This window comes from Halococcus hamelinensis 100A6 (assembly GCF_000336675.1).
Lineage (GTDB): Archaea > Halobacteriota > Halobacteria > Halobacteriales > Halococcaceae > Halococcus > Halococcus hamelinensis.
Window position 1 is genome coordinate 1 of the sequence record NZ_AOMB01000007.1, and the last position, 57671, is coordinate 57671.

At 60.9% G+C, this 57671-nt stretch carries 49 protein-coding genes and 1 tRNA gene; 15 read left to right on the forward strand and 35 right to left on the reverse strand.

What is annotated here, in order from left to right; all coding sequences use genetic code 11:
* A partial coding sequence (locus tag C447_RS02495) for an HAD-IIA family hydrolase (RefSeq protein WP_049904326.1) occupies window positions 1-720 on the reverse strand: 720 nt, incomplete at its 3' end.
* A gap of 49 nt (window positions 721-769) precedes the next feature.
* Entirely contained in the window at window positions 770-1750 is a 981-nt protein-coding gene (locus tag C447_RS02500) for an NAD-dependent epimerase/dehydratase family protein (protein ID WP_007690593.1), read from the reverse strand.
* A gap of 130 nt (window positions 1751-1880) precedes the next feature.
* On the opposite strand from C447_RS02500, the gene C447_RS02505 reads away from it, so the two are divergent.
* Window positions 1881-3020 (forward strand): glycosyltransferase family 4 protein, encoded by a 1140-nt coding sequence (locus tag C447_RS02505; protein WP_007690595.1) that lies wholly within the window; start codon window positions 1881-1883, stop codon window positions 3018-3020.
* A 15-nt stretch (window positions 3021-3035) separates the two neighbouring features.
* On the opposite strand, the gene C447_RS02510 is transcribed toward C447_RS02505, so the two are convergent.
* The 3 genes from C447_RS02510 to C447_RS17095 form a co-directional block, all read right to left on the reverse strand.
* On the reverse strand, window positions 3036-4502 hold the full coding sequence (locus tag C447_RS02510; protein WP_007690596.1) for a sulfatase: 1467 nt from the start codon (window positions 4500-4502) through the stop codon (window positions 3036-3038).
* Window positions 4503-4546: 44 nt separating this feature from the next.
* Entirely contained in the window at window positions 4547-5692 is a 1146-nt protein-coding gene (locus C447_RS02515; protein ID WP_007690597.1) for a glycosyltransferase, read from the reverse strand.
* A gap of 436 nt (window positions 5693-6128) precedes the next feature.
* Window positions 6129-7091: a glycosyltransferase family 2 protein gene (locus C447_RS17095; protein WP_007690598.1), complete on the reverse strand. Its 963-nt coding sequence runs from the start codon at window positions 7089-7091 to the stop codon at window positions 6129-6131.
* Between the two features lie 144 nt (window positions 7092-7235).
* On the opposite strand from C447_RS17095, the gene C447_RS02525 reads away from it, so the two are divergent.
* On the forward strand, window positions 7236-7796 hold the full coding sequence (locus C447_RS02525; protein WP_007690599.1) for a glycosyltransferase family 4 protein: 561 nt from the start codon (window positions 7236-7238) through the stop codon (window positions 7794-7796).
* Between the two features lie 54 nt (window positions 7797-7850).
* Here C447_RS02525 and C447_RS02530 read toward each other — a convergent pair whose 3' ends face one another.
* On the reverse strand, window positions 7851-8663 hold the full coding sequence (locus C447_RS02530) for a DUF7839 domain-containing protein (protein ID WP_007690600.1): 813 nt from the start codon (window positions 8661-8663) through the stop codon (window positions 7851-7853).
* 163 nt (window positions 8664-8826) lie between these two features.
* Here C447_RS02530 and C447_RS02535 point away from each other — a divergent pair, with 163 nt between their 5' ends.
* The gene (locus C447_RS02535; protein ID WP_237713331.1) at window positions 8827-9291 is read left to right on the forward strand and encodes an Hsp20/alpha crystallin family protein; all 465 of its coding nucleotides are present in this window, start codon (window positions 8827-8829) and stop codon (window positions 9289-9291) included.
* 196 nt (window positions 9292-9487) lie between these two features.
* Here C447_RS02535 and C447_RS02540 read toward each other — a convergent pair whose 3' ends face one another.
* The 5 genes from C447_RS02540 to C447_RS18710 form a co-directional block, all read right to left on the reverse strand.
* Complete coding sequence (locus tag C447_RS02540; protein ID WP_007690602.1) at window positions 9488-10237, reverse strand: 7-cyano-7-deazaguanine synthase; 750 nt, start codon at window positions 10235-10237, stop codon at window positions 9488-9490.
* Window positions 10238-10239: 2 nt separating this feature from the next.
* A complete protein-coding gene (locus tag C447_RS02545; protein ID WP_007690603.1) occupies window positions 10240-11025 on the reverse strand; it encodes a 7-carboxy-7-deazaguanine synthase QueE in 786 nt (261 codons plus the stop codon).
* A 1-nt stretch (window position 11026) separates the two neighbouring features.
* Window positions 11027-11515, reverse strand: coding sequence for a 6-pyruvoyl trahydropterin synthase family protein (locus C447_RS02550; protein WP_007690604.1), 489 nt, complete (start codon window positions 11513-11515; stop codon window positions 11027-11029).
* A 53-nt stretch (window positions 11516-11568) separates the two neighbouring features.
* Window positions 11569-11745, reverse strand: a complete 177-nt coding sequence (locus C447_RS02555; RefSeq protein ID WP_007690605.1) for a ribbon-helix-helix domain-containing protein — start codon at window positions 11743-11745, stop codon at window positions 11569-11571.
* Between the two features lie 167 nt (window positions 11746-11912).
* Window positions 11913-12041, reverse strand: coding sequence for a hypothetical protein (locus C447_RS18710; RefSeq protein ID WP_275039438.1), 129 nt, complete (start codon window positions 12039-12041; stop codon window positions 11913-11915).
* A gap of 326 nt (window positions 12042-12367) precedes the next feature.
* On the opposite strand from C447_RS18710, the gene C447_RS02560 reads away from it, so the two are divergent.
* The 4 genes from C447_RS02560 (at window position 12368) to C447_RS17100 (ending at window position 15857) form a co-directional block, all read left to right on the forward strand.
* Window positions 12368-12565, forward strand: coding sequence for a hypothetical protein (locus tag C447_RS02560; protein ID WP_007690606.1), 198 nt, complete (start codon window positions 12368-12370; stop codon window positions 12563-12565).
* Window positions 12566-13309: 744 nt separating this feature from the next.
* Window positions 13310-13951: a hypothetical protein gene (locus tag C447_RS02570; protein ID WP_007690608.1), complete on the forward strand. Its 642-nt coding sequence runs from the start codon at window positions 13310-13312 to the stop codon at window positions 13949-13951.
* A gap of 191 nt (window positions 13952-14142) precedes the next feature.
* A complete protein-coding gene (locus tag C447_RS17840) occupies window positions 14143-14292 on the forward strand; it encodes a hypothetical protein (RefSeq protein WP_153300680.1) in 150 nt (49 codons plus the stop codon).
* A gap of 251 nt (window positions 14293-14543) precedes the next feature.
* A complete protein-coding gene (locus C447_RS17100; protein WP_007690609.1) occupies window positions 14544-15857 on the forward strand; it encodes a tyrosine-type recombinase/integrase in 1314 nt (437 codons plus the stop codon).
* 2 nt (window positions 15858-15859) lie between these two features.
* On the opposite strand, the gene C447_RS17105 is transcribed toward C447_RS17100, so the two are convergent.
* The 3 genes from C447_RS17105 to C447_RS02580 all read right to left on the reverse strand — a co-directional run bounded on the left by C447_RS17105 (window position 15860) and on the right by C447_RS02580 (window position 21353).
* Entirely contained in the window at window positions 15860-16054 is a 195-nt protein-coding gene (locus C447_RS17105) for a hypothetical protein (RefSeq protein WP_079255012.1), read from the reverse strand.
* 932 nt (window positions 16055-16986) lie between these two features.
* Window positions 16987-18363 (reverse strand): DNA cytosine methyltransferase, encoded by a 1377-nt coding sequence (locus C447_RS17110; protein WP_007690610.1) that lies wholly within the window; start codon window positions 18361-18363, stop codon window positions 16987-16989.
* Between the two features lie 47 nt (window positions 18364-18410).
* Entirely contained in the window at window positions 18411-21353 is a 2943-nt protein-coding gene (locus C447_RS02580; RefSeq protein ID WP_049904328.1) for a DEAD/DEAH box helicase, read from the reverse strand.
* A gap of 425 nt (window positions 21354-21778) precedes the next feature.
* On the opposite strand from C447_RS02580, the gene C447_RS17585 reads away from it, so the two are divergent.
* Window positions 21779-22264, forward strand: a complete 486-nt coding sequence (locus C447_RS17585; RefSeq protein ID WP_152416127.1) for a hypothetical protein — start codon at window positions 21779-21781, stop codon at window positions 22262-22264.
* A gap of 359 nt (window positions 22265-22623) precedes the next feature.
* On the opposite strand, the gene C447_RS18490 is transcribed toward C447_RS17585, so the two are convergent.
* The 5 genes from C447_RS18490 to C447_RS02610 all read right to left on the reverse strand — a co-directional run bounded on the left by C447_RS18490 (window position 22624) and on the right by C447_RS02610 (window position 36464).
* Window positions 22624-26739: an Eco57I restriction-modification methylase domain-containing protein gene (locus tag C447_RS18490; RefSeq protein ID WP_007690613.1), complete on the reverse strand. Its 4116-nt coding sequence runs from the start codon at window positions 26737-26739 to the stop codon at window positions 22624-22626.
* A 158-nt stretch (window positions 26740-26897) separates the two neighbouring features.
* The gene (locus C447_RS18495; RefSeq protein WP_152416128.1) at window positions 26898-27827 is read right to left on the reverse strand and encodes a phospholipase D-like domain-containing protein; all 930 of its coding nucleotides are present in this window, start codon (window positions 27825-27827) and stop codon (window positions 26898-26900) included.
* A gap of 24 nt (window positions 27828-27851) precedes the next feature.
* Window positions 27852-29822, reverse strand: coding sequence for a hypothetical protein (locus C447_RS02600; RefSeq protein ID WP_007690615.1), 1971 nt, complete (start codon window positions 29820-29822; stop codon window positions 27852-27854).
* Window positions 29819-33724 (reverse strand): helicase-related protein, encoded by a 3906-nt coding sequence (locus C447_RS02605; protein ID WP_049904330.1) that lies wholly within the window; start codon window positions 33722-33724, stop codon window positions 29819-29821. The genes C447_RS02600 and C447_RS02605 overlap by 4 nt, the downstream gene beginning before the upstream one ends.
* A 4-nt stretch (window positions 33725-33728) precedes the next feature.
* Window positions 33729-36464 (reverse strand): hypothetical protein, encoded by a 2736-nt coding sequence (locus C447_RS02610; RefSeq protein ID WP_007690618.1) that lies wholly within the window; start codon window positions 36462-36464, stop codon window positions 33729-33731.
* Between the two features lie 985 nt (window positions 36465-37449).
* Between C447_RS02610 and C447_RS17120 the strand changes: the two genes are divergently transcribed.
* Window positions 37450-39096: a DNA cytosine methyltransferase gene (locus C447_RS17120; RefSeq protein WP_237713323.1), complete on the forward strand. Its 1647-nt coding sequence runs from the start codon at window positions 37450-37452 to the stop codon at window positions 39094-39096.
* Window positions 39097-39753: 657 nt separating this feature from the next.
* Complete coding sequence (locus C447_RS02630) at window positions 39754-40761, forward strand: HNH endonuclease (RefSeq protein ID WP_237713322.1); 1008 nt, start codon at window positions 39754-39756, stop codon at window positions 40759-40761.
* Here the strand turns inward: C447_RS02630 and C447_RS02635 are convergent.
* The 7 genes from C447_RS02635 to C447_RS02660 all read right to left on the reverse strand — a co-directional run bounded on the left by C447_RS02635 (window position 40758) and on the right by C447_RS02660 (window position 45495).
* Window positions 40758-40943 carry a hypothetical protein gene (locus C447_RS02635; RefSeq protein WP_007690623.1) on the reverse strand — a complete coding sequence of 62 codons (186 nt, stop codon included), beginning with the start codon at window positions 40941-40943 and terminating at the stop codon, window positions 40758-40760. The genes C447_RS02630 and C447_RS02635 overlap by 4 nt on opposite strands.
* Window positions 40940-41824: a hypothetical protein gene (locus C447_RS02640; RefSeq protein ID WP_007690625.1), complete on the reverse strand. Its 885-nt coding sequence runs from the start codon at window positions 41822-41824 to the stop codon at window positions 40940-40942. Before C447_RS02640 ends, C447_RS02635 begins: the two co-directional genes overlap by 4 nt.
* Before the next feature lie 152 nt (window positions 41825-41976).
* Window positions 41977-42153, reverse strand: a complete 177-nt coding sequence (locus tag C447_RS17845; protein ID WP_153300667.1) for a hypothetical protein — start codon at window positions 42151-42153, stop codon at window positions 41977-41979.
* A gap of 54 nt (window positions 42154-42207) precedes the next feature.
* Window positions 42208-42507 carry a hypothetical protein gene (locus C447_RS02645; RefSeq protein ID WP_007690627.1) on the reverse strand — a complete coding sequence of 100 codons (300 nt, stop codon included), beginning with the start codon at window positions 42505-42507 and terminating at the stop codon, window positions 42208-42210.
* 489 nt (window positions 42508-42996) lie between these two features.
* Entirely contained in the window at window positions 42997-44655 is a 1659-nt protein-coding gene (locus C447_RS02650) for a DUF7845 domain-containing protein (protein ID WP_007690628.1), read from the reverse strand.
* A gap of 78 nt (window positions 44656-44733) precedes the next feature.
* Window positions 44734-44805: transfer RNA gene (locus tag C447_RS02655), tRNA-Thr, on the reverse strand.
* 42 nt (window positions 44806-44847) lie between these two features.
* Complete coding sequence (locus tag C447_RS02660; protein ID WP_007690630.1) at window positions 44848-45495, reverse strand: DUF7114 family protein; 648 nt, start codon at window positions 45493-45495, stop codon at window positions 44848-44850.
* A gap of 59 nt (window positions 45496-45554) precedes the next feature.
* On the opposite strand from C447_RS02660, the gene C447_RS02665 reads away from it, so the two are divergent.
* Complete coding sequence (locus C447_RS02665; RefSeq protein ID WP_007690632.1) at window positions 45555-46244, forward strand: enoyl-CoA hydratase/isomerase family protein; 690 nt, start codon at window positions 45555-45557, stop codon at window positions 46242-46244.
* Between the two features lie 3 nt (window positions 46245-46247).
* Here C447_RS02665 and C447_RS18410 read toward each other — a convergent pair whose 3' ends face one another.
* The 3 genes from C447_RS18410 to C447_RS02680 all read right to left on the reverse strand — a co-directional run bounded on the left by C447_RS18410 (window position 46248) and on the right by C447_RS02680 (window position 48808).
* Window positions 46248-46919: a hypothetical protein gene (locus C447_RS18410; protein ID WP_152416129.1), complete on the reverse strand. Its 672-nt coding sequence runs from the start codon at window positions 46917-46919 to the stop codon at window positions 46248-46250.
* Window positions 46920-46986: 67 nt separating this feature from the next.
* Entirely contained in the window at window positions 46987-47838 is an 852-nt protein-coding gene (locus tag C447_RS02675) for an NAD+ synthase (RefSeq protein WP_007690635.1), read from the reverse strand.
* A gap of 130 nt (window positions 47839-47968) precedes the next feature.
* The gene (locus C447_RS02680; RefSeq protein WP_007690637.1) at window positions 47969-48808 is read right to left on the reverse strand and encodes a DUF63 family protein; all 840 of its coding nucleotides are present in this window, start codon (window positions 48806-48808) and stop codon (window positions 47969-47971) included.
* 81 nt (window positions 48809-48889) lie between these two features.
* On the opposite strand from C447_RS02680, the gene deoC reads away from it, so the two are divergent.
* Complete coding sequence (gene deoC, locus C447_RS02685; protein WP_007690639.1) at window positions 48890-49531, forward strand: deoxyribose-phosphate aldolase; 642 nt, start codon at window positions 48890-48892, stop codon at window positions 49529-49531.
* 7 nt (window positions 49532-49538) lie between these two features.
* Here the strand turns inward: deoC and C447_RS02690 are convergent, their stop codons facing one another.
* Entirely contained in the window at window positions 49539-49823 is a 285-nt protein-coding gene (locus C447_RS02690) for a hypothetical protein (RefSeq protein ID WP_007690641.1), read from the reverse strand.
* A 121-nt stretch (window positions 49824-49944) separates the two neighbouring features.
* Window positions 49945-50811 carry a winged helix-turn-helix domain-containing protein gene (locus C447_RS02695; protein ID WP_007690643.1) on the reverse strand — a complete coding sequence of 289 codons (867 nt, stop codon included), beginning with the start codon at window positions 50809-50811 and terminating at the stop codon, window positions 49945-49947.
* 84 nt (window positions 50812-50895) lie between these two features.
* Here C447_RS02695 and C447_RS02700 point away from each other — a divergent pair, with 84 nt between their 5' ends.
* Together C447_RS02700 and C447_RS02705 are read left to right on the forward strand one after the other, a co-directional pair.
* Window positions 50896-51402 (forward strand): protein-tyrosine phosphatase family protein, encoded by a 507-nt coding sequence (locus C447_RS02700; protein ID WP_007690646.1) that lies wholly within the window; start codon window positions 50896-50898, stop codon window positions 51400-51402.
* Window positions 51403-51473: 71 nt separating this feature from the next.
* Window positions 51474-52748 carry a tRNA (N(6)-L-threonylcarbamoyladenosine(37)-C(2))-methylthiotransferase gene (locus C447_RS02705; protein WP_007690648.1) on the forward strand — a complete coding sequence of 425 codons (1275 nt, stop codon included), beginning with the start codon at window positions 51474-51476 and terminating at the stop codon, window positions 52746-52748.
* Between the two features lie 33 nt (window positions 52749-52781).
* On the opposite strand, the gene C447_RS02710 is transcribed toward C447_RS02705, so the two are convergent.
* A complete protein-coding gene (locus C447_RS02710) occupies window positions 52782-53684 on the reverse strand; it encodes an HFX_2341 family transcriptional regulator (protein WP_007690650.1) in 903 nt (300 codons plus the stop codon).
* 142 nt (window positions 53685-53826) lie between these two features.
* Between C447_RS02710 and C447_RS02715 the strand changes: the two genes are divergently transcribed.
* Window positions 53827-55215 carry an MFS transporter gene (locus tag C447_RS02715; RefSeq protein WP_007690652.1) on the forward strand — a complete coding sequence of 463 codons (1389 nt, stop codon included), beginning with the start codon at window positions 53827-53829 and terminating at the stop codon, window positions 55213-55215.
* A gap of 28 nt (window positions 55216-55243) precedes the next feature.
* Here the strand turns inward: C447_RS02715 and C447_RS02720 are convergent, their stop codons facing one another.
* The 3 genes from C447_RS02720 to C447_RS02730 all read right to left on the reverse strand — a co-directional run bounded on the left by C447_RS02720 (window position 55244) and on the right by C447_RS02730 (window position 57364).
* Window positions 55244-55588 (reverse strand): tRNA-binding protein, encoded by a 345-nt coding sequence (locus C447_RS02720; RefSeq protein ID WP_007690653.1) that lies wholly within the window; start codon window positions 55586-55588, stop codon window positions 55244-55246.
* A gap of 75 nt (window positions 55589-55663) precedes the next feature.
* Complete coding sequence (locus C447_RS02725; RefSeq protein WP_007690654.1) at window positions 55664-57115, reverse strand: sodium:solute symporter family protein; 1452 nt, start codon at window positions 57113-57115, stop codon at window positions 55664-55666.
* Window positions 57116-57364 carry a hypothetical protein gene (locus C447_RS02730; RefSeq protein WP_152416130.1) on the reverse strand — a complete coding sequence of 83 codons (249 nt, stop codon included), beginning with the start codon at window positions 57362-57364 and terminating at the stop codon, window positions 57116-57118.
* Window positions 57365-57671: the final 307 nt, after the last annotated feature.

Consider the following 57671-nt stretch of genomic DNA (forward strand, 5'->3'; position numbering starts at 1 on the left):
CCCCGTCGCGAGCGTGTGCTCGTCCGTGACGCCGGAGCGAACCAGGACGGTCGTCAGCCCGCCGCGCTCGCCGAGCGCGATGTCGGTATCGAGCCGGTCGCCGACCACGAGACACTCGTCGGGGTCGGACAGAGCCGCGAGCGCCGCGTCGAGGGCCTCTCCGGAGGGTTTGCCGACCACGATGTCGGGCTCGCGTTCGGCGACGCCCGCCACCGCGTTGATGATGGCACCCGACCCCGGCACCGACCGCCCGTCGTCGGTGGGGATCGTGACGTCGGGGTCGGTGCCGACGAACGCCGCGCCGGCTTCGAGCGCCCGGAGCCCCGCGGTCATGTCGTCGTAGGTGAACCCCCGGTCGTAGGAGGCCACCAGCACGTCACAGGCTTCGGGGTCCTCGACCAGCGCCAGCCCCGCGGCCTCGAACAGCGAACGGAGGCCCGACGAGCCGATGAGGAAGACCCGGTCGTCGGGGTGTTCGCGCGTGAGGTAGTCGGTCGTCACCGTGGCGGCCGACCGGATGGTTTCGGGGTCGACGTCGAAGCCCATCCCCGCGAGCCGGTCGGCGAACCCCGCGGCCGACCGTGTGGGGTTGTTCGAGAAGAAACAGGGGGTGTAGCCCGCCTCGCGGAGGGCGTCGATGCCGCGGCGCGCACCCGGAACGGGCGTCTCGCCCCGGTAGACCGTGCCGTCGAGGTCGATTATCACGCCACGGGTAGTCATTGGAAACGCTGGGGCGCGGAGCGGCTAAATCCTGGTGTTTCGGCCGACCTCACGACGAGCGAACGAGCGGTTCGTACCACTCCCGGTTGTCCTGATACCAGTCGATGAAGCGCTCGACGCCGCTCCGGATGTCCTCGGTCGGTTCGTAGCCGATCAGCTCCCCGGCCTTCGAGACGTCGGCGTGGGTGTGTTCGGCGTCGCCGGCCTGTCGCTCGCCGTACTCGATGTCGAGCTCGGGTGCGATGGCGTCCCGGACGGTCGTCGCGAGCGTCTCGATCGAGACGGTGTCGGTGCTGCCGATGTTCATGGTCTCGCCGTCGGCGGCGTCGGTGTCGAGGAGTTTCGCGTTCGCGCGGACGATGTCCGCGACGTAGGTGAAGTCCCTGGTCTGCGAGCCGTCGCCGTAGACCACGGGCGGTTCGTCGTTCGTACACCGCGAGACGAAGTTCGAGATGGCCATGTTGGGTCGCATCCGCGGGCCGTAGACGGTGAAGTACCGGAGCGCGACGGTCGGGATGTCGTAGAGGTCGCCGTAGACCCGGACGTAGTTCTCGGCGGCGAGCTTCGAGACGCCGTAGGGACTCACCGGCGTCGTCGGCTGGTCCTCCTGGTAGGGCAAGGAGACGGGCTTTCCGTACACCGACGACGAACTCGCGAACACCACGCGCTCGACGCCCGACTCGCGGGCCGCATCGAGCACGTTGAGCGTCCCCTCGACGTTGATGTCGTCGACCTTTCGGGGGTTCTCGACGCTCGTGCGGACCCCCGCCTGTGCGGCCTGGTGGAAGACGTACTCCGCGTCCGCGACGAGGTCGTGGACCGTCTCGGCGTCCCGGACGTCGCCCTCGACGAACTCGTAGCTCCCGCCGTCCTCGGCCGCGGTGCGCGCGGCCTCGATGGTCCGTCGTTTGATGCCCACGTCGTAGAACGGTTCGAGGTTGTCGAGCGCGACCACGTCGTGGCCCTCGCGAACGAACGTCTCGGCGAGATGGCCACCGATGAACCCCGCACCGCCCGTTACCAAGATCATTTTCGGATGCGAGAAAGCCAGGCGCATAAAACCTACCGAATGTCGCTCGTCGGGCCTCGGGAACCGTCATCGCCACACGCACCGGCCGCGTATCGAACCGTTTTTGCCCCGCCTGCGTCTCGAACGACCGATGCGAATCCTCCGGGTCGCGCAGAAGGTCTATCCGGACGTCGTCGGCGGCGGCCCCTACCACGTCCACGCGCTCAGCCGCGACCAGGCCGCGATGGGCCACGACGTGACGGTGCTCACGATCGGCGAGGACGGCCCGCGCCGCGAGGAACGCGACGGCTACACCGTGATCCGTCGGCCGGCGACCGCCGAACTCCTCGGCAACGACATCTCGGTCGGGGTCGCGCGATTCCTCCGGCAGGCCGACGACTACGACGTCGTCCACGCCCACTCACACCTCTACTTCTCGACGAACCTCGCGGCGCTGAAACGCCGGCTCGACTCGACACCGCTCGCGATCACGAACCACGGCCTCTACTCCCAGTCCGCCCCCGAGTGGGTGTTCCGGCTGTACCTCCGGAGCCTCGGCCGGGCGACGTTCAACACCGCCGACGCGGCGTTCTGTTACACCGTCGAGGACGCCTCGCGCCTCCGGGAGGTCGGGGTGCGAAGCGACATCCACGTGGTTTCGAACGGCATCGACGAGACACGATTCTCACCGGAGGGCCCGGCACGCTCGGGGATCGCCGGCGACCCCGCGGTGGTGTTCGTCGGCCGGCTCGTCGAGGGGAAGCGGCCCGGCGACGCGCTGGCGGCCATCGAGACGGTCCGCGAGACACACCCGAACGCGCGGCTCTGGTTCGTCGGCACCGGGCCGCTCCGGACGGAACTCGAAGACCGCGTCGCCGAGCACGGCCTCGACGACGCGGTGGGGTTCCTCGGCGAGGTCGACTACGAGGCGATGCCGGCGGTCTACCGCGCCGCCGACCTCTTCGTGCTCCCGAGCCGCGCCGAGGGGCTCCCGCGGACGGTGCTCGAAGCGCTCTCGACGGGCACGCCGGTCGTGACGAGCGACCTCACCCAGATACGGTCCGTGGTCGACGGAGCCGGCGTCACCGTCCCCGTGGGGAACCAGGAGGGCTTCGCGAGCGCGATCGACGATCTCGCGGACGACGAGGAGCGGTACGCACGCTACAGCGAGCAGGGTCGCGAGCGGATCGCCGAGGAGTACTCGTGGTCGGCGACCGCGAGGAAGACGACGACCCACCTGGCGGCACTCTGCGGGGCCGACCCACTGACCGACGAGCCGGTTTCGGACTGACTCGCGCTCAGCGGTTCAGAGATAGCCGAGGTCTTCGAGCCGGTCCTTCGTCGCGTCCGTCATCGACACCGACCCCGAGGCCTCGCTGTGTTCGAACGACTCCAGCCAGTCGTCGAGCACGGTTTCGAGCTCGGCGACTCGGTCGGAGCTCTCGTCGGCGAGGTCGGTCGATTCCTCGGGGTCGGTTCGTACCTCGTACCGTTCCCGCGTGCCGTCCGACCCGCGGATCAGTTTGTCGTCGTCGGTTCGGACCGCCCGGAGCGACCGATCGTACGGGAACCCGTCGGGCAGGGGACCGACCTGCTCGCGGAGCGCATCCATCGAAGGTTGTGGAGCCATGTACTCGGCGATGGCGTGGGTCCGGGGGTCGGCGTTCGCGTCGGGGTGGAACGACCGGCCCTGGATGGACTCGCGCATCGCGGGCGCGTCGAGATCGGCGGCGTCGAGCAGCGTCGGCGCGAGGTCGGTGAGCTGAACGAGGTCCTCGACCCGGCCACCGCCGTCGAACGCGCCGCCGGCCACGACGAGCGGGACGTGGAGGAGGCTGTCGTAGAGGGAGTACTGGTGGTCCATCAGGCCGTGGTCACCGATGTTCTCGCCGTGGTCGCCCGTCACGACGAGGACCGTATCCTCCCACTCGCCGGTGGCTTCGAGATAGCCACGGAGGTCGCCGATGCGACGGTCGAGGTAGGCGATCTCGGCGTTGTAGAGCCCGTGGAGGATGTCGAAATCCGCCTCGGTGTGCGATTCGTGACCGGTGATGTAGGCCCACGCGTCCTGTGAGACCGCCATCGCGTCGTCGTAGGTCACGCCGTTCGGGAGGTACTGTTCGGCGAGGGCGCGCGGCGGGTGATATTCGAGGTGGGGTTCGAGGTAGTTGACGAACGTGAAGAACGGCTTCCGGGAGGAGCGGTCGGCGAGCCACCCCCGAAGCCACTCGTTAGTTCGCCTCGCGCCGTCGTCGGTTCGCTTCCGAAAGAACTGGCCGTAGACCGCGTTCGCGGCGTTGATCGCCGGGTTGCCGTCGAGCAGCCGCGCGGCGAGGGCTCGAACCATCTCGCTCCCGCGTTTCGTTCGTGCCACCTCGCCGAGGTCGGTGTCGGTCTGGACGTACTGCCAGGTCTTGTAGAGAGTCTCGAACCCGCGCGCGAACCCGAACTCCTCGGAGATCCAGGTGTTGTTCGAGACGGCGACCGTCTCGTAGCCGTTCGATCGAAAGGCCTCGGCGAGCGTCGGGAGACCCTCGTCGAGATGTTTGTGTCCCGCGTGGGCACCGTGTTTCGAGGAGTAGGTCCCGGTGAACAGGCCGGCGTGGGACGGCAGCGTCCACGGCGCACTGGCGAACGCGTTGGTGTACTCGGTTCCCTCCTCGGCGAGTCGGTCGATGGCCGGAAGCCGTGTCTCACGGTGCGCGGACCGGACGACGTCTCGTGCGCGCGCGGTGTCCATCACGACGACCACGACGTTGGGGCGGGATACCATCGATCGGATGGCACAAATCGGGACGCGCCGGCCTAAATAGATTTTCAGTCGCGCCGACTCTCGCTCGGTCCAGCGGCGGTGCCACCCAGCTCCCGATAGAGCTCGATGTGTGAGGCGGTCGTGGTCCGGATGTCGAACTCGGTGGCTGCACGCTCGTAGCCGTTCTCCCCGAGCGGTTCGTCCGTTCTTAGGGCTTCGACCATCGCCTCGGCGAGGCGCTCGGGATCGTTCGGTGGAACCAATAGGCCGGTCCGGCCGTGGTCGACGACCTCCGGGATCCCCTGTACGTCGGTCGCCACGACCGGCAGTTTCGCGGCCATCGCTTCCAGGAGTACGATACCGAACGACTCTCGGGTCGACGAGAGCACGAACGCGTCCGCGAGCCGGTAATAGGGATGGATCGTTGGCACACGGCCCGTGACACGAACGTTGTCATCGAGACCGCGTTCCCGAACTGCCGACCGAAGTTCGTTCTCCAGTTCGCCCCAACCGACTATGAGTAGTTGTGCATCGGGTCGCATCTTAACGACATGACTCATCGCCTTGATCAGCGTATGCTGTGATTTCTGCGGGAAATATCGTCCGACATTCAGGAGAATAGGACCATCACCGAGACCCCACTCATGCCGTATGGAATCAGTTTTAGCTGTTCGTACCTCTGTCCCGAACTCCTCCGTGTCGAGTCCGTTGTGGATCGTACACCACTGGTGAGTTTGGCCCGGTTCGTACGCATGCGATTCGCCCGTAAACAGCCGTTCAACGGCTTTCGAGACCGCAACTGTGCGAGAATCGAGCGGCCGTGTGAGCCGTTCGAGGAGCCGCGTGATCGGGTGATAGTTGTTCGGAGCGCTGTGTTGAGTACTCACGACGGCGTCGATGCCGCCGAGCCGCCCGAAGACACGGCCCACCGTCTGAGAGTACGGGAGGTGGGCGTGGAGCACGTCGAACTCCTCGCGTCGAAAGAATCGGGCCATCCGAGCGAGCGCACGCGGGTCGAACTTGAACTCGGCTTCGAAGTCCACGACCCGCGCTCCGGCGGTTTCGAACGCCGGAACCAGCGTGTCATCGCCCTCGATGAAACACACCGTGTACTCGATATCGGTCGTAGAATCGGTATTTCTCACGATATCGAGCAGTAGCGTCGGTGCGCCACCGGGTGCGAGCTGATTGATCAGGAAACAGACTTTCATCGGGAGAGCTTGCTGAGTCTGGGATAGGAACCGGTGGAGGAAAACCTGTCCTTTCGTGGCCGATTTGTTCGGTCCGCCCGTCCGCTCGATTCAGGAGCGTGCTTTCGATCAATCTCGCACGAATCCTTGCGGTCACGTCAACCGTACAGACCGGTGAGCGGGTGTACCCAGCAGACCATCGTCGTGTCTCGTTTTTACCGGTGAAAGCTGATTTAGCCTGTATTCTGTGAGCCGACGAAGCCAGCGGACTCGTTCCGAGTGAACTGTTAGATGGAGCGCAGCGCCGTACTCGATTCGCTGTTCCCTGTCTGTCTTCTGACCGGTACGTTGCTGGCGGCGACACCGATCGGTTCCGGATCAGATACGTGGTTACTACCAATGCCTACATCGTTGTACTCGTGATTTCGTTCGTCCGCTGGGCGGGCTACCTATCAGTTCAATGCCGTAATCGCACTACAGCACGTTTCACCCCTCGTGCGGCCTCGTAACCTCGATTGCCGAGCAACGTTGCCCCAATATATGGGTAGGCTTCCCACAGTGCCGGATAGTGGAATACAGCACGGAGCAATTGTTCTCGCCCTTCGGCGTAGGCATGATTCGAGAGCGCGGACCGACCGAGTCGATACTGTATTGCTGCGACCATCTGCCGATGAAAAAGCCGGCCGTATTCACGGGCCCAATCCTCGTATTTCTCGCGAAACAGCGGAACCGTCCGATCGCGTTTCTTTCGATAACTCCGGCTGATCTGGTCGCCGGACGAGTCCGTATGCCGTGTAACGAGTACTGTTGGCACCGATTCAAAGGAACATTCCCGTGAGAGCCGGAGGTAGTAATCCCAGTCCTGCCAGCTTGGAAATCGCTCGTCGAGGAGTCCGACATGCTCGACCGCATCGTGTCGTATCATCACGGACGAAAACGTTCCGATGAAATTGTGGAGTAGTAGCTTTTTTGTCACTTTCCCCGTATGTTTCGGCGTTTTTTCGTGGTTAGTGCGGTCTCTCGAATCGACGTTCCGAACCCCGGAATAGACGACGCCCACGTTCGGTGGAGCGTTCTCGAATACGGCGACCTGTCGTTCGATCTTCTCCGGGTGCCACTCGTCGTCATCGTCAAGGAACGCAATGAACTCGCCGCTGGCGGCTTCGATCCCGGTATTGCGTGCCGCGCTTCCTCCTCTATTCTTCTCGTGGCGAAGACATTGAACGTTCGCCACGAATCGGTCGTCGAGCCTCGAAAGCACCGTCTCTACCGGTTCGTCGGAGTGGTCGTCGACGACGATGACCTCTATCGGTGAGTAGGTCTGTGCTTCGATACTCGCAAGTGCACGCTCAAGTCGACCAGGACGGTTGTACGAGGGGATGATAGCAGTAACGAGCGGTTCCGTTGAATCATCGACCATGTAGCCGTACCGGTGAGGAGTCACTTAGCACCACAGGATCCATAGCCGATGAGGTCGTGTTGTTCCACTCTACTATCGAATACCGGGACATGTGGTGTACTCGTGCTCGACCGCACTGATGTTCGGTGCCCCCACGTCTTCGAGATGCATGATGGATATAGCATTCGAGGTCAACGGCCACTTGCGAAGCCGGTTAAGCACTTTGTCGACCGCGCCGGTGGGAAGTGGCAACGAGGTCGCCAACCCTCTCGCCGGTCATCGGAGGCGTTCCGGCTGACGGTCGTCGGGAACGGCGGTCTCCGCTCCGAACTCGAAGCCCAGACACGGAATCACGGGCTAGAGTCGGCCGTCACGTTCGCCGGCCGGGTCCCGAACGACGACCTCCCGGGGATCTACGCCGCTCACGACGTCTTTTGCTATCCGGGCCGGTGGGACGAACCGTTCGGACGGGTCTTCCTCGAAGCCCTCGCGACCGGCACCCCGACCGTCGCCAGCGACGTCGGGAGCGTCGGCGACATCGTGGGTGGCGGTGGCCGGACCACCGACGGAACGCCACACGGGTTCGTCGACACGATACTGGGTCTCGTCCGCACTGGGAAACTCCGGACCGTCTCCGAGGCCGCGACACGGAAGGTCGAGGAGTACCGGGCCGAGACGGTCGTACCGCGGTTCGTGGCGCTGTACGAGCGGTCGCTCGACAGGTAGATCCTTCGATGTCCTACGGTCGCGGGATGGCTCGATGAGGGACGAGTCGGCGATTCAGGACCCGACGTCGACGACCTCGTAGCCGATGCCGCCCTGGCGGAGTTCGTCGGTGTGGGCCGAGAGCAGGTCCGCCGTCGCGAGCACCAGCACGTCGAGCCCCTTCGTGGCCGCCTCGCGAACCGCGGGCGCGGTGGCGAACCGGATGTCGATGTCGATCCCCGCGGCGCGAGCGGTCGCGAGGGCCTCGGTGCCGGCGGTCGCCACGAGGTCGTGGCCCTCGGCGAGGTCGGTCACGGTCGTCGGATCGACCGCCGAACTGCCGCCGCGCTGGACGCCGGGGACCGAGACCGCGGTCACCGACCCGACCTCGTGTTCGACGAGCCCCTCGAACTCCGTGACGCCGACGTCCTGGCCGGGTTCGGCGTCGGTGATGGCGACCGCGGTCGCGCTCCCGGCCTCGCCCGCCGTCGCCGACAGCACGCCGTCGCGCATCGTGAGCGAGACCGTCTCGTCCGCCGCGATCTCGGTGGTGGCGACCGCGGTCTCGACCTCGACGCGACCGATGACGTCCTCGGTGACGTGCCGAATGAACCCCCGGAGGTCGTCGGTCTGGCTCAGGAGCCAGTCGACACCCTCCTTCGTGACCTCGTACCGGCCGCGGCCGTGCTTCGCGACGTAGCCCTCCTCGGCGAGGTCCCCGAGGTACTCGCTCACGGCCTGGGCGGTGACGCCGATGGCGTCGGCGATCTCGCGCTGGCTCACGGCGGGCTGGCGTTCGGCGACCTCGACTAGGATCTGATAGCGCGTGGCGTTTCGCTTGCTCTCGAGAACGCCCGCACGACCGGCCTCGTCCGCGTTCGTCGGCATACCTGCCCCTCGACACCCATCGAGCAAGTAGTTTGGCGTGGCCGACGGTGGGGGTCGATTCGCCGCCGAACCACCCTTTCCGAACCCACGAAACGGCCGGCTGCTATCACCTATCTCAGTTATTTTATATAGTCAGAAGTCGTATATAGGGTCGGAGATACACATGAGCTACAAAGACACTCCCTTCGAACGCATGGACCGGATGATGGACGAGATGAACCGCCGTTTCGCCGCGACGAACTGGGGTGACTGGCAGGACGCGGACTGGCGGATGCCCGCGTTGGAGGACGGTTCCGGCGACCGCTGGGACCACAGCGAGTGGGACACCACCCTGAACGTCGAACGCGATGCCGAGGGGTTCACCGTCCTCGCCGACACGCCCGGCTTCGAACGCGACGAACTCGACGTCCGGTTCCACGACGGCACCCTCCACATCGGTGGCACGCACGAGGACGACCACGAGGGGTTCCACAGCCGCCGGTTCAGCCGCGAGATCGGCCTCGACGGCGACGTCCTCGAAGACGAGATCACCGCCCACTACCGTAACGGCGTGCTCGAGATCAGGGTGCCCACCGAGGACACAGCCGAGGTCATCGACGAGGGCCGCCACATCGAGATCGAGGACTGACGACATACTCTACTATCTGATAATTTCTGCTTGTGCTATGGATTCTGATAGTTGAAACGACGGCTGGAAGCGTCGTTTTGCCCGCGAGTACGCCGTTCTTCGCCAGAGCCGTATTCCGTCTTTTGTATAGCAATAATTGGTTTATCGGGTCCCCGCAGGACAACTCTCGAAAACCGCCGAACGCTTCGTAGAGCACTCAAGAAACCGGATCCTCGATATCGGCGTCCGCGAACGCTTCCTCGCGCTCGATGCAGGCCGGACACTCCCCGCAGGGCTCCCCGTCCGCGTCGTTGTAGCAACTGAAGGTGAGCTCCCAGTCGACCCCGAGACGGTCGCCGAGGCGCAGGACGTTCGCTTTCGAGCGGTCGATGATCGGCGTCCGGATACGGATCGAGTGCCGGTCGGTCGAGCGGTCGACCGCGCTCTGGGCGGCCTCGATGAAGCTCGGTCGGCAGTCGGGATAGTCGGCCTCGTCGTTTCGCTGGGCCCCGTGATAGAGCGTGATGGGCTCCCCGGGGTCGGTGTGGTGTTCGGCGATCGCGGCGGCCGTGGTGAGGAAGTGGAGGTTTCGCTGGGGGACGTAGCCCACGCTGTGGCGCTCGTCGGTGGTGTGGTCCCGGTCGTACGTCTTGTCCTCGATCGTCCCCGCCGCGAACCCCGCGAACACGGTCCGGTAGTCACAGCCGTGGAGCGGGATGTCGTGTCGGTCGGCCTGGGCTTCGGCGTTGGCCCGCTCGATGGCCTCCGTTTGCTGGCCGTAGTCGATGTGGATCGCCTCGACCGTCTCGTGGTCGCGGAGCGCCCGTTGCAGGCAGACCGCCGAGTCGATACCGCCCGAGAGGAGGACGAACGCCGTCGAGTTCGTGTCGGTGTCGTCGTGGACGGTTTCGTGGGTCGTTGGTCGATCGGCTGCCGGGTCGCGAGACGGGTCGTGTCGTTCGGCCATCGCTATCGCCCCGCCTCGTCGTTCCAGAGGTTGACGTGGAGGCGCGGGGTGTACCGGTAGCCATGTTCCATCGCGAGGTCCGCGACGACCCCGCGGTTCGCGGCGATTTCGGCTTCGGTTCGTCCCTCGGGCATCAACAGGACGTCCCGATCCGGTATCCGAGCGCTCGTCTCCTCACGGATCCGGTCGACGAGGTCGTTGATCTCGTCGAGATCCGAGGGGTCGGTGACGACGAACTTGAGCTGTGTGGGGTAGTCCTCGACGAGTCGCGCCAGCGCGTCGAGGTCGATACGGCGCGCTTCGTGGCGCTCGCGCCACTCGCCGTCGCCTTTCGGGTCCCGTTCAGGGGTAGGGGTGCTGCTGGCGAGCTTCGGGCTGATGCTCGCGAGGTCGATCGCGGCGTCGCGGTGGATGGTCCCGTTGGTCTCGACGGTGACGTGGTAGCCCTCGTTCCCGAGCGCGTCGACGAGGGTGACGACCGCCTCGTGGATCAGCGGCTCGCCACCGGTTATCACGACGTGGTCGGCCCGGTCGTAGCTCGTCACCTCGTCGACGATCGCTTCGATCCCCATCCAGGCGTGGGTCGGCTCCCAGGAGGTGTGGTACGAGTCACAGAACCAGCATCGCAGGTTACAGCCGCTGGTTCGAACGAAGACCGAGGGTACGCCGGCGAGCGTTCCCTCTCCCTGGAGCGAGTAGAAGAGCTCGTTGACCGGCAGCCCCGCCGCGTCGGGGTCGGCTTCGTTTCGGACTTCTTCACCGGGTTCGGCCTCGGCGTTGACCGGCATGCTACCTCGGGGCTTCCGTCCGGAGCTCGCTCGTTTCGGCGACCGAGACGGTGACGTCGGTCACCGTCGCCGGCAGCCGGTCGGCCAACCGCCGTTCGAGCACGATGCTCATCACCTCGGCCGTCGGGGGCTGGTCGAGCACGACGAGCGCGTCGCCGTCGCCACAGTCCTCGAAGGCCTCGACGAGGGGGTCACCGCGTTCGAGCAGGAACCGATGGTCCCACTCGTCGATGACGGCCGTCACGGTCCCCTTGTCGACGACCCAGCCTTCCTCCCGAAGCGTGCCGGTGACCTCGACACAGACCTCGTAGTTGTGACCGTGTGGACGGCTGCACTTGCCGTCGTGGCGACGCAGTCGGTGGCCCGCGCTGAGGCGGATCGGCCGTTCGTGTCCGATCGAGAGCGTCCGTTCGTCGTCAACGACCGACGACGAGTCGCCAACGGTCGACGACGAACCGGTTCGATGTTCGTTCGAGGCGATTCGGGGCATAGCCGGCTATTAGTCCACAGCAGCATAAGGGTGGTCAAACGAGCGAGGCGGGCCTACTCCTCGTGGTCGAGTCGGCCGTGGCGGTCGTCGATATCGTCGAGCAGGTCGAGGGTCTTCCGCATCGAGGCCCGGATCGCCTCGCTCCGGTTCACGAACTTGCCGTGTTCACCCACGTGGCTGTCGAGGTCGTCGAGGAGTTCCTGGGGGACGTCGACGCTGATCTTCGGCATACTCGATAATAGCCAGCGAATAGATTAAAGTCGCTTCGCTGATCCGGGCGCGATGTCCGTCGCTGCCGAAAGGGGAGTTACTCGGTGTGGGATAGTATCTGCAGATGGTAGGCGGAATCGACGCGGTAGCATCGATTTGGGTGTCGTCTCTCCGATTCGTCCGTGATTCAGCGGTGACTCTCGGTTCGATGGCTCTTCATCGCCCGTTCCTCCAGAAACGGGGTGCTACACTCCGGACAGCGGAACAGGCGGTCGTTGAGGGTCTGCTGGAGGGTGGTACTGGTATCGTCGGCCATGTGAACGTAACCCACACACGAGGGGTAGTAACGTTTTCTATCCGTCCAGTTCCACCCGAGATCGTTTACGAACGATATCCGTGTTGGATTTTTCTGCTCTATTTGTCGAACGATGGGATTTTCGACTCTACGGAGGAGATCGTCCCAGAAAAGCTATATCGACCTGCCTGGCGTTCGAATCGGGGGTGGCGAGTCGCGTTCCGGCCTCCCGTTTCGATAACCGGGGCGAGAGCGGATCGCCGGAACCGTGTCGATCCCCGAGAGCGCCCTCTTCCGTCCGAACGACTAAGACGAACGGCCGACCACGGTCGATACGGGTATTCGCTATGGAGGACGACGCAGAACCGGTCTACTGCAACTCGTGTGGGAAGGTAACGTACGATCTCGTCGAGGTCGAACAACCCCTGTCTGGGGGAACGACGTTGGCCTGTCCCCGTTGTAAGTCCACGGACACCGCACCCACCGCCCGACGGGCCGACCTTCCGGACTCGACCGGGAACTATCCGTCCGGACTGCTCGAATAGCTGATTCTCAGTGTGACTCCGAACGGCACTCGGGACAGGCACCATCCTCGAGGTACTCTTCGAGAACCGTCTCGCCACAGTCGTCGCACGCTTCGAGCGGGGTGTCTTCCGATTGCGCCACCATACCTGCTGATGCAGGCCGATTCATTATAACGGTTCGGGAAAGGCAGCCTGTTCGTCCACGAGAAGAGGGGAGATGTTCGTCCCCGCTGGCCGAACCGTGCCCCCGCCGTGAACAGCGTGCAGAGTCGCGAAGACACGCGAACGGGCGGCGACTGGCCATCGAAAGCACGGGTCTGATGGGTTCGTCGCCCGAACGAGCTAGCAGGCATGCGACCACCGATGTACCGGTGCGAATCGTGTGGTGAAGGGGTCTCCCTCACCGTCGTCACGGAACGGCCCGACAACCGATCGACGCTCGAATACAGCTGTTCGTGCAGAATGAAGCGTATTCGAGCCGCCGAGCTCGAGCAACTCGGCGACCTCCCCGAGGAGGAGCTGCCTCACAACTGGGAGCGCGTGAACGTGTTCCAGCCGGGTGCGACCGCGTAACCGGCTTTCGCGGCGAGCGACGTTCTCGACATTCCCAAGAGCGTGTGGTCTCGCATCGTGCAGTAGGGTGGATGGGGTACGAACCCACCCACGTTTAGCGAACGATACGGGGAAGTAAACACAAGGGTCGGTGATCGACAACCTAAGCATCTAGGGCGATCAGTGACCCGTCGGACGATAGAAACGTCGTCCATGACGAAAGACAGCGGTAAGCAGGACGGCGTCGGTCGACGGACGGTTCTTCGGCGCGTCGGCGCGCTCGGCGTCGCCGGGGCGGTCGGTGTGGGCGGGCTCCAGTACTTCGGTACCGAGCCGGTGTTCGCCCTCGAAGAGCGGACCTTCACCGCCGACGACGTCTCCATCACGTCCGGGGATGGCTCCATCAACGACGTCTGGTTCAAGCCGGTGCCGACCTACTCGTGGTCGGCGCTCGATTCGTCGCCGGAGTCGATCACGTTCACCCTCTCGGCGGAGAGCAGCGCTCTCGACGGCCAGTACGAGGAGCTGGGAAGCGAGACCAAGTCCCTCTCGGAGGGCGGTCAGTCGGGGGAGGGCGAGTACACCTTCGACGACAAACTCAGCCTGATCTCGGAGTCGGCGTCGTGGAGCAAGGAGCGCTTCGAGGCCGAAAACGACGGCGAGTCCGAGGACGTGGGCCCGATCGGCGTGCGGATCGAAGCCGAACTCGAGACGTCGACGGGCGATACGCACACCGATACGAACGACTCCGAGTTCGTCGTCGACGTCACGAACGAGGCGGTCGAGTTCGGTGACGACGGGAGCGACAGCGGCAAGGGCGGCGTCGGCGGGGTCGCCGGCACCGGTGGGAGCTAAGCACTCGCGGAGGTCGCTCGCGTCGAACGGGTCGTCGACGAACGGTTCGTTGCGTGGTCGTGTGACCGACGATCGGCGAGTCCCCACGGCCGCGTTGCCGCCGACGAACCATTTTTGTACCGTGCCACTGACGTGTATCTATCCGAGGATGAGAGCGATCGGACCAAGCTCGACGAGCGAGGGATGAGACGATGACCTGTCCCGTCTGTGGCTACAGGGGCGTCTACGACGACGAGATGAACCTCCGATGTAGTCACGAAGGGTGTGAGAACTACGGCGAGTTGATCGTCACCGACGAGCCGCCCTCCGCGGAGGTCCCCGAAACGGAGACGGGCAACTGACGATACGGCCGGCCGCTCCAGCATCTCGTAGTCTTCGGTTGATTCGGGCATAGCGTACCTCGAACTGGGCGCAATCGTGCTCTTCATCCGCCAGACCGATCGTGAGCGGCAGGATCGGCGACGCGAGTCCGGAGCTGAGTGCCCGAGCGACTGGAGCTATCGCTCGATGGGAACCGTGAGAACCCGAAAAGCCTAGGCCGGGCTTTGAACCCTAGGTTCAATAGCCCACGTATAATAGAGGTAAATAAGAAATGAGTGATGCAGAGAGAATGCTTGACGCGCTCAAGCGCCAACTTCGGGGGGATCCCCAAGAGCTGAAAGACCACGAAAAGTCGCGTAATGTGAGTGAAAGCGACCGTGAAGCACTGCTTAAGTTCGATCGAAGGATGCAACTCTTGGATTCTAAATATAGCGACTATCGCCGAGAGAAGTTGTTGCGACACTGTACTCGCATCGCCGAAAACGTGAGACCAGGAGTGCTCACTGATTCGCTCGAAAGCCGCAAAGCGGCCGAAGATATCGTGTTGTGGATCAAGAGCGAATACGACAATGAGAACACGAAACACGATTACCGGACTGCGCTCCGAATCTTCGGAAAGCGCGTTACCGAGAAGGGAGTCAATGGCGAGTCCGATCGAGCTCCGGCGTCTATTGATTGGGTTGATTCTGGCACGAGCAGTAGCCACAATCCGGTTCCCGATCCGGCCGATATGCTCGAGTGGGAAACTGACGTGAAGCCCATGATAAAGGCGACGCAGAACGCTCGTGACGCGGCTCTCATCGCTGTTGCATTCGACGCTGGAGCACGAAGTGGTGAGCTCAAAGACCTCACTGTCGGGAACGTGAGCGACCATGAGCATGGGTTGCAAATCAGAGTCGATGGAAAGCGTGGACAGCGGTCTGTCCCACTCATTCCTAGTGTCCCATATCTTCAACAGTGGCTGCACGGTCGCGGTGGCAGTGCACACCCTGCTCCCGATAACCCAGATGCGCCTTTGTGGTCGAAGTTGAGTAGCTCGGAGCCGCTCACCTACAGACGATTCAACGACGTCTTCAAAGACGCTGCAGAGCGAGCAGGTGTCGTGAAAACTGTCACGCCAACGAATTTTCGGAAATCGAATGCCACGTTCCTTGCTCGGGAAGGTATGAACCAAGCGTATATTGAAGACCGACAGGGACGGGTACGTGGAAGCGACGCGACGGCCCACTATGTTGCTCGCTTTGGCGGCGAGAGCGATTCGGAGTACGCAAAGGTTCACGGTGTCAAAGTCGAAGAAGACGACACCGAACCGTTCGGTCCAATTGACTGTCCCCGGTGTGAGAAAGAGACGCCCCGCGACGAGCCGAAATGTGTGTGGTGTGGGCAAGTACTTGACTACGACGCCATACCAGAACTCGAAGCACAGGAGCGCAAACTCCGGGACGCTGTATATCGACTCGCAGGTGAAAACCCAGAAATGTTGGATGATGTGCGTCGCGCCCGTGACCTCATGACTGTCTTCGAGGACAACCCGGACCTGTTCGAGGATGCACAGGGCTTTGTGGAGGCGCTGTCTGACGAATAGGCTCATCCACCATCCTCTCGGAGCTTGTCGAATTCACGTTGCACCTGCTCTAAGTCGTTAGGTGTTCCACCGTTTGCGAGAAGGGCTAGCGCATACCCTCGTGCTTCAGTATCGCCATATGCGAGCATCCGGACAAGCAAGTCATGGTTCTCTGCTACGTACTCCTCTACTTCGTCTGGAGCATCTTCTATACTCATTATTGCTGGCCCTCATTAAACAGGTACGATGCTGAGTCGTTGATGAGGTGGTCTCGGTTATTTCGCTGATCCATCAATCCAACAACCGATACCAGTCGGTCTTGGCAGTAGTTGCGAACTCTACGGCCTGCCGGCTGCCTCACTTCGCTCTCCGCCTGAGCAGGAAGAGCTATGTGGGCAGTGAGAGAACAGACTCGGTGGTAGGAAGGGGTCTGTTCCCTCGTTTTGATTCTGATTGTTCAACAAGATCCACGCCAAGAGTCGATAAATACGTTTTCCCCGGAGGTTTTTTATACATTGCCGTATTATGTGAATTCGGTAGGGAGGGGTCTGTTCCCCGCCCGCGGTTTGTTTTCCGAGCGGTAGCCTTGCTCAATAGCGTAGACGAGCCAGAGACATAGCCAAGAATGTCAAAGAGCATACGGCTGGCGAACCACATCCACTCATTCCTATTAGCCAAGAGTGAGACTGCCCCGCGCCACGCTGCGGTCGTCTACCGATAGAGCTAAAACTAGAGTTAGACGACACCTTCACACGCGAGGATCGCCCGCTCCCTGAGGTTTGGTGGTTCAATAACCGGATCCCAAACGTAGCCATTGTCGAGAAGCGCAACCCGACAAAGCCGAAGCCGACGCTGTGGTGCCCGAACTGCTGCGCGGGCTACGTCCACCGCGAGAAGGCAGATTCTCGCAAGAAGAGCTGTAGCGTGATCAGCCCGCACATCTTCAAGCACGGGGTCGATATCAGCAGAAGCGGTGCAAGATGACACAGAACGAATAGAATCTGACCCCCACAGACATCGTAACAGGGATAAGGATGTACTATCATCGCCTTGTACGTGTGATCTGGGTGAGAGAGATAGTCACTGACTAGTGACGGTACGATACGTGATATCACTGTTCCTCTGATTCTCTTCCTCTAACGCAGAGCCTTCAGTCATCGACGTGTCTATCCGAGAGAATTGTCCTTCGAACTGCAACACCGACTGCTTCCGCGAGTCGAGGTGGCACAGCATTTCCAATCAGACGGTACGCGTTTGTCCGGCTCTCCGGGAACCAGTATGTATCTTTGAACGATTGTAGACGAGCCGCTTCTCGAGGAGAGAGTGACCGTGCCTCCGTTGGGTGGATGAACATGTGTCCATCCTTCTGAATGTGTGCGAGGATCGTTGACGCTGGCTTCGTGGGATTTGCCTTCTTGTACTTATCAGGAAATACGTCATTGCGGTATGGTTGGAGTCTAGTACTTACTTGGCCGATGTTCCACCCGACACCACTGCCAAGCAATTTGTATATTGAGAGGTCGAAGTGATTGTGCCAGCGTGCGTTGTGGTTACGGAGTGACTGGTTCTCCCAGTCCTCACCATCTGTGACGTTCCGAGCCCATTCCTGATATGGAGAGACAGGAGGAAGCGTATACTCGGTCGCTTGGTTCGGTGGCATCTCCCCGGCGGGAGAAATCGGCGGCAAGTCCATAATCGCGTCTGCCACGGTGAGGTATGGATGTCTGTATTCCCGGTCGGGCTCAAAGGAGGGAAGGATAGACGATGAACCTACTCTGAATGTCTCTTGAGATTTGTCATGGCTGCCCTTCAGCTCGGGACGAACCTGCATTCGCTGGCCTTTCTCTCGATCGGTTGGCTTTCGGTGGGTGAACCACCGAGTGAGCTCTGGCAGTGACTTTCCTGTTCGCCGGCCAATAAAGAAGAGCCGCTCTCGATGCTGTGGAACGCCGAAATCCGCTGCATCAACAAGGAAACAGTCTACAGTATAGTCAAGCTCCTCCATCTCCTCGAGGATAACCTCTGCGACAGAAACTTCCTCACCAACCGGGGATTGCTCGATCTCCTGTCCTGTCTCGGTCGGGAGAGACTCTTGGAGTGTGTCTGACTCGATAGTGACTGTGTCAGTCAGCATCCCAGGTACGTTTTCCATAACGAACGCCTTTGGTTGGAAATGCCTGACATACCGGAGGAAATCAAGATATAGAACGTTTCGTTCGTCCTCGTCGACGGAGCGATCCTTGAGAGAGCCGAGTTTTGAACGACCGATCGTAGAGAACGATGGACAGGGTGGACCCCCTGCAATGAGGTCAAGGTCACCTGGCTCAATGTCGGGCCCATCTTCGGCGGGATTGGTCTCACGGATATCCGCCCGAATAGCGAAATCACCGTGGTTCTCACGGTGGGCTTCAACCGCAGACTTATCATAGTCGATCGCCCAGCGTACGTCGTAGCCGGCCCATCGGAGCCCTTCAGTAAGCCCTCCAGTGCCACAAAAGAGATCGATCGCAGATAGTCCCGAATCCATTGTGCGAGCGGAAGGCTGGGAGTAACGAAAGTCGTTTGGAACTGTGCTCAGTTCTTGAAGGCGTTAACGACGACAGCCATGTTCACAAGGTCCGGTTCATCGGGAACAACCTGTTCTTCTCCATCGAGCCGGGCCATCTCTGCATTTTTCTCCTCTCGTAATTCAGCAAGTTCGCTGCGATGCTTTGCGAGTACCGCACTCATATCTTCGCCTGCATGGTCGCGCTTTTCGAACTGCCCGATTCGTTCCTCGAGGTCTTCCATCCGATACTCGAAGTAGTTCTTGGCGTGCTCTCGACGAATACGGCTCTCTCGTTCTCGGTCTGCGCGTGCTTCTTGTGCAAGGTCGTCGATAAGCTCCCATGCTATGTCGTCTGCTTTCGAGACGAGCTGTTCAGCCTGCGCGGTCACAGTGCCAATCGAGGAACGTCCACCGATAGCTGACGGGGGCAGCCCACCCGTGATATGGATGTTCTCGGTCCGGGTTGTACCATCAGTGGTGACGTAGACCTGTACGAGCTCCTCAGTCACCGTCTCACCCGTTCCCGAGAGATAGCCAATCCGGTAATGACAGAGGAGTCCTGGTGTCCTCAGTTCCTTCCCTCCAGTAAGGACAGCCGTCTGCCCACCAACAGCATCTGTATCCAGACAGTACGCCATCATTGCCCGGACCACGGGATGGCCGAGTGTGATAAATTCGAGAGTTTCGTCTACAAGTGCGTTCTCGCGATCGAAGGTTGCACCGTCATATCGGCTCGCAACATCCCCATTGGTAACTTGGGTAGGCACGACTAGGTCAAACACATTATCACCATCTTCGGCGGGGCCGGGGCGAATGTTTTCGAAACCACCACCGAATTCTTGACAGACGGTTTTGACGAGATATTCGATGTCTTCGTCACTAACCGTATCTGTAGCACTCTCCTCGACGATATCGAGTATCTCTCGATCTTCCTTACTCAGGTCAAATTTATCCCGGATGAGGAGCTCTTCGTCAACGCGACGGACAGCCTCCTCTTGATCTTCGACGATGGCCTCAAGGTCGTCGATGACGGCATTGGGGCTCTGACCGGTCGCGAGTGCGGACATGATTTGTTCCTCTAGATCGATGTCTTCGAGGACGAGCCCGAGGACATCCGAGCTCATCCCAAGTGTATCCTCGATCTCATCGATCTTCTCGAGGAGTTGCTCAAGGATGATGCTCTCCCGGGTGTCCTTGAAGAATAGATTTCGGATCTCGACAGTATTCTCCTGCCCATAGCGGTGGAGGCGTCCAATACGTTGATCGATCCGGGTTGGGTTCCAAGGTAGGTCGTAGTTCACCATGATGTGAGCGAACTGTAAGTTCAATCCCTCCCGAGCGGCGTCCGTTGCCAGCATCACGTTGGCCGATCCTTCGAACTTCTTGAACTGCTGTTGGCGCTGCGACTGGGAGAGATCGCCGTAGACCTCCGCGATATCCCTATCCCCGAACACCCGTCCCTTGAGGTACTCGAGTGTATCTGTGTATTCAGTGAAGATGAGGATCTTCTCGTCGGGATCCTCCTCTAAAATTCCATTCACATACTCCCGAAGGCGATCTGCCTTTGAGTCTACTTGGATAGCCTTTGCTTGGTTGTAGAGATCTCGGACTATCGAGAGCTCTTCTTCGATCTTCTCCGGATCGCTAGAGGCAGCAGCACCACCAAGCTCTTCTTCAACGTGCTCACGCTGAGCCTCGGTAAGCATCTCGGGGTCCTCTCGATACTCATTAAGCAGGCTCTTCGTAACAGGAGAGAGATCGTTTGGGTCGGCACCGCCTGCTTTGATTGATTCCATGCGGTTCCGAAGAGATTGCTGAATCGCGTATATCGAGGAGACGAGGCGTTTCTGGTAGAGGACCATTGCGAACCCCGCAGCGTCGTTCTCTTCCCGACTGGCGAGGTTGTAGTGCTCGGTGATGTACTCCGTGATGTCGTCGTAGAGCTTCCGTTCCTCGCCTGAGAACCCGACTGGAAGCGTCTGAATGTTCTTTTCAGGAAACATCGGCGATCCGTCGGCCTCGTACATTTCATCCTTCAATCGACGAATCATCAGGTCTCGCAGTCCCTCTCTGTCGACGTCGCGCTCGTCGCGGAAGCGATAGGGGTCAAGTAGCGAGATCATGAAGTAGAACTGATCCCGTTTCCCGTTGTGCGGAGTCCCTGTGAGGAACAGCATTCCATCAGAAGTCTCGGAAACTGCCTCACCAACCCGATAACGGTCGGTCTTGTCGATCCCGCGCTTCCCTTCACGGCGAGCGGTGAGGTGATGGGACTCGTCGAAGAGGGCGATGTCCCAGTTCTCTTGGACATTCTTCAACGCCGAGCGCATGTCTTCCTGCTTAGCGAAGTCGATGGAGGTGATGATTCGGTCTTCATGCGACCACACGTTTTCGGCAGGATAGGCGTCCCTCTTTGCCTCGACGTAATCGCGATCGTAGACGACGTAGTTCGTACCGAACTTCTCGCGGAGTTCCTCCTGCCACTGCGTAGTAAGCGGTGCAGGGGCGACGATGAGCACCCGGTCAGCCTGCCCGCGAGCAGCGAGTTCTTCGATAACTATTGCTGCCTCGATCGTCTTCCCGAGACCCACCTCGTCGCCAATGAGGTAGCGGTGGTCGTAGGAGGTAAGGATTTCGTGAGCAGCCTTTACCTGGTGGGGGGCGATATCGATGCGGTTGTTCTCTAATGCGACGAATCGGTCCTGCCGATGGGCGAGATCCAATTCGGCGGCCCGAGCACGGAGATAGAAACGTTTCGGGTCGTCGAACTCACCCTTCTCGAGCAGTGTGTCGCTGCTATCTATTAGCTCAACAACTGCAGCAGGGAGCTTCTTGGAGTTGTCGTCGTCGGTTAGGATATGAAGCAGGCAACTCCCAGATGGTCGGTGGGTGGCTTTTACGAGTTCACCTTCTCCGCCCGCGAAGCTCACTCTATCCTCAACCTCGAAGCCGCATGCGCAATCGGACACTGGTAAATTCCGACGTATGGGTTGAACTTAACTTTCCGGTTCATCATCAATAGTGGAAACTTTGAATATCAAGCAGATCCTCAAACACCCACCAAATATTCGATTTAATTCAAGTAGCTATGAGTCTAAGTGTCTATTAGCAAAATGAAACAGCACTTGAGAAGATCGCCGAGGACTACTCGAAACGTCCACTCGACTTCAATAGCGAAAACGATCTCCAAGCACGGCTCTATGAAGAAGCACGGTAACAGCCCCGCTCGAAAAAAGAACTCGAAACCACCCAGACGAGCGGATTCACGGTCAAAGATGACGGCAATCAACCTGCGCACGCCCAGTGTTACCATAACGACCTCGAATCGTCCCTGAAGCAGGCTCCGCTAAGCCGGGTTCGAACGGAGCTCACGGTTTGGCATCCGCTGGCACAAATGATTAGTTCTGACGAGAGACTATTAGACCAAGACAACAGGACCGAGATACTGGATCTCGCTATCCTCAAAGACCCATTTGATCGCCCTGTTCACCTCGTCAATGGCCGCCATCGAATCGGGATAGAGATGGTCGAGACGGCGGTTGAATTGAAATATCCACGTAGTCTGCCGTGTATGCCCTCTAACAGGCAAGGAAGCGTTGCAAACTTATCCGACCACAAACTCCGTCAAGCAGTCAACTTTCAGCGGGTAGGAATTGATGCGGATATTGAAGAACTGGAGGCCCTCGGAAAAGAATATAATATCTCCTCGTACCTCTTCATCGTCTCTCAGTATGATATCTTCCGAAGGGGAAGGTACACTGAGGAGCGACATCAGTTATTAGCCGACGCGGCCGTGGAAAAGCTTGAGAATATGTGTTCTAGAACATCAGTTCTGTATTCCTATCCTATGGGCTATGAGTGGTTGGTCAGTCATCCATAGGTTCCGAACATAACACTTAGCACTCACCGTCATGTCAGTATATCACGCGGTACCCTTTTGAAGGATGGAAATCATGGACAGGCCATCATGCAGCGTGCGTTCCGCATCGGCGAAGCCTATCGGGACACTGGAAACTTCAGGAACGCGGAAGACCAGTTCTTACGGTGGATCCGCGGCCCTCTAAGTAGCGGAATCAAAAACACTGGTGGAATCCGTGACCTCGGTTCGGATCGCTCGGAGACGCCCGCGGCTCTCTTCCTCGTCTCGAACGGTTCCCGCCAAGCGTTCAGGTGCGGCCGGGATTCCTTGAAGAGCTGAATGCCGGCCTGTCGTGGTTGTAGTCTTTCGGTATACGAAGGTCAGTCGTCGGCGACCGCTTCTTCCACGATCTCGATCTCCTCGTCTGTCAGGTCATAGAGGCCGTAAACGATCTCGTCGATGAGCTGGTCGGTTTTCTCGATCGCCTCATCGAGTTCGTCAGCGCGTTCCTTCGCCTCGATATAGCGCCGGAGATCGTCAGCCACGTCGTCGGGGTCAGGTAGGGCCATTCTCTTCAGGCGATCGACCAAAGAGATATTCTTCGTGGCTTTGTCGGTAAAATTCGCGATCTCCTCGTCGACAGCGACAGGGACGAATGTCTCAACGAGTGTGGCTTCCTCGTCGCTTATGTCCGTGAGGGTGAACGCCTCGAAGAACTCTGTCTCCGTGTAGCCATAGGTGTCTGTCTCGAACTCTTCTTGATTCTCTGGCTTGTAGCGTGCTGTCGCCTCGATGGTTATGGTCGAGTCATCACGTCTTGTGCGGGCGCGCTCAATTTGGAGTTTGTTGTAGTCATCCGTGCTTGTGTCAAGGATGTTTGATTCGGTGGGCTGAAAGATGCCAGTATCAGGAAGCGTTGGACCTTCTTTGTAGTTGCCGAGGTAGTCTATGAGATTAAGATTGAATCCCTCTCTTTTGTCAGTCAATCTTTTTCTTTGGAACCCCAATGTCTCGAGAGCAGCTACTACCTTCGAGTTCGGGATTTGTTTTCCTTGACAATTCTCTTTGGCAATTAGTGCCTTCTCTTCAGTTTCAGACAAATCTCTATTAGTGTCTGGGATGTTTAGTGGTAATTTCTCTAGAGTTTCGATATCTGTTTGTGCCATCGCTCTTCCGTACTCTAGTGTGGTGAGAGTATAGTAAGCAAACAACAAGTTGGAGTTTAGTTGACATACGTAGAACATCACAGGAAGATCTACACCATCCCTAGTGACTGCTGAATGAGTATTATTTAGATGGTAGAGCTGGTCATCATCGTATCCAGCCGTTATCCTATCTCCTGTTTGCCTTATGAATATCTTTTCACCTTGTTCGATCACATCCGGGTCCCAGCCGCCGGAAAACAATTTGTCTCCCTGACAATGCAGGTAATGTCCTTCATATGATACATCGTATGGATGAACCTGACCACTAGACACTATTCCCTTCTTCCAGTTAGGGCCCTTCTTTTGAGGTGATTTGATATCTGATTGACTAGTCCTCGATCTCATTCCGGTATGAATACTGAGGTGATCGTTCAAAACTTTGTCAGCACCACTCTCTACACTGTCTACTAGCGATTTTTGCTCCTTCTTGAAGAAAAGATGGAATCTGTGGAGTGGCCTAGATTTGAAAAATTTCTGCTCGTAACTCGTTCCCTGTTCTTCTCCTCTCTCAAACTGTTCCAAGGTATCCGCTACTCTGACGGACATATCGTTTCCTTCGGATGAGGCCCCCTTTCTTACAATATAAATCGTATTTCTGCCGGTCGTTGCACCTTCCCAGAAATCTTCAAGAATCAGGGTTAGACTCATAATATCTGTCTGGTAGAGAAGATTCTTCCGTATCTTCTCGAAATATTGGCCCAATAGATAGCTGTCTGGTGTAATGAAGCTCTGCAGCCCTCCGCATCTACATAGTGAAACGGCCCGATCCATAAATATTGCATAGATGCTCAATTTATACTGTGCCGATTCCGGATATTTTTTCCTGAGGTAATTTTCAAAGCTTTCGGGCACCTTTCCAACGTCCCTCAGTCCGAAGCTAACCCATGGTGGATTCCCGATCACCGCGTCGAACCCACCATCGTATTTCCGACTTCCGTCTTGATCGTAGAACGCCATAGGGAACTCTAGTTCCCAGTGGAAGAAGCGTTCGTCCTCAGCCATCGATTGGGCATTCTTGAACCAGCCTTGGTCTTCGATGTTCTCCCACGACTCGCTGTGGAGTGCGCGAGCCATCCGCTCATCCGCATCGTCGGGGATATCAAGCCCGAACGCATCAGATGTATGGACGTTGGCCATTGCGAGGAGCTTCTTATAGAGTGGATCGTTGCGCACGTCGTCATAGACCGCCTCCATTTCCTTTGCATCCTCCAGCGTCTCGTTGTCGATGTTGAGCAGGTCTTGGAAGCGGTCGGTGACGTGCTCCATTGCGCGCTTGCGCGTGTGGTCGAACGACTGCTGAAGAGTAAGCTGTCCGTCTCCCGGTGCGTCGTCGTCACTATCAGACAACACCTCCTCGATGTCGCTGCCTACGAGCGAGTTGCCTGTTTTGAGGTGGTGGTCGAGGAACGCGAGCGGCTGCTCCGCAGCAAGGGTACGCAACCAGAGTGAGACCTTCGCCAGCTCGGTCGCGAGCGGATTGACGTCGACGCCGTAGATACAGCGCTGGGCGACCTTCCGGCGCGCCCAGTTGATGTCCCGCAGTTCACCCTCCTCCGTAGTGGGAGAACGAACCTCGGCGTCTTCGGAGTCGAGAGCCTGCCGGTCCTGCTGTTCTTGGGCGTTGATGATCTCCCGAGCGAGGTAATCCACTGCGTTGACGGGGAAGTGCCCGCTCCCCATTGCGGGGTCGAGCACTGTCAGGTCGAAGACGCGATCGGCGAACTCCTTGGCGAAGCCGCGCTCGTCACCACGGGCGCTCTCGGCTAGCATATCCTCGCGGATCTCGTCAACGAGCGGGCCGAGCGTCTCATCGACGATGTACTCGACGACATATTCGGGGGTGTAGTACGACCCCGTAGCCTTGCGATCGCCGCCGTCCGTGCGGAGGTAAACTTCCCCTTCCTCAACGATAATGTCGTCACCTTCCTCGGCGACGACGTACTCCCCATCGTCGACGGTCAGCGGCTCATCAGCTACGTCGAGCTTGTACTCAAGCAGCCCCTCGTAAATCGACCCGAGGTTCCGCTCGTCGAGCGAGGAGTAGTCAACGAATACCTTCCCCTCGCCCTCGGAGGCCTCATGGCGAGTGAGCAGCTCGATGACTTCCGCGATGTAGGCATCACCGGCCTCGTGGGACGCGAGGAACTGTGATTCGACGGTATCGTCCTCGTCCGGGTTCGTGCGGAACAGCCCCCCGTTGTACGCGGGGATATAGAGGTCTTCCTTGGGAATCCCCTGACCTTGGCTCCCTTGGTCAATGAGGATGAACAGCTCATCGAGCCGATCCCAGAGGTTCGTCTGCCACACTTGGTACTGCTGCTGGGTCTTGTTCCGATTCTCGACGACGGTCTGTTTGAGCTCGTTCAGGCTGTAGCTTCCACTATAGATATCGTTGTCCGTAGGCAGGAGATTACGTCCCTCGCTCTCTGCGTAGAGGACGAATATCAGACGGTAGAGGTAGATGAGTGAACTGTCGTGAACCAGCTCGAGATCATCCTCGTTCAAGTCGTCGTTTGTGTCGAGGAACCCCTCCGCAAGGACGCGAATCGCCTCGTAGATGTTCTCTTGCAGCTCTTCGCCGAGTTCCTCGGCGAACATGCTGGACTCATCGTAGACATCGTCGAGGAAGCAATCACCCGACTGGTCAAGGAGGTACGCTTCTTGGCGGAAGAAGAGGTAGAACTCCTTGAACGCCTCAAGGTCCCCATCGTCGTCGACGACGTTGAGGAGTTCAGGAAGATCGATCTCGTAGTAGGAGTCCAGTCGATGACTCGTCGGCCCGTAGTAGAGCCGCCACTTCTCGCCGTTTGTGAGGACCGCCCATTGAGTCGGCGTTTCTTGGAGGTAGCGGTGGATCTGATAGCTCGGGTTCTCGAAGTCGCGTTTCTCCTTCCCACGTGTGTCGAGCTTTCGGCCCCAGCGCTTTGCGTCAGCGACGGCGATTGCCTCCTCGTAGAAATTCTCGCGGTCGAACGCAGCGTCGGCTGCTTCCTCGCTCGGGAAGAACCCGTAGTCGGGTCGCCGAGCGTTTCGCATGACTGTTTCCTCAATCTCGAATGGGATATCGAGGATATCGAAGATTGGACGGATGAAGTTCTTCTCTAACTGTGCCTCGTTGTAGTCATCGACACGCCTCTGTTTCCCTATCCAGAGGGAGTTGATCTCTTGGTAGGCCGCCTCTATATCGGCGTCTGAAACCTCGTTCCAAGGCTCCGTTTCTCGAAGATGGTCGTTTAGATAGTGGTTCGAGAACAAGTCGCGATTCGTCCGATATGTACTGGAATCCGTCATTTGGTGAGTTGGGGGTGATGAAGCAGCGAAGCTATACTTCACTTGGCATCTCCCATGTAGTTAATACTTTTCTACGAGTCGTGAATCACGACATTGCCTACGGACCAGACGCTTTGCTAGCCGTGAAGTCCACGATGCTGAACCGGGTAATGAGGCGCTCAGATATCGACATGAACTGCACCTGCAGAGTCAAGAAGGAAAGTACAGAGCTTTCGGAAGGGTTCGACCTTTGCACCTTCGAGAAGCACGCCGAGCTCGAGGTACCGATTGAATCCGTAATCGGTGACGTTAGCGCTCCCGACATACGCTGCTTGAGAGTCAAACAGCATGACTTTCGCGTGAAGGGTAAATCGTGGGTGTTCCCCATCCTGTGTTCGCTCTTCTATCGGGGTGCTGTCATCCCAAATAGTGTAGTCAACGAGTGAGACACGTGAAGTGACCCCCTGTTCTGCGACGCGTTCCATAAACGACTGGATAACGTGGTAGTTGTACGAATCGGTATCTGATAGATAACGCGTGACAATCGTCAGCTCAACTCCTCGTTCGAGTGCATCGAGAAGGACGTCGATAAGACGCCCAAAACCTCCCCCTTCGAAAAACGGAGAGAGGAGAACGATCTCGTTGTCGCAGCGCTTTATTTGGCTAGCAAGCGTTGAGAGCAGTCCATCCATTCCGAACGAAGCAGTCGTCGTGCCACGAAATGCAGGATCATCGGGGAACGTGACCAGTGGCGTTGCTGTCGTCGTTGGAACTCGCTCTTGATGTGCTGCCAGTATACGAATTGACTCTCGAGCACACTCGAGTACTCGGCGGGTTCGTGCAGCGTCGATCGAAAAGCGACTTTCCACTAAGTCTGTTTCGTAGGACTCCCTCTGGATGACGTTACACTGCAGAAATTGACGGAAGAGATCAGTCGTAGCTTCTCGGCTCAGTTTCGTATCGCGCGCGACAGCAGCGGGAGAGAGCCGGTTGCCTCGGCCTGCAGCGACGAGAAGGAGCCCCTCCAGCTCGTCCAGAAGTGTCTCATCCTGGTCCGCAATATCGGCAATTGCTAGCGTCCGGTCAATAGCTGGGTCTTGGCTGGACATTGGTTGAAATGAGAGGTGGAATACCTACAGTCGCCAGAATCCTTCGATAGACCGATCCGTGTTTGGCCGACTCCCGAACAGGTAGTCTCGACAGAGGACTTGGTTGAAGTACGAACAGCTAATCTCACTTACGTGGAGACAGGACAGACAGGCCCCATCACGCTGTGAGCAAACGGGGTCCATCATGCACTCGTTCCCGTGAGCTTTCGCTTGACTGAGGAGGTCATCCAGTTGCTGTTCGACCATTGTAGTCATTCCTCCGATGTTGAACTCCTCGCGGTTGTTGGTATAGATCACCAGAGATAGCGCTCGAGGGAAGAGGAACTCACTCAGATTCGTCCGGTCGAACCCGCTTATCGTGCTCGCCTGTTTCAATAGAACATGTGAGAGCGTATGCAGCATTTCGAAGACGTACTTTGTCACCTGCCCCTCGACAGTGTCTTCGGTGGTAGTGTCGAATCGGCCGTACTGGTCGACGGGGTCGAGGTGATTCAGCACGAATGCCCACTGTTCCGCCTCGGAGAGCTCTTCGATCGCGGCGCGTGCCCGTTCGATGTCGGCTTCTTCAGGGTTCTCGGGCAGTGAAGGGAGCGTGATATTCCCCCGGACCGCATCTTCATCACTTGTTTCTTGGATATTGACGGCTAGCCAAAGTAGTACTGTAGCTGGGTCGAGATCAAACTGCGTTGCCTCGGTTTCCGAAGTATCGACAAAGATCGGAGTCCCGTCGCCACTGCTTGCGTTCTGAGAGAAGGCGTTCAGTCGAGCTTCGTCTTCCTCACGGCTACCACGCGTATATCCGTAAACGAACGTTTGGACAGGAAAGTCTTCGATTACGCGAACGTCCCTGAATCCGAGGCGGTCGATATCGTTGGAGTAGGTCGAGATCTTGTCGGCTTTCTGTGGGAACCCTTCTCTGCGAGCGTCGTTCTCAAGTTCGTCGATCGTATGAGCGGTGAGTTCCTCAAGACTAAGCACGTACTGAAGGAGCTCGTCGCCCGCGCTAGTCATCTCCTCAGCGTCCCCACCAGCCTCCAAGTCAATCAGGTCCGAGATGACTTCGCCAACTGTCTGGCTGTCAATTTCACCGTTCTCACGGAGCCACTCTTCAGCCTCGGCTAGCGACTCGACACTGGGTTCGCTCTGATACACCTCGATCTTCCGGTCGTCGTCTATCTCGGCTCCTTCAATCCCCTCATTCATATTGACGGACTGCAGCGGGGAATCAGAGAGCCCGAGGTGCTTGGCAAGTGCCTTCCGCGAACCGTCCTCGTTCCCGCGGAGGTGCCCGATCCCCGAGGTGTGCAGGTTCACCGTCGTCAGGTAGTGTGGGTAATACGTCGAGCCGGCACGATGGACAGTGGTGTACATCTTGTCCTCGTCCGGATCGTCTTCATAGGCTGGCGGGACGTAATCACAGCCACACTTCTGGTAGTAGTTCACCCGGGTATTCCACCCACAGATCTTGCAGCGCCATTTGAAATTCTGAGCGCGCTGGCTGTCCTGTGTATCGAGAACGATGTGCTGATCTCTATGCTCAGGACATTTCTGTGGATAAAGTCGCCTGATCTCGCCACAACTGTGTACACTGGCAAACTGGTACTGTTTCAGGTCGCCGTTGCAGCCCGAACCTTTGCACTTCAGCGCTTGGTTTTTCCCACTGAGGTCATCTGGTGAGTAGTATCCATGGGCCCTTTGGCAGGTCGTGCAGTAGAAAGTCGTCGGGAACGGTCGAGCGCGAACCTCATCGGGCGCGCCAAAGTCATAGTGCGATGGCTTGCTCGAAGTGAAGCCCTGCTCACCTCCGTCCCAGTTTTTCGCGCGGGCGAATACGCGGTCAACGATGTATTTTCGGTCGACTTGGCTGCTCGCATCCTTCGTTTCGAGGCGGTTCACCTGCCAGATGCCGCGCTTATCGCTGTAGTCGAATGTGTTCCCTGGAAGGAACTGATACAGGATCTGGTGGCGGCTACGTCTCATGTTATTGTTGCTCATTGGTTGTCCATGGTTTCGAAGATCTCTCGATAGCGGTAGTCAGACCGGATACGAAGCTGCTCATCAACGTCTCGAAGGCTCTGCATCGGCGAGCGCTTGATACGGCCACTCGTCCACTGATCATCATCGAGGCGAAGCTGCGAGAGTGCCTCTCTCGTGAGGTCCTCAATATCGCCACGGAATTCCTCGTGGTCGTCAGGATCGCCGAACATCCCCAACATCTGCTGGCGGAGTTCTCCCTCGTCAACGGAATCCGCAAACTCTTCGGCTTTATCACCGAAGTAGAGGTTCTTTGAGCCATCGCGGTACATGTAGTGGTTGAGCAACAGCCCCATGAACAGACCTGGATGAGTCTGTTTGACGCTGTTTTTCGCCCAACGGTTGATCGGGACGGGTTCGACCAGCCGATCGAGGAAGGCGTGGTACTTCTCGAAGAAGTGGTAGTGACTCAGGTCCCGCTCCCGAATAGGGTGCGCGACGTTGAAGACGNCCAGCCGATCGAGGAAGGCGTGGTACTTCTCGAAGAAGTGGTAGTGACTCAGGTCCCGCTCCCGAATAGGGTGCGCGACGTTGAAGACGAGACCTGGACGCGATCGGCCTGCTCGGGAACTCGCTTGGATGTATTCAGCGGTTCCGCGAGGCATCCCGAAGAACGTCATCATGTTGAATCGGTCGACGTCCACCCCGTGGGCGATCATGTTCGTCGCCGTGATGGTGTTTAGCCGACTCGCCAGCAACCAAGCGAGTGCCTCGCGAATTTCCTCGCTTACACGGGCGCGTTCGACGTCGAATCGGTCACTGTCGACCACCTCGTTCTCTTCATCGAGACTTGCCTCGAGTGTGCTTCGAAGCGATAGGACCGGTTCGGTCACGTCCTCTTCGAGTACCCCTTGGTCGATCAGGCGGCTGAGGATCTGTTCGTCGGCTTCCTCGTCCCAGGGGTCCTCCACGATATCCAAGACTTCCATAATGGTCTCGAACCCGGTCCCCCCAGTCATCCGCTCGGAAGCTAGCGGCGGTCGGTCGTCTTCTTGGAGGTAGGTATCGAGCTGGGAGACGATAGATTGGTCCAGTCGGTCACCATCCTTTTTCGACAGCAGATAGGTGATACTGGTGCTATAGTAGCTGAGCAGCGCCAGCACCTCGTCGATAGAGTCTGCTTCGAGTGACGCCGTCGTGTCTGTTCCTTCGAGGGCAGCACCCGTCAGTACTTGGCTCGGCTCGTTCAAGGACTTTCGGAATAGGTTCTGAATCTCTCGATGGTAGTAGAACAGGAGATCAATGATAGAGTTGATATGGGTCTTCCCGTGGGGAACCAGCCCGATGTAGTAGCGCTGGGTCTCTGCACGCTCCTGTGCGTAGAAACTCTCCCGCAGGTATGGACCTGGAGAGGGGAAGCGCTCGGCGGGCTTCATGAACAGGTTATGGACTTGGTCTTCAAACCCGGTGATGGTCGCTGTTGGTGCAATTACTTTCGTGGTTCCGGCCTCGACGAGCTCTTGTAGCTCAGCGACTCCTGTCTCGTAATGGCCGTCGAAGCTTCCCATGCTTTCTTCGAGCAAGTGAAGCTCGTCAGGAACCATCAGCGATGGCGCAGGATCGTAGGGTTCGACCGGACGCGCCATGTCCGAGAAATCATCTCGGTCGATCGGACAGCCGTATTTTTCGGTACACTCACCTAAGCTTGCGAACCCGTGAATGGGACACTCGAGCGTCATCTCGCCCGTAATGAGATGAGCGAACTTCCGCTGATAGCCGATAGCCGTGATTTTGTCGATGGTTCCCGCGAGAATCGTCGGTGCGTACCTGTAGAGCTCGTTGTCGACAACGTGAACTGGGAGTTCCTCCTCTGCGTACGTCTCGCTGGAGTCCAGCGAGCGCGACTGCCACGGGCAGTCGAAGCTGCTCCCTGTACAACAGTGAGTTAGCCGGTGATCGTCCTCAGTAACTTGGACCTCGACATCCGCGCCGCACGCCGGACAGGTGGGAACGACTTTCGCCTCACGGCGGAGACTTTCTCCAGATGGGCCCTGATACTGTTGGTGCTTGTCGTTGTCGTATCCGGTGAGGGCGTTCGGTGTGTTTGCCTTGCCGACGAGGTATCCCATTGAAAACGGACGGGAGGGATAAGAGCCAATATCAGACTGTTCGCGACGAACGAGGTCAGCGTACATCACCGTCTCTGTCATCCGCTGGAACTGCTGAAGTGAGAGGAGCCGAAGGGGGAACTTTGTCCAAGCAGTCACGCCAAAGTCCTTCTCGCGGAGCCGGTCGAAGAACATGCTCCAGACGGCGACGCCGAGAAATGCCTCCGTCTTCCCACCACCTGTCGGGAACCAGAGTACGTCGACGACATTGAGGGGCGAATCGGCGTCCTCAGCGCGGTCCTCAGTCGAGCCATTACGCCAGTCGACCTCTCCCCACTCCTCGTACTCGCGGCTTGCGACGTCGGGTACCTCCATGACGATGAACACCAGCTGGAAGAGATGCCATCCTGGGAAATCGTGCATCTCGCCCATCGCCTCGTTCATCAACTCAAACGCACGCCCGACTGTTTCGGGGTGCTGGCGGAGGCACTCGATCCCGCGTTCAAAGCGTTTGATTTCGCGCTCGAACGCGTCACGGTCATCGTTGAAGTCGGCGAGATCACCAGTTTCGGGATCGTCGTCCCAGTCTTCGCGCTCACGATACTGTTCGAGTGCGGCATCGTACTCTTCGCGGAGGTACTGCCGCATCTCGGCAGCGATTTGATCGAGAGTGTCGAGGCCACCACCCTCCAAGTCCGCGAGCACCTCGAATGTCGCCTCGATGCCCCGATCTGCAGATTCGTAGACGAGTTGGCGGTACTCTGGGATGAACTGTGTCTCCAGTCTGTTCGCCGTCGGTGCTGCACCAGGTGCGCGACGACCTGGTGGGATTCCCTCTTCGTCCACTTGCTGGTCGTCACGTTCAGGGGCGGTAACCGTGCAATTACGCCCATGACCCCAGAGATCGCGATTGTATCGAAAGTCCTCGGGAAGGGGGTCGAAAGTGAAAGGGACAAACTTGAGGTCTCCTGTCGTCTCCAGTCTGAGTCCCACCTCGAACAATGTCGGGTCCCGGATGGTGTAGATAGCATCATCGCGCGATTGGATCGCGTCGTTGGCGACTTCGAAGTCGACGATGGTGCTGTTGTCTCCGCTCTCGTCATCGGCCATCACCTCCACGGTCAGACCAGCATGCCAATCGGGGAGAACCAGAGATCCCTCGGCAGCGCGCTCAGCGAGGTACCCACGAAAGCTCGACTCGTCTTCTAGCGCAACTGTCGGGACGGCGTCGTCATCGTCCGTCTCAGCGTAGAGATCATAGTTCTCTTGAGCATACTCACGGGCGTCAGCAAATGCCGTCTGGAACGCTTCCCGAGCACGCTCTTGGATAATCTCTGGGGTAGTCCGGCTCGGTGTCCGAAGTCTAACTGCCGGGATCTCGATTGGAGGTACATCGAGTTCGATTCGTTCGAACACTGGTAGTAGGCTGTCGCCTTCGTCGTCCTCGTCACGGTCTCCCAACGCAACGAAGGAATCTCGGTTCACCATTTCGTCGTACGTTGGGTTGACACGCACCCACACGCTGGCATTTACCGAAAGTATCAAGTCGTCGTCTTCGGTGCCACCTTGTACGCGAACGGTGGCGCCAAGGCCAGTCGGCTCCATCTTCGACTGAAGGTCGTCATCTGGGTCGTCAAGCTGCTCCTCGCTTTCAGGAGCCAACGCGCCTGCGAAGAATCGTTCGCTGGGGAAGTCACGCTGGACACGGTCGTCAATGTCGCCACGAGCCTGTTTCAGCACTGTCTCGCGAAGGTGTCGAGCAATCCGTTCGTCGTCGGCCGGGGGTTCGGTTCCGGCATTATTTACTGTTGACATTTTATCACTCCGTGATTCGGTCGAGCTGGTCGTCCGGGATGATGGTCGGCATAAGTGTAGGGGCGAGGGCGTTGATGCTACGGGCTACAACCTCGGTTGTGATAAGGTCCGTGCCCTCGATACTCGTACCGTACTCCTCGACGTAATTACGGTACATGGTGATGGTGTAGAACACCATCGCAAGTTCATAGTGCCGCTCGACGAACTCCTTCCAGTTGTCCTTAACGTTGCGCCCGACGATGAACGACCGGAGCGCGGCAGCATCCATGTTGATCGTAAGCGAGAGGCCGCTGATGGTGCCATCCTGACTCGGGTCGATGTGGATTAGCGTGTGTTCATTGAAGTCCTCCGCATCGTCCGCATTGAACTTCTCGGGGTCGAGCGGTTCCCCTTCGTCATCAGTTCGCCAGTTCTCTTCGTAGACGTACGCGATGTCAGGCATTTCGAAGTCCCAGTCGTCGGTCACACCATCGTCGCCTTCGGCACCATCCTGGTCATCTGTGCCTGCCCCGTCGTCGCCAGAAGAGTCGGCGTCGCCTGTGTCTTCATCCCTCCCATCACCGGACGGTGAGTTCCATGGCTCGGGCTCTTCACTGCAGTACTCAAGGCGACAGCTCGCAGTCAGCGGGCTAATATCGACGTCTACGCCGCCGTCGGTGAGCATGCCGGCCCCAGCTTGTTCCGGGTAGGCCTCGGCCGGATCATCGATGGCGGAGCAGTCCCGCGGATCGGGGCGAGTCAGTGTAACCGATAGTGGGAACGTCTCTCCGGGTTCGGCGTCGTCGGATGGGTCGATAGTCAGCGTGAGCAGACCGTCTTGAAGTTCCACCGCTCGCAGCTGACTGGGGTGGGAAACCTCCAGCGAGCCGGAGAGGACGTCGCGAGCGAGGTAGTTGCTTTGGGTGTCTGTTGCGAACCGGATCGTCGCCGGGCTGTCCACAGGAATCTCGACGGGCATGGGTCCATCGTCGTCCCAGAGCACGTGTTCGGCACTCCCGGGGTCGTATTCCTCGATCGGGGTGAGGAACGTCGGAAGTTTCGGTGCGTGCGGCCCGTCATCACCATCCGAATCACCGGCCCCTGTGTCCGTGTGGTCGGTGAGACTGTCGTCCGTAATATCAGGAGGAGTCGCCTCTCCCTCATCACTGGGGCGGATACGTGGTGCCCGGATCCGCTCGCCCGTGGCCATGAAATTCCCGACTTCCGGATTCCGCTCGATGAACTCAGCGAACGTCTCGGTGTTCGTCGCCGGGTCGGTATTTCCGCGCTGGGCCCGTCGGCGTTCCTCCTCGTCGGTGAGCAGGTCACTTCCCTCGAGGGCGTCCTCGAGCGCACTGAGGAACTTGTTGGCTTGTGGGGAGTCTTTCAGCGTGTCCCGAGACGGACTGAACATATTGACCATCCCAAGGTTCGCGAGGTCATCGAATTCGACGACTACGACGGTGTCAGAGGCGACCTTGGAGTAGCCAAGCGACTTCAAGAAATACTTTCTCTTGCTCGCGTGGGTCTGGCCGTTGATCGTGAGCATCACGGCGTGGTCATTCTGAACCCCTGTCCGTCCCGAGGAGTCCCTATGCGTCGACGTATCGGAGACGAACTTGCTCTTCTCGGTTGAGTCCTCGAGCCTGTCATCGTCCTTAAACAGCAACACCGTGATGTCCCGTTCTCCCAGCGTTTCCGAGCCTGTGTCGACGGAGAGATGCTCTTTGCCCTCGAGCAGGTGCTCGTTGCCGTCCTCCAGCTCTTGCAGGAAGCCCCGTGTGGAGCTCTGCGGGAACTTCGAGTTGTAACGGAGGTCGGTCAACTGGATGGGATACGGTGAGTCGACGACGGAGCGCTCGAACTTGTGCCGGAACCCCTCATCGCCGCTGATCATCGTTCGCGAGGCGTTCGTCTGGTAGTCGTACACCTTGACAAAGGCACCATGGCTCTGCGGGTCAGGTATCGTCGTGTTCTTCTCGAAATCGTACTTCTCAGGGTAACTCTCGCGGAACTTCTCCGTGAGCGCCTCGCCAAACGTGCCATCAAAGGTGGGGAATTCGCCGTTCACCGTGAGGTACTCGACCTGACTCTTGCGAGGTTTGTCGTGGATGAGCGTCCACGACCACTCTCCGGGCTCGTGGACGGAGGCGCTTGCGATGAACTTGAACGCCCGCTCGTTGTACTCCTCTTCGATATTCCCGGCAAACTGCATCACGGCCGTACTTCCCATGCCATACTGACCCTGCAGGAAGTCGAAATCCTGCTTCTTCAGTCCGGGCGCGTGCAGCCCAACGAAGTCTTCGAACTCAGAGCGGGCCTTCCCCTTGCCGTTGTCGCGGACAGTAAGGTTGAGCTGGTTCCCCTTCTTCGGTGCGGAGCCATCAGCGATAATCTCGAGCTCAGCAGCCTCGAGATCGACCCAATCTGCTTGTGCAGCTTCCTTCATTGAGCGGGCCCTTGGGTTATCGCCGATCGCGAGTGCTTCTTCGTAGAAGCGGAGAGTAAGCGAATCCTCTGCGTTGAGTGGCAGTTCCGAGAACGCCGCCATTGGAGAACTCGCCTGCGTGTAGACGTCGGAGTAGTTGTTCTCATCGTTTCCGAGGGGTACCCATTTGATCTCAGACGATTCCTCCTGTTCGGAGAGGGAACGTTCCAGCTCGTCGATAACGCTTTGTACCTCATCTGGGCTATTCGAAGTGAGCAGCCGTTCGGCGTACGTCTTGGAGTTGGCTCCTGAGAGCCGCACGGGCTCACTCATGCGTTCTCACGCTCTACGGGATGAATGCCGGAACAATCGTTCGGCCGGTGCTGCGTCGGAGCTACGGCGTCGTGTGGGCCTGTAGTGGTGCGGGCCATGTCTCCACAAACAGACCCCGTCCTCATAAATATTCGGACGGGGTCTGGTTAGTAACTTAACGCGCTCGCGGGCGAGCGTCGCGCGCTCGGTCCCGCGCGCGTGTGCGCGCACGTGCGTGCTGCAGCACAGGCGAGTGAATTGGAAGTGACTCTATCCGCTCGACGGGCGGAAAATCTGTCTGTAAAATCAATCGTGTCCACAAAAGTCGGCGTTGAACGGCCGTGAGTGATGTTAGAATAAATAGTACCAAGTGATCCTGGAGTTTATCCCCGGTGACGAGGTACACTCAAATATGCCTGAATCGGTCACGGGTTCTGATTCGCCCATGGCGCTACTACGGTCAGCGCCAACCTCAGAGCGTGACACTCATCGGCAGCTACTTTTCGACAATATCGAGTTTCTCATTGATACGATCACAGCAGCCCATATGCGCACTCAACGAATGGCTCCTGTTGGCTGTCCAATGTCAACGCCGGAGCGCCTAGCGCGGCAGCGCGACAGAAACGGTGACGACTGCCGATACGCAATACTGACCTCTGCTCAAGGCGAATCGAAGGACGCGCTCTGCTCCTGTGACGACCCGCTCTGTGGGAGCGACGACCCGCTGGATGCTGTGGCTGCGGTCGTCTTGGGATCTACCGTTGACGCCCCAGCGGAACGCTTCTTTCAGCGTCAACCTAGGCGAACAGTCAGTGAGCTTCGGGAGCAATACGGGAGCTGGGAAACTCTCGCTTCGATGAGTCGCGATGAACTGTCCGAGGCCCTTCACACTGCTTGCTCACTAAAAGGAGTAGGAAAGTGTCGGGTTTCCCGTCTCGAAGAGCTTCTTATGGCTATTCGAGGGTTTGAGTATACGGATGGAGTGACCCTCCGGGACCCCTCGCGGATGCGGTACCAGAGCTATGTCGACTTCCTTACGAGTATCCCCGGAATTGGACAGGATGATGGATGGTGGCTCCTGCAGACAGCCTTCGATAAACCGGTTTGGCCGACAGATCCTTGCGTCGATGAACTTCTGTGTGCACTCGGATTGCTTGATCCAGATAATTTGCACACATCTGAAAGTCGTCGCCAAGTTCTTGAAGAAGAACTGACCGACCGTCAGATTGCTCCTCTCTATCGGGCACTTGCCACGCACGCAGTTACTGCAGGAACAGATGTTTGTGGAGAAGACTGCGAAATTCGCAAGTTCCTACTTACACATCGCCTTCGACAGCAACAGAAGGACCGAAATGGCCCAACCGTTGTCGACCTCTTTTCCGGAGCCGGTGGCCTTTCATGTGGATTACGCCGAGCGGGCTACGATATCGAATGGGCGATCGATATTAATACAGACGCTGTGGCGACGTATCGACTGAACCACCCCGAAATCCCCCACCAAAACGTCGTCTGCGGGGATGTCCGCGAGGTTGATCTTACGGCAAGAATCCAAGATGCCGTAAGCGAGCCCGATTTGCTAGTTGGTGGCCCACCGTGTCAGTCGCTCTCAAAGGCAGGATATCGGTCGCGTCGTAGTGCTGACGAGGACTACAGTATCCTTGATGACGAACGGACAACGCTCTACACTCAGTATGTGAAAGCTGTCGAAGAGCTCCGGCCGAAGGGGATCGTAATGGAGAATGTTGAAGGCATGGTCAGTGAGGTGGAAGATACTGGCATCCGTGTTATTGATTGGGTACTCGAGGATATCGAAAGACTTGGCGAAACGGGGCCGGGATATGATGTTGAATTTGAATTGCAGGATATGTCTGAAATCGGCATCCCACAAAAACGAGAACGCGTACTTCTGGTCGGGATTCGCGACGAACTCTCGGAGCATGTAACAGCAGATGAACTGCTAAATGAAATCTCGGAAGGGGGCAAGGCATGGGATATCCAGCAAGGGCTATCTGGGCTCCCCCGCCTTCGGCGAGGGGAGGGTGGAAGAGTCCTCTCGAAGACGGGACGTGGCCCTAAAAGTGGCTACGTGAGTACTCATAGTCTCAATAAAGGAACTAACCTCTGTTTCAATCACCGAGCTCGAGAACATCCGATGGACAGAGATCAGATTCTATTTGATGAGGCTCTGAGTCCTGGTGATACTGGATGGGATGTGAAGTATAATTCTGACGGAGAGTATTCGCAATACATCGAATATGATGTCGGAACTATCGAGAACAGGCGCTTTGGGGACAAATACCGTATGCTCGAGTGGTCTAAGCCTTCTCCGACGATCGTAGCTCATCTAGCCAAAGACGCAAATAGCTACGTGTTACCGGATTATTACAGACATGCGTGTTCAAGCCCAGAGCGGGCGGATCCAGAGCGAAATCGTGGTATTACTCCCCGCGAAGCAGCACGATTACAATCATTCTCAGATGATTATATCTTCTTGGGATCCTTCACGAGTTGGTTCAAGCAGATCGGTAACGCAGTACCACCTGTTGCAGGGAAACGAATTGGCCAAGCACTCAGCTCGCTTGTTGAAGCAGGGGAGCCCCTATCAATCAATGCGGACGCATCAAGCTCCGGTCAAGCCGCTTCCGATGACTGAGTTGAGTTAATCCCTCTCTGAACGATTGTCATTGGTTTGGCTCATGATATCATCGGCTATAACGTGATTCCGGCGTCTCTCAGTAGTGGCTTGTGGCCAGATTTTCTTTCCAGTTATGAACGGTTTCGACCACGCCGACGTGAGGAGTCATTCACTCTTTCGCCGGCCGACGAACTGGCCAGTTAGGCTTCCTCCTCAGTGAGGCGGACCATCTTGCCCGTAGAGCTTTCCGCGGGCGCGCATGGGTTCCGCCGATTTCCGCCGAGTAGACCCCCGATGTGGACGCCTGAGAGGCCATCCGGGCACGTCACGATTCGTTTGCGAACCGCCCCGAGCGTTTCGCGAACGCCGGATGGGGTCTCGCCGAAGCTGACGCGCTTCGTGACCTCTCGCGGGCCGGATCGCCGGGGGAAAAGTCACGGCCGTTTTGGGCCGATTTCACCCGGACGATTCTTAAGCGGCGGGGCGTTCCGCCGTCGCTTCGCCGTCGGGCCGGCCGAGGCGTGCCGTCACTCCATCCTATGTCTTCTTAACCAGCGCCTCGGCTCGGATTCAACAGTTCATAAGCCCCGCCTCGCTCACGCCCTCGGTAGGCCGTGGTCTCGGCTCTCGCTCGGGGGCGGGTATCGGATCACGGCTGGCCTCGGTGGGCCGTCGGTGGCCGTGGTCTCGCGGCATGTGGTCGGTGGCCGTGGCCTCTCCGAGGGCGAGCGCTCGGTCTCAGTTGTCAACGCGTCGGCCGGTCATGTAGACCTGCTGCGCGCCGGAGGCGGCGATGGTCTCGGGTGCATCGATCGTGACGCCCTGCGAGAGGACGTGCGCGCTGGTGCCGGCAGCCTTGATGGCGGCTTTCTGCCCGTGGAGCGTGCCGCCGCGGGTCTCCACCTGCTCGCCGCCGATGGACCATTCAAGCGTAACGGCCTTACGGCACTAGGCCTTTTCGGTGGTATGGCCGAATATGGAGAGGCCGCGTACCGAAATGAGCGCGTTCTCCACAACCTGTACGTCGAGGAGGACATGGAGAAGAAAGCCATCGCGGATGTGGTCGGTTGTAGCCAGCGGACCGTCAGGAAGTACGTGCGGGAGTTCGGCTTGAAACGCCGCCATCGGGACCCGGACGTGCTCCGAGAACTCTACGTCGAACGGGGGCTGACGGCCACCCGGACGGCCGAGGAGTTGGGCGTCCACCGAGACACCATCTCGACGGCGCTCGACGATTTCGACATCGAGCGGCACGGGCCGAGCGAATACCGCCGAAAGGCCCACCTGTCGAAGCCCGTTCCGTTGCAGATGTTCGGCGGTTACGAGATGTGGCAACACTCCACCGGGCTTCACACGCCGGCTGAGAAGGTGTTCGTACACCGATTGCTGGCTGTCGCCGTGTACGGGTTCGAGGCGGTCGTCGGTCACGACGTTCACCACGAGAACGAATGCAGGTTCGACAACCGCCCCTCGAACGTCGTGCTGAAGACGCGTAGCGAGCACACCGCCGAGCACAACCCTCGGCACTTCACCGACGAGGAGGCGACTGCGATACGCCGTCGATACGAAACTGACGACGGCGTGACGCAGAAGGCGCTCGCTGACAGCTACGGGGTCTCACGCTCGTTGATTGGGAAGGTGATTCACGGTCGAGGCGGCTATTCGGAGCCAACCCCGTCTTAGTTGTCTACCCGGCGGCCGGAGACGTACACGGCGTCAGCGCCGCTCGCCTCAACTCGCTGCGGAGCGTCGATATTGACGTTCCCGGTGAACGCGTGCCTCGAGGTTCCCGCCGCTTTGACGGCGGCGCGCTGGCCGTGAATTGCGCCGTTGCGCATTTCAACCTCCTCTCCCCCTATGCTCACACACCGTACCACTCGGCGGGCTTGCCGTTCCGCGTTCGGCCGACGTCACACCCGTTGAGCGTCTTCGGGAACGCCTTCCCGGAGAAGGCGGCCTTGCCGTTGCCGCGGAGCTTGCAGTTGATGAACTGGCCCGCGCCGTAGCACTGCGTGATGTAGCCGAGGGTGGCGTTCTTCACGCGGAAGTGGTCGGTCTTGCCGACGATGCCGCCGTTGATGCCGGCGTCCATCTTGTGCCCGTTGCCTTCGACGTGGAGGTGGGCTTGCTCCTTGAGTCGGAGCGGGCCGGTGTGGATGCCGGGGCCCTCGCCGCGGGTGTTGCTCACCTGCTCGAAGTCGACGTCGTGGAAGCAGACTCGGGGCAGCATGTTGAACGCCGTCTGGACGTTCGCGACGTCGCCGCCCGAGCCAACGTCGAGGTTGATGCGACGGGTGGAGTACATCGGCCGGGAGACGAGGCCGATGTCGGGGTCGGTCTCCTCCAGCACCATCCACGGCACGCCGTCGTCGTCGACGGGGACGCCGGTGATGTTGTCGATGAGGTCGCCGAGACCGCCCTCGGCCAGCTCGGCGGGCAGGTCAACGTCGATGTTGTCGTCGGTGGTCTTGGGTGGTTCGGGCGCGTTGGCGATGGGCTGGGAGTCACCTGAGCCCGCGCCCCACGGGGTCCACTCGCCGAAGCCGGTGAGGTCGTCGACCCGCTGGCCGTTCGGCTTCACGGCGAAGACGCGGTCCCGGTCCTCGACGGAGAGGCGGACCCGCGCGCCGGTGTAGGCGATGGTGTCGGTGCCGTTGTAGAGCGAGCCGGTGACCCGAAGGTTGCCGTTCGGGAGTTCGACTACTCGGTCGGCTTTGTCGATCGTCGCGCCGCGCTCGGCGCTCATTTCGGCGTCGCCGTCGATGTCGAGGATGTATTCGACGGGGCCGGAGTCCGATGCTCGGGGTCGGTCAGGGTGAACAGATGTGGCATTTGCGTTGCTCTCGGTTGTGGTCGTGCTGCTGCGGGGTGGTCGTCAGTCGGTACACTGCGGGGGTGCTATCGGCTCGTGCGTCGGGCGCGTGCCGATGGGCCGAACACGGCGGGGGTCTTGTCGTCGCCCGCCCATTTGGAGCCGAAGATTCGATTCCATACCTCGTCGGCCACCGGGATGGCGATGACGAGCGCCGCCTCGAAGGTCGCCCCGGAGAACTCATTGCCGAGGAGGTAGACCATGACGTCGGCGGCGAAACCGATGAAGACGGTCTTGCCAGCGTACTTAAGGTTGGATTACTGTGTTCGTGCCGCCGCGGCTGAAGCGCGCTGTGTAGTAGGGTTGAATACCTCGATGACCTCGCGGCTCTTTTCGTGATCCTCGGTCGTGATCCGTTCGACCACGGCCTCTTCCCCGTTCTCGCTCAGATAGATCCGGTGCTCGGCGTGGTCGCCGTCTTTGGTGAGGCCCATTGTCGAGAACGCCCACGCTTGGTGGTCACCGTCGGCCCACCGCGTGGTGTGGATTGCCCACCGCTCGCCCCAACGCTTGCGTGCCTCGGCTTCCAGCATCGCCACTCTGTTCTCAAGGTCCATACCACGCGAAGGAGGTCGACGAATAAGTATTCAGAGGGCGAACACGTCGGCTACTCGACTGGCCTCAGCTTCGACGTACCCCGAACTCGGCGGTCTTGCCGGCACACTTCAGGTCAGGTTTGCCGAGGCGGCCGTCATTGCTCGTGGACGTCACCCAGAACCCGGGAATGGTGTGGGTGACGATACTGATCGTCGTTTTGAGGTCGTCTTTGGGTCAATGCCTGTCGTTTTGAGTAGTGGGGTCATGGTCGTATCGTGCACCCACTTCTCGATCGCGGGCCAGTAGCCCGCAATGTAGATGTCTGACCAACGAGGCCCATCATATGGGAATTCCCCCTTAGGGAGTGTGCCTAAGGGCACCCGACAAAGGTACATCACCCCGTACCGCGCCGAAGGTTCCACTCGATCCATCCGAAACGGGGGTTCACGCGCGGAGAAAGAGGGGGTTTCAGAGGCTCGAGATAGCGTTGCCACTCGCTGCGCGCCGCGTCAGCTGAGGGCCGTCACCTGACCAGCGGCTGTCAACGGGAGATCCATCTTGCCATGCGAGGCCGTCCCGACCTGCCCCGCTTCGCCGTTCTGGATCCAGCGAGCGATCCCGTTGACGAACCTACGCCTTTTGCGACCCGAGCGGAGCCACGCCCTCAGCCCCTTGCGGACCACCGCCTTCATGTCCGCGTCGTCATTGACAGTCCCGTAGTCAAGCGTAATGGGTGAGATACCATCCCGCGCGTCGGGCAGGAGATCGTCGACGGCTGGCCCGTACTCGGCGAGATACGCCGACCATGCCGAGGAACCGCGCTCGCCGTCCTTCTGGATGGTGGTGCTCGCGGTTGAGAGCAGGCCGGTAAACTGGTCGGCGTAGAACTCGCTGGCGAAGCCGATCGTGCCGTTGTTGTTTGTCACCACCTCGCCGAGCGCGTCGAGTAGTCGGTAGACTGTGGAGCGCGAGCGACCGATGGTCTCAGCGAGCGCTGTCACGTCCTGTTTACCGTCGTTGGTGAGCGCGCGGAGCGCCGCCTGCTCGGTGTCGTTCGCGCTAGGATCGTCGGCGGTGGGGTCGCCGAGCAAGATACGTCGCGCCTCCACAAACTGCTCGTCACGCATGGCCGTTGTCGGATCCTCAATGAGCATGAGCGAGCTCACCGAGTCGTCTGGATCGAAGTAGGCGTCCTCAATGTAGGTTTCACCTACAGGCCGCGTTGGGAGGCCGGCCCACGACAGCAGGTTGAGCAGTGTCTCGTCCAGCTCACGTCGAAGGGTGGCGCGCTCGGCCCACGGCACTGACCCCGAGGTAGTGGAAGTTGTCTTGATCGAGACGCCGATCTTCGGATGATAGAGCGGGTCCTCGGAGTCGTGGCGTGGGTGCTTGGGATGGTAGTGTTTGATGCACTTACCGTACTGGTGCGTCGGGATGAGTGACGCGCACGCCGCCGAGTCAAGCACGACACGGTGGTGGAAGCCCTCGACGCCGTTCCGGTCGTCCTCACGTAGCTCCCGGAACTTACCCTTACCGTCAACATAGCGGAAGATACGCTGCATCGGACTATCGGTACCGAATATGCTCTCTGCGAGGTCGCGACGGGTGCGGACATAACGCTCGAACGCAAAGACGTTGGAGTAATCGTGGGGCTCAACTACGTACTTGGCGTTGATACCGAGCGCGGAGAGCGTCGGACCGAGCAATCCGAGATAGTCGTCCAACGGTATGTTCGCGCCCTGTGCCGTCACATTGATGCCGGTCATGTCGGGCATTCCCCGAATCTGTGAACCATCTTCCTTTCGCATGTCGGGCCAACGCGGCGAGATATTGTAGTGGACCTTCTTCTCACCGTTCAACGGATCCTCGTTAGATACGACGTGAAGTTCGTACTCGTGAACGTTTTCGATGCGAAAGTTCGGGTCATCGCGCGGAGCGAACGGGCAGTCACTGTACCCGAGCGTGGCCGTCCACTCTTCGTCATCGTACTGGAAGGAGACACTATCCGTGCCGCTACCTCTGTCGACTACGGAGTAGAGCACATAGAAGGGCTGAAGCTCGTATTCGGTGAACAGCAAGTTCGCGCCGGCTTCGTGCGGCGCGGGGTCCAAGAAGAACCCCCTTTTCCGCTCTGAGACTCCGACGGACTCCGGAGCGGACGTGCTCACGCCCGAGACCCCCGACAGTAAACCGGCCAAGCGTAGCCACTCTGCCTTGTCGTGGTAAGATGTGAAGGATTTGTTATGAGCCTAGGCCGGGATTTGAACCCGGGGTCTCGTCCTTACCAAGGACGCGCTTTACCGCTAAGCTACCCAGGCGCCATCCACGACTATCGGCGAATCGCGTTTATCCGTTTCGATTCACGGATCGGTCGCCGACCCGACGCCCGCCGGTTGGACCCGAGTGTCGACGTGGGCGGCGAGCGATTCGCGGGTCGTGGGGTCGAACGCGTCGTCCGCCGGCGGGAGTTCCCCGTCGAACGACCCCGCGAGGTCGGCGACGAACTCGCGACACGCCGCCGAGGGGTGGGCGTCGACCGCCGTCAGGCCCGCGACGAGCGCGAGGTCGAGGACGTCGGCTTCGAGCGGGCCGACGGGGTCGTCCGCCGGCGAGGCGGCGGTCCGGTCCCGGCCGAACGCCCGGACGGTCTCGACGGCGCGCTCGGCGGCTTCCGTGCGCGCGAGGAGGTAGAACCCGCGGGCGACGAGGACGTCCGCCACGAGGACGTCGAGGTTCGCGTCGGTGTCTCCGTCCTCCCACGGCGCGTCGTGGGCCAGCGCGCGGGTCAATCGGAGCCCCTCGTAGATGAGTTGGGTGCCCGCGGCGCGGGTGGCGACCGTCTCGAAGCCGACCGGCTCGTCGGCGGCGCGTGCCGATAGGACCACGAGAACGCCGGGGGCCATCGACCCGCTCTCGACGACCGTCTCGATGGCGTCGCGGAACGCACCGGGGTCGACGTCACGGACGGCCTCCCGTGCGGCACGACGGACGTGGGAGGCGTCATCCATCGGGCTGAAAGAGGCGCGCGGAGGGCAAAGGCCTTTGGAAACCGTACACAGTCGTCGACATGATACGCATCGAAACCGACGGTCGCGTCGGCTCGCTGACGATCGACCGCCCGGAGAAACGGAACGCGCTCACCGCCGACGCGCTGACCGCCCTCGAAACCGGGATCGAACGGCTCGAAACCCCCGTCGTCCGTCTTCGCGGCGCGGGACCGGCCTTCTGTGCGGGGGCCGACCTCGAAGCGGTCGCGGCCCTCGACGGCGAACGCGCGGCCGAGTTCGCCCGACGCGGACAGCGGGTCGCGAACGCCATCGAGGGGTCGTCGTCGGTCGTGGTCGCGGTCGTCGACGGCCCGGCGCGCGGCGGCGGGGTCGAACTCGCGCTCGCGTGTGACCTCCAGGTCGCCACGCCCGACGCGACGTTCGCCGAACCCGGCGTGAGACTCGGGCTGTTCGGCGCGTGGGGCGGCACGCACCGCCTCCCCGACGTCGTCGGGGACGGCAACGCGCTCGACCTCTCGCTCACCGGACGGGTCGTCGACGCCGACGAGGCGCTTCGGATGGGACTGGTCTCGCGGGTCGTCGAGGACCCGGAGACGGTCGTAGCCTCGGTCGCGGGGAACGACGCCGCCGCGCTTCGAGCGGTGAAGGAACGCCTCCGCGACGACGCGTCGGCAGCGACCCAGGACGACCGTGAGGCCGAGGCGTTCGCGGGACTCGTCGAGCAGCAGGACCTCGCGAACCGCGGCTGACGGTTATCGGCGACGCCAGCGGACGAACGCAATCGCGCACGCTGCGACGACGATCCCGAGAAGCGCGACGGAAACGAGGTCGTTGCCCGTCCCTTCGCCCTGAGTCGTTACATCCGAACCGAAGATCGACCAGTCCGCTTTGACCGCGATTTCGACACAGTCGATCTGTCGGGGAACCGCCGCTCGCACGTCGTTCACTGCCCACGGTTTGACGCTGACCACGACCTTCTGCGTCGATTTGCCCCGAATCGTAGTTTCCTCCGATGTAGTTATCCACGTGGATTCGACGACGGACGTGTCGTCCACCCACTCTGGGAGACGCCTGTTGACGACCCGATCGACGTGATCGACCCGGTTAGTGTAAACCAGCCACGCGGCAGGAACGGTCGCGGTTTCGGCGACCTGCGTGCCGGACATTAGCGTCGGCACGCTCACGTTCCCGCGGGTCGACGCCGAGACCGAACAGTTCCCGGCCAGAACGGAGGAGTTGAGCGGCACTGTGACGTTACTCTCGTTTCTGACAGCGGTTCCCGCGACCGACCCCTGGCCCGACGTGTTCGCTGGCGTGGTAGTCCCCACCTGATTGACTGACCCGGTCGCGACTGCAACACCGGCAACGAGGCTCACACAGGCCGCCCCGACGACCAGCAACGTGACGACCGTCAGTCGTTTCATACGACGAACCCAAGCGGTATCGATAAATACCTCCCGGTGTTGCAAGAATCGACCCGACGAACGCGACCTATTCGAGCGCATCGGGTGCGGGCGGCATCTCACGTTTGTGTTCGCTCCGGGCCACGAGGGTATCGACGGTGTCGATCTGTTCGGGGTCGATGTCGAGCTCGCGCGCGGTCGCGGTCTTCGAGAGCGGGCCGTCGACGTGGAGCGCGAGCACCGCATCGAGGGTGTCGTAGTTCATCCCCATCTCCTCTTCGTCCGTCTGGCCGACCCACATCCCCGCCGTCGGGGTCTTCTCCACGAGGTCGTCGGGCACGCCCACGTGGCTCGCGAGCTGGCGGACCTGCTGTTTGTAGAGGTTGCCGATGGGGTGGCAGTCCACCGCGCCGTCGCCGTACTTGGTGTAGTAGCCCGCGAGCGCCTCGCTCCGGTTTCCGGTGCCGAGCACGATCCGGTTCTCGTGGTTGGCGACGAAGTAGTTGAGCACCGCGCGGGTCCGAACCCGGACGTTGCCGACCGCGGTTCTGAGTTCCTCGGATTCGACCTCGTCGCCGACGGGTTCGGGGAACGCGTCGACGAACGCGTCCACGATGGGTTCGATGGCGATCACCTCGTACTCGATCCCGAGGTCCTCGGCGACGCGCTCGGCGTCGCTCATGTTGTCGTCGGCGTTGACCTCGCTCGGCATCACGATGCCGTGTAGTCCGTCCTTCCCGAGGGCGTCGACGGCGAGGTAGGCCATCAGGGTGGAATCGATGCCGCCCGAGAGCCCCAGCACGCCGCCGTCCGCCCCCGCGTCCGCGACGGTGTCGGCGACGAAGTCGGTGATCCGGTCCTTCGTGGCGTCGAGTTCGTCGTCGGAAAACGAGAGGTCGAGCGGTGCGTCGGGCCGGACGGCAGAGTCGGTGTCGGACATTACCGGTCGTACGGATTCGCGTTACTAATAGCTACCACCCGACGCACAGGAATAGCCGTTCGATCGATCGTTTCCGGTCGTGACGGGGCCAAATCCGGGAAAGCGACGAAAGCGCTCGTCGGGGAGGCTCTCACGACGCAATCGTGAACAGGAGGAGGTTGTGTGCGCCGGGACCGAGCCCCACCGCGGCGACCGCACCGAGCAGGAGGTAGCCCTCGCCGGGTTCCTCGCGAACGTAACTCGCCAAGAGGACGAGCACCGCCGCCGCGAGCGCGAGTTTGACGACGACGAACAGCCAGCCGGCCCCCAGAAGGGAGGCGGTCGGAAGCGTGGCGGCGAACTCGATGATCGCCCGGGAGAACGGCGAGCGCTCGCCGAAGCCCAGCACGTCGATCCCGACGGCGGTCGAGACGCCGTCGAGCGCGTGGCCGAGAACGCAGAGCCCCCCGACCGCGCCGGTCACGCGGGTCGCGGGCACCAGCCGTCGGATCGCCACCCAGACCGCCGCCGCACAGACGACCGCGACCGCCAGCGCCACCCCTGGCCACACCGGTTCGAGGTCCGGCGCGCTCATCGCGAGCGCCCAGCCGACCACGACGACCGCCAGAACGGCACCCGAGAGACCGACCACGCTCGGGACGGATGGGGGCCGCCAGCGGTCGGCGGGGAGGCCGGCGGCCGCGCTCGCCGCCCAGACCGCGCCCGCGAGCACCGCGACCGAGACGTAGACCGTGGGCGAGGAGAAGAAGGGTTTGAGAAGGAACGAGGACGTATCGTGGACCTGATAGAGCACGTAACAGGACGACCCGACCACCATCCACGGCGCGAACGAGACCACCACCCGGTCGGTGACGCGCGGCCCGACCCGGCGGAGCGCGAGCGCCACGCCGGCGAGCGCGAGCACGAGCACGACGAGATAGGCCACCGGCGGCAGCGTCGAACCCTCGGGGAGGACCTGGAGGATCTGCATAGCGAAATCGGCAGTGGGGCGGGCGAAAGCGTTGCGGTCGGCCGACCGCGGAGTTATCCGGATCGACCGTCTCACGCGGGCATGGACCGCACCGCGCTCGCCGCCGCCGTCGACCACACGGTCCTGGGTCCCGAAACCACCCCAGGGGACGTCGAACGGGTCGTCGGCGAAGCCGCCGAGTACGGCATGAACGCCTGTGTACCGCCGTGCTATCTGGACATCGCCCGCGAGGCGGGACCCGACGTCACCCTCGCCACCGTCGTCGGCTTCCCGCACGGCCAGCACGCTCCCGAGACCAAACGCGACGAGGCGGTGCGGGCGTGGGAGGTCGGCGCGGACGAACTCGACGTCGTCCTCAACGTCGGGCGGCTCCGCGCGGGCGAGGACGACGCCGTGGCCGACGAACTCGCCGAGGTGGTCGCCGGCGTGCCCGTCCCGGTGAAAGTCATCATCGAAGCCCCCCTCTTGGGCGACGAGGAGAAACACCGTGCGTGCGAGTGCGCCGTCGCCGCCGACGCCGACTTCGTGAAGACCGCGACCGGCTTCGCCGGCGGCGCGACCGTCGCGGACGTCGAACTGATGAGCGAGTACCTCCCGGTGAAGGCCAGTGGGGGAATCGGCAGTTACGAAGCGGCGAGCGGGATGTTCGAAGCGGGTGCGGAGCGGATCGGTGCGTCGAGCGGCGTCGCCATCCTCGAGGGGTTCGACGCGGCGAACGAGTAGGGAGGCGCTACTCGACGGCCTCGATGGCGCGAACCACGCCGCTCACCACGAGCCACGGCACCGCCCAGAGCCCGACGAACCCCGCGACCGTGGCCGCGAGCACGCCGCCGAACGCCGGGATGCCGTAGACCACCAGCCACACGGCGAGGAGCGCGAGCGCACCCCCCGCCAGCCAGCGCAGCGCGGCCGTGATGGACGCTCCCGCGCCGCCAGGGGCGGGGATCCGACCCCCGAAGTCGGTGCTCGACCGCTCGATACGCCCTCCGGTATCCGCGAAGCCATCGTAGTTCATCTCTACTCCATCGTAGTCCACCGTTCCCAATAAGTGTTATCTGAAATACATTTCTGTAATCCGTTCAACCGAAGGCGATTTATGTAAGATTTCAAATCTTTCGGGAGTTCGGGCGGCGGAACTACTCGCGTGTCACGTCGAGCACCCGCACGTCGCCGTCGATGGTGAGCGAGAGGGTCTCGTCGTCGGCGGGGATCGTGAACCGCACCCGCCAGGGGTCGGTGGAGTCGACCACCACGTACTGGTCGTCCCAGAGGTACTCGATCTCCCAGGAGGGGGTGCGCCGGACGTCGATGCCGTGGTCGTAGAGGAAGGCGACGACGGGAGGCGAGGACTGGAAGGTCTCGCCGACGGCGGTGTGCATGTCGGCCCCGCAGCGCCGGCAGGTGTGGACGACCGTCGGCGGGTCGTCGGGGTCCTCGCCGGCGACGAGTTCGGAGGTCCGTCGGCCGAAACACCACGTACAGAGGCCGTCGACAGCGAGCGCGGTCTGGGCGCGCATCCAGCCGTCGTAGACCCAGAGGAGGTCGTCGGTGTCCCGGCCCGCGAGGGTTCCCGGCGGAAAGGGGAAGTCGTGGAACTCGATCCCGCAGTCCGGACAGCCGATCACGACGTACTCGTGGTCGTAGCGCGCCACGAGGGTCGCCCCGCAGTCGTAGCACTCGCCGTCGAGGGCGAACGGCTCAACGCTGTGTTCGTCGGCGAACGACGCGAGCATCGACCGACAGACCGCGAGGCCGCTGAACAGGAGGGCATAGCCCTCGTCGGTCCGGTAGATGAACCGTCCGGTGAGCTGTTTGAGGTGGTAGTTGAACCGGCCGCTGTCGCCGAGCCCGACCCGATCGTTGAGGTCGGAGAAGGACACCACCCGGTCGGGGGAGTCGTAGAGCGCGAACAGGATCCGGATCCGGGTCTCGCTCGCCAGGGTCCGAAACGCACTTTCGAGGCGGTCGGTCGGCACCGTGGCCGCCGTGGTCTCCTGTTTCATTGCTCGCTCCGGCAGGCGGTGATCGTCATGGCGGTGAGTGGAATCGGGTCATGATAAACGCACGGCACGAGGCGGAGCCGACTTGTGCGGGCGAGCCGAGCCGTCGACGTGGTTCGGGACGAGAACCGTTCGCTGATACGGCCGTTCGGCTACGTCGAGGACTACCCAGTGGTCCGCCGCATCGGCGAGTACGACCTGTTCCTCGGGAACCGGCTCGCGGCCGACCCCAGCCATCACGACCGGGAGTTCGCGTTCGTGCTCACGCTCGCCGGCGACGCGGAGCCGCTGACGACCCATCACTGCCCGCTCGTCGACGGTCCCGGTAACGACTGGTCGGCGTTCGAGACCGCCGTCGACACCGCTCGACGGCTCTTTCGCCGGGACGGCTCCCTCTTGGTCCACTGCACTGCCGGGGTCTCGCGGAGCAGCACGGTACTCGCGACGACCCTGGCCGCGGAGGAGCGGACGAGCCTCGCGGCGGGGTTCGATACCGTGCTCGACGCGCGCCCGTCCGCCGTCTCCCACCCGGCGCTCCGCGAACTGGCGGTCGTCTATCTCGCCGCTCGGGCGGAGTCCCCGTCTCGCGGGTGAGGCCGCGCTCGCGGGTGAGGCCGCGAGTCCGTCGCGTTTTTGCCCGCGCGGCCCCGAACGACGGTGACCGGATGGCCAGCTATCACATCGAAACCTACGGCTGCACCGCGAACCGCGGCGAGAGCCGCGAGATCGAGCGCCGGCTCCGCGACGGGGGTCACCACCCCGCCGAGGGCCCCAAAGCAGCCGACGTGGCCATCCTCAACACCTGCACCGTGGTCGAGAAAACCGAGACCAACATGCTCCGGCGGGCACGCGAACTGGAAGAGGAAACCGCCGACCTCGTCGTCACGGGCTGTATGGCGCTCGCCCAGGGTGAGCAGTTCGCCGACGTCGACGCCCGGGTCTGTGGCTGGGACGAGGTCCCCGAAGTCGTCCGGAACGGCGAGTGTCCCACCACCGCCCCCGGTACGGAACCGATCCTCGACGGGGTAGTCGGGATCCTCCCGATCGCGCGGGGCTGTATGAGCAACTGCTCGTACTGCATCACGAAACACGCGACGGGGAAGATCGACTCACCACCAATTGAAGAGAACGTCGAGAAGGCCCGCGCGCTGGTCCACGCCGGCGCGAAGGAGATCCGGGTGACGGGGCAGGATACGGGTGTCTACGGCTGGGACGAGGGCGAGCGAAAGCTCCACCGGCTCCTCGACCGGATCTGCGACATCGAGGGGGACTTTCGAGTACGCGTCGGGATGGCGAACCCGAAAGGGGTACACGGAATTCGTGAGGAGCTCGCCGAGGTCTTCGCGGAAAACGAGAAGCTCTACGACTTCCTCCACATCCCAGTGCAGTCGGGCAGCGACGACGTGCTCGGCGCGATGCGCCGCCAGCACCAGGTGCGCGAGTTCCGCGAGGTGGTCGAGACGTTCGACGCACACCTCGACCACTGGACCCTCGCCACCGACTTCATCGTGGGTTTCCCCACGGAGACCGACGCCGACCACGAGGCCTCGATGGAGCTCCTCCGGGAGACGACACCCGAGCGGATCAACGTCACGCGCTTCTCGAAGCGCCCCGGCACCGATGCCGCCGACATGAAGGGACTGGGTGGGACACTGAAGAAGGAGCGCTCGTCGGCGATGACGGACCTGAAGATGGACGTGGTCGAGAACGCCTACCGCTCGATGGTCGGCGAGTGCCACGAAGTGTTGGTGGTCGAGCAGGGAACCGGGGATTCGGTGAAGGCCTACGACGAGGCCTACCGCCAAGTGATCATCCGCGAGGCGGACGAGCGCGGCATCGAGCCCGGCGACGTCGTGGAGGTCGTGGTGACCAGTCAAAACACGGTCTACGCGTTCGGCGAGCCGGTCTGGGCCGAAGCCGACCCCGCTCCCGTCGTGTGAGCGCGCGGTCGGGGTGGTCGATGGCTGTCGGGATCACTCCTCCGTGGCCGTCGCGTCGTCGGCGTGCGAGCGCACCCAGAGTTCGCCGATCCGCGAGAGCTTCGTGCGGTGGGATTTGCCCCGTGAGTCCTGTTCGATGTAGCCCTTGTCGCTCGGCCCCAGCCTGTCGACGTTGTAGATGACCTTCGAGCGGAAGCTGTCGGTGTACTCCTCCGCGAGTTCACGCGCGAGGGCCTGTGCGAGTTCGGAGACGCTCTCGAACGGGCCGTCCTCGCCGAGTTTGAACAGGATGAGCTCCTCGAAGGGTTTGACGTTCGAGAAGGAAGCTACGGGAATTTCGAGGATGTGGCTCCCGTCGACGGCCTTCGCGCCGATGGTGGTGCCGCGCTCGTCGAACTCCGCGAGGAGGTCCCGGGCGCTCTCGACACGCTCGCCGATCCGGTCGTCGTCGAGCTCGGTGTCGAGGTCGTCGAGGAGGTCGGTCTGGCGGCGGAGCTCCTCCGCGAGCTCGGTTTCGAGGTACTTCTCCGGCACCGTGTAGTAGGTGTGGATCCGCTCGCGGTCCTCGCTGCGCTCGACCCCGATGGAGTGGGCCGCGGTGGCGAACGCGAAGCTCACGGGCCGGGGCATCGCGCTGACGTTGGCCCAGACGTCCCGGCCCGCGTCGAGTTCGGCGTTGATGAGGCCGTAGGCCTGCTCGAACGCCGCGTCGTAGTCGTAGACGTCCTCGACGACGAACCGCTCGGTTTCGGCCCCCAGGAGGTTCCTGAAGTCCTGTTCGAGCTTCGCCGCGAGGTTTCGGGAGTACTCGACGTTCGCGGCGCTCCCGACTGCGCCTTCGAGGAGGATCACCCGGTCGACGTCGAGCTTGTCCCGGACCAGCGGGGCGATGAGCCGGTCGTAATCGAACCCGACGGGGACGATGTGGGTCTGCATACACGACCTACCCGTGAACGACGAATAAACGTTGTCGAGCGGTTTCGAAGAAATAGAGTCTTCAAAGTCGGCTATTTCTGTAGACGACCCGTACAACTAAGTGAGAAAGGATCTGTGTATTCGATAGAGGCGATCGAACACGATGGAACGAAACGAAGCGGTCACCGTCTCGGAAGTACTCGACAGAATTCCCGTCGGGCGGTTTCACCACCGTCTGCTGGCGATCTGCGGCGGCGCGTGGGCGTTCGACGGGATGGAGGTCATCATCATCAGCTTCACCCTCCCGGTGCTCATCGGCGCGTGGGGGCTCTCGGGGCTCACGGCGGGGCTGCTGGGCGCGGCGAGCTTGATGGGGATGATCGTCGGCAACTGGTGGTGGGGCTGGTACGCCGACCGCCACGGTCGGAAGGGGGCCTTCCAGTGGACGGTGTTGATCTACTCGGTGTTCACCGGGCTGACCGCGCTCTCGGTCGGGTTCTACTCGGGCTTCGGGCTTCGATTCCTCACTGGCGTCGGCCTCGGCGGCGCGCTCGCGGTCGACACCTCCTATCTCTCCGAACACCTCCCGACGGATCGCAGAGGACGGTATCTGGTCTACCTCGACGCCTTCTGGCCGATCGGGAACGTGCTCGCCGTGGCGCTCGCGTGGGTCTTCCTCGCCCAGCTCCCCACCAACGGCATGGTCGCCCTGCCGGTACTCGGTGCTGTCGAGGGCTGGCGATTGCTGTTCGTGAGCGCTTCCATGCCCGCGCTGCTCGTGTTCGTGATCCGCTCACAGCTCCACGAGACGCCGTACTTCCTCGCGCAGTCGGGCGATCTGGAGGCGGCGAACGACCGGCTCAGGACGATCGCCGAGACCAACGGCGAGTCCTACGAACCGATCGAGGGTCCCGTCACGACCCGTCCCGCCGCCGGGATCCGACGGCTGTTCGAGGCGGACCTCCGGCGGCGAACCGTGATGATCGCGGTCGCGTGGTTCGCCATCAACTTCGGCTACTACGGGGTGTTCATCTGGCTACCCCAGACCGTGGGCGCGTCGGGGGTCGTGGGGAGCATCTACGGCTACTTCATCCTCATCGGGGTCGTCCAGATCCCGGGCTACTTCAGCGCGGCCTACCTCGTCGAGCGGGTCGGCCGAAAGCCCACGCTCGGCGCGTACCTCGTTCTCTCGGGCGTCTTCACCTTCGTCTTCGCCGCCTCGATGCCGGGGGTAGACTTCCTCGGGCTCGGACTCTCGGGCTTCTGGCCGTTCTTCGGCGGACTGCTCGCCGCCTCCTTCTTCACGCTCGGCGCGTGGGGCGCGATCTACGCCTACACGCCCGAACTCTTCCCGACGAACGCGCGCGCGACCGGCAACGGCTTCGCGGGCGGTGTGGGAAAGATCGCCGCCGTCATCGGCCCGATCCTCGCGGGGGCACTCGTCCCGCAGGGCTATCTGGTCGCACTCCTGCCCCTCGCCGCGGCGTTCGTCGTTGGAGGAGTCGTGGTGCTCGCCTTCGGCCGCGAGACGATGGGCGAGCCGCTCACCTGAGCCGCTGAACCGTCCGATATTCGCCGAATCAGTACACCCGCGTTCCGTTCTCGACCTCGCTCTCGGGCTGGAGATGGATCACACCACCATCACCATCATCCACACCGGTGACGAGACACTGGCTCTCGAAGCCCGCGATGGTGACCGCCCCGAGGTTCGTCACCGCGACGACCTGGCGACCCACGAGGTCGTCCTTCTCGTAGCGGGTCAGCCCGGCCGCCGACTGTCTGGTCTCGCCGCCGAAGTCCACCTCGAGTTTGTAGACGTCCTTTCGCGCCTCGGGGAACTCCTCGACCGAGACGACCTCGCCGATCCGCATCTCGACATCCGAGAGAAACGTTTCGGGATCGATGTCGGGTTCGTCGATGCCCATGCGCCGCCATTGGGTTCGGGATGTATGATTCCAGCGGAGCTTTCGCCAGCGTTCCTCGACGGAGCGGACCGCCGTCTACGCCGAGAGGATCTCGTCCGCCAGGTCCTTCGCGTAGGTCGACGTGACGCTGCTCACGGCGACGAACACGACGACCGTGACGACGAGGCCGATGAACCCGTAGTACAGACCGAACTCGTACCGGCTCGGGATCCAGCCGAGGAAGTAGCCCAGCACGACGGCCTCGCCGACCACCATCGACGCGATACTCCCCTCGGCGGTGGCCCCGTCCCAGTAGAGCGTGAAGTACAGCGTCGGGGCTATCGGGCCGTGCATGACGACGGCGAGCGCACCGAGCTGGAAGATGGTCGCCGGCCGAATGTACGCCAGAACGAGGGCGACGGCGATCAGCGCGAAGAGGATCACCTGCGTCGCTTGGACTTCCCGCTTCTCGCTCGCGTCGGGATTGATGTGCCGCCGATAGATGTCACGGCCGATCAGGGAACTCAGCGACAACAGAAGCGAGTCGGTCGTGGACATCAGCGCCGCGACGGCTGCCGAAAGGATGATCCCGGACACGACCGGCCCCGTGATCTCAAGGAAGACCTCCCCGATCGCGTAGTCGGGGTTCTGGATGTCCGGGACGATACCGATCGACCAGACGCCGATGACGATCCCCGCGAGCGACATCAGGAGCCCGAGGATCGGGAGCAGTACCGCCGACCGCTTCATCGAACGGGTCGAGTCAGCAGCCAGGAACCGCTGGAAGAGGTGTGGGAGACTCGTCGATGCGACGGCGAACCCCAAACCGAACGTGACGACGAACAGCGGCGTCCACGACCCGACCGGTCCCTCGAACGTGAACAGGTCGGCGTTCACGTTCTGAACGCCACTCACCAGTTCGCCCGGCCCGATGATGACCAGTATGGCGACGACCGCACCGATGAGACTGAGGAACATCATGGACCCCTGTATGGTGTCGGTCCAGGCGACGCCGAGCATCCCGGAGACGTGGATGTAGATGGCCATGAACGCCGCCATCGCGACGATGGCGTAGACGTACGGCACGTCCATCAGGATGTTCAGCGCGACCCCGCCGCCGATGATCTGGACCGTGGCGTAGCCGATCAGGGCCAGCGTCGTCAGCGCGATGTAGACGATGGGCACGACTTCGTTGTCGAATCTGGCACGGACGTACTCGGCGGGCGTGATGTAGTCGAATCGGTCGCCGACGCGCTTCACCTTCGTTCCGAAGGACGCGAACATCGGCCCCCAGAAGACGACGTTGATGATGAACACGGCCGCCACGCCGAGACCGGTCCCTCTCGCCTGTGCGCCGAGCCCGAAGAAGGTGAACGAACTCAGGATGGAGGACATCAACGTGAAGAGGAGGATGACGGTGCCGAGGCCCTTATCGGCCACGTAGAAGGAGCTCGGCGTATCCTCGATGTAGCGTGAGGCGAACAGTCCGATGCAGAGTACCCCCAGCATGTAGACCGCGAAGACGACCGTTTGGACGACGGCGACCATTCACTTCACTCTCGACGTCCGCGTCGTTCGATCGGCGGAGGCGCTTCCAGGGTTGGTGATGAAGACGACGACGAGGGCGTACATCACGAGCGCGACGGCGAAACACACCCAGAACCAGACCGGAAGCCCGAGGAAGAACCCATCGAGCGACCCCGCCAGCGGGGCGACGACGAACGGGAACATCGTCACCACCACTAGCGCGACCAGTGCGGTCCACTGAACCGAGGTGAGGTGTATGTTAACAGCCATGACTACCGTAGCGTATATCTCCATCAAAAAAGTTCTGGTTCGTTAATGATGGTTGTCCAGTCGTCCACTCGGTTGGTCGCGGTCGCGCGCACCCGGGAACGGTGACAGACCGTGTCCGGACCCGATACGAACACCCTCGCGGTCATCGCTGTCGATGCGCCCGCCGCCCGTCACGAGCGCGGTCCTGTCGGCGAGTCCGAGATCCATAGACGAGGGTTCGCCGGGTTCGATCAAAGCGAGCGCTCCCGTGATGATGGGCTGTGGATGGCGGCTCGGCCGACTCGGGAGGGGACCCGCTGATGCGGTG

Coding starts and splice junctions, on each gene's coding strand:
- C447_RS17845 (WP_153300667.1), bottom strand. CDS start 42,153: ATGGTCTACCTCCTCGGCAATGAGTTCTCCGGGGCGACCTTCGAGGCG.
- C447_RS18495 (WP_152416128.1), bottom strand. CDS start 27,827: ATGTCCAGCCAAGACCCAGCTATTGACCGGACGCTAGCAATTGCCGAT.
- C447_RS02555 (WP_007690605.1), bottom strand. CDS start 11,745: ATGCCGAAGATCAGCGTCGACGTCCCCCAGGAACTCCTCGACGACCTC.
- C447_RS02550 (WP_007690604.1), bottom strand. CDS start 11,515: ATGCCCCGAATCGCCTCGAACGAACATCGAACCGGTTCGTCGTCGACC.
- C447_RS02560 (WP_007690606.1), top strand. CDS start 12,368: ATGGAGGACGACGCAGAACCGGTCTACTGCAACTCGTGTGGGAAGGTA.
- C447_RS02640 (WP_007690625.1), bottom strand. CDS start 41,824: ATGAGCGCCGAGCGCGGCGCGACGATCGACAAAGCCGACCGAGTAGTC.
- C447_RS17095 (WP_007690598.1), bottom strand. CDS start 7,091: ATGGTCGATGATTCAACGGAACCGCTCGTTACTGCTATCATCCCCTCG.
- C447_RS02705 (WP_007690648.1), top strand. CDS start 51,474: ATGGCCAGCTATCACATCGAAACCTACGGCTGCACCGCGAACCGCGGC.
- C447_RS17110 (WP_007690610.1), bottom strand. CDS start 18,363: ATGGATTCGGGACTATCTGCGATCGATCTCTTTTGTGGCACTGGAGGG.
- C447_RS02710 (WP_007690650.1), bottom strand. CDS start 53,684: ATGCAGACCCACATCGTCCCCGTCGGGTTCGATTACGACCGGCTCATC.
- C447_RS17100 (WP_007690609.1), top strand. CDS start 14,544: ATGAGTGATGCAGAGAGAATGCTTGACGCGCTCAAGCGCCAACTTCGG.
- C447_RS02600 (WP_007690615.1), bottom strand. CDS start 29,822: ATGAGCAACAATAACATGAGACGTAGCCGCCACCAGATCCTGTATCAG.
- C447_RS02720 (WP_007690653.1), bottom strand. CDS start 55,588: ATGGGCATCGACGAACCCGACATCGATCCCGAAACGTTTCTCTCGGAT.
- C447_RS02515 (WP_007690597.1), bottom strand. CDS start 5,692: ATGAAAGTCTGTTTCCTGATCAATCAGCTCGCACCCGGTGGCGCACCG.
- C447_RS02645 (WP_007690627.1), bottom strand. CDS start 42,507: ATGGACCTTGAGAACAGAGTGGCGATGCTGGAAGCCGAGGCACGCAAG.
- C447_RS02715 (WP_007690652.1), top strand. CDS start 53,827: ATGGAACGAAACGAAGCGGTCACCGTCTCGGAAGTACTCGACAGAATT.
- C447_RS02610 (WP_007690618.1), bottom strand. CDS start 36,464: ATGAGTGAGCCCGTGCGGCTCTCAGGAGCCAACTCCAAGACGTACGCC.
- C447_RS02730 (WP_152416130.1), bottom strand. CDS start 57,364: ATGGCTGTTAACATACACCTCACCTCGGTTCAGTGGACCGCACTGGTC.
- C447_RS02510 (WP_007690596.1), bottom strand. CDS start 4,502: ATGGTATCCCGCCCCAACGTCGTGGTCGTCGTGATGGACACCGCGCGC.
- C447_RS02725 (WP_007690654.1), bottom strand. CDS start 57,115: ATGGTCGCCGTCGTCCAAACGGTCGTCTTCGCGGTCTACATGCTGGGG.
- C447_RS02675 (WP_007690635.1), bottom strand. CDS start 47,838: ATGTCCGACACCGACTCTGCCGTCCGGCCCGACGCACCGCTCGACCTC.
- C447_RS18410 (WP_152416129.1), bottom strand. CDS start 46,919: ATGAAACGACTGACGGTCGTCACGTTGCTGGTCGTCGGGGCGGCCTGT.
- C447_RS02530 (WP_007690600.1), bottom strand. CDS start 8,663: ATGCCGACGAACGCGGACGAGGCCGGTCGTGCGGGCGTTCTCGAGAGC.
- C447_RS02680 (WP_007690637.1), bottom strand. CDS start 48,808: ATGCAGATCCTCCAGGTCCTCCCCGAGGGTTCGACGCTGCCGCCGGTG.
- C447_RS02690 (WP_007690641.1), bottom strand. CDS start 49,823: ATGAACTACGATGGCTTCGCGGATACCGGAGGGCGTATCGAGCGGTCG.
- C447_RS02665 (WP_007690632.1), top strand. CDS start 45,555: ATGATACGCATCGAAACCGACGGTCGCGTCGGCTCGCTGACGATCGAC.
- C447_RS02570 (WP_007690608.1), top strand. CDS start 13,310: ATGACGAAAGACAGCGGTAAGCAGGACGGCGTCGGTCGACGGACGGTT.
- C447_RS02660 (WP_007690630.1), bottom strand. CDS start 45,495: ATGGATGACGCCTCCCACGTCCGTCGTGCCGCACGGGAGGCCGTCCGT.
- C447_RS02525 (WP_007690599.1), top strand. CDS start 7,236: ATGCATGATGGATATAGCATTCGAGGTCAACGGCCACTTGCGAAGCCG.
- C447_RS17840 (WP_153300680.1), top strand. CDS start 14,143: ATGACCTGTCCCGTCTGTGGCTACAGGGGCGTCTACGACGACGAGATG.
- C447_RS02540 (WP_007690602.1), bottom strand. CDS start 10,237: ATGGCCGAACGACACGACCCGTCTCGCGACCCGGCAGCCGATCGACCA.
- C447_RS17585 (WP_152416127.1), top strand. CDS start 21,779: ATGATTAGTTCTGACGAGAGACTATTAGACCAAGACAACAGGACCGAG.
- C447_RS02545 (WP_007690603.1), bottom strand. CDS start 11,025: ATGCCGGTCAACGCCGAGGCCGAACCCGGTGAAGAAGTCCGAAACGAA.
- C447_RS02500 (WP_007690593.1), bottom strand. CDS start 1,750: ATGATCTTGGTAACGGGCGGTGCGGGGTTCATCGGTGGCCATCTCGCC.
- C447_RS18710 (WP_275039438.1), bottom strand. CDS start 12,041: ATGGCCGACGATACCAGTACCACCCTCCAGCAGACCCTCAACGACCGC.
- C447_RS02505 (WP_007690595.1), top strand. CDS start 1,881: ATGCGAATCCTCCGGGTCGCGCAGAAGGTCTATCCGGACGTCGTCGGC.
- C447_RS17105 (WP_079255012.1), bottom strand. CDS start 16,054: ATGAGTATAGAAGATGCTCCAGACGAAGTAGAGGAGTACGTAGCAGAG.
- C447_RS18490 (WP_007690613.1), bottom strand. CDS start 26,739: ATGACGGATTCCAGTACATATCGGACGAATCGCGACTTGTTCTCGAAC.
- C447_RS02535 (WP_237713331.1), top strand. CDS start 8,827: ATGAGCTACAAAGACACTCCCTTCGAACGCATGGACCGGATGATGGAC.
- deoC (WP_007690639.1), top strand. CDS start 48,890: ATGGACCGCACCGCGCTCGCCGCCGCCGTCGACCACACGGTCCTGGGT.
- C447_RS02695 (WP_007690643.1), bottom strand. CDS start 50,811: ATGAAACAGGAGACCACGGCGGCCACGGTGCCGACCGACCGCCTCGAA.
- C447_RS17120 (WP_237713323.1), top strand. CDS start 37,450: ATGCGGTACCAGAGCTATGTCGACTTCCTTACGAGTATCCCCGGAATT.